Consider the following 56783-nt stretch of genomic DNA (forward strand, 5'->3'; position numbering starts at 1 on the left):
ACTACGCCAACTCCATCGCCGTGGCGGCTACGGATTCCAGCGATCAACGGGCGAGTTTCAGCAACTTTGGGACGTGGGTAGACGTTGCCGCGCCGGGCGCCAACATCCTTTGCACGGTGCTCGGCGGAACCTACGGGCTGAAGAGCGGAACCTCGATGGCGGCGCCGCACGTCGCTGGGCTGCTGGGCTTGCTTTGGGCGCACTATGGGACCACCTCGACGGCGGACTTCATCCGGGAAAGACTGGAATCCACCTGCGACGACGTGGGGACGTTTGTGGCGAAAGGAAGAATCAACGGGGAGCGAGCCCTCACCGATCCTCTTCAGAAACACTTCGCGCCGACGAGCCTCGTGTTGCAGGCGGGAACCGCTGCCGGAGACGTGTCCTTTCTCGCGCACAGCGACGACGTCAGGGTCGTCATGCGAACGGTGAGGTCGAACCGCACGAACTACCTGCGCTGGATTGCGGAATTCGATACCGGCGCTTCTGAGGCGCTGGCGGGCATGAAGGTCACCTATGAGGCGTTCGGCACATTTTCGCCGAGCCTCGCCGTGTACTCTTGGGATTATCAGGCGAGCGCGTGGGTGCTATTTGGGACCGTGAAGCTCTCAGGCGCGGACACAACGACCATCTGGAACTCCACCGGCTCTGGTGCGAGCTTTCAGGACGCAAACGGGAAGTTCAAACTGATGTTCAGCTACGCCAAACCGGCGCGCCAAAGCGTGCAGATCACTTCGGACTTCTTACGCCTCACCAAAGTCCTTGCCAACTGAACGGATCCACCCCCCCCGCTTCCTCCCTCCCATAATCTCTTCAGCCCATCATCTCCCCCTCACCGCCTCACGACCCTCAAGCGGTATCCTCTTGGGGTCCTATGAAGCTCCACGAATACCAGTCCAAAGACCTCCTGTCCAAGTTCGGCGTACCCGTGCCAAAAGGGGATGTCGCCAATAGCGGAACCCAAGTTGGAAAGCTCGCGGCAGACCTGGGAGGCAAGGTTGTGGTCAAAGCCCAGGTGCTGATGGGCGGGCGGGGCAAGGCCGGCGGCGTCAAGCTCTTCGAGGATGCAGCGGCCGCTGAGGCGTTTGCGGGCGAACTGATCGGCAAGAAGCTGGTGAGCATTCAGAACCCCGCCGGGATGATCGTGGAGAAGGTGCTCGTCGCCGAAATCGTGGACATCGCGAAGGAGTTCTATGTCGCCGTGCTCCTCGACCGCGAGGTTCAGAAGCACCTCATCATGGTCTCGGCCAAAGGGGGCATGGACATCGAAGAAGTGGCGCACACCGACCCTGGCGCCATCGCCAAGATGCACATCGATCCCGCCTATGGGCTGTGGGACTTCGAGCTTCGCAAGCTGGTGGCCGACGCGGGCATTCCTGCCGAGGCCCGAAACCAAATGGTGGGCCTGATCAAGAAGCTGGCAAAGGCGTATCTCGAATCGGACGCGGAGATGGTCGAAATCAACCCGTGTGCGCTCGATGCAGCCGGCAAGGTGATCGCTGCCGACGCCAAGGTGTCGATCGACGACAATGCACTGTTTCGCCACGCCGAATACAGAGCCACCGCGGACGATAGTGCCGAGGACCCTCTTGAGGCGGAAGCATCGCGCAGGGGCATCGCCTATGTGCGGCTTGGCGGCGACATCGGCATCATCGGCAACGGCGCGGGGCTGGTGATGTGCTCGATGGACGAGGTGAAAGCGGCCGGAGGCAACCCGGCGAACTTCCTCGACGTGGGCGGCGGCGCCCAGGCCGAGCGCGTGAAGTCCTGCGTCGAGTTGATCTTGATGGACACCAGTGTCAAGGGGCTGCTCATCAACATTTTTGGGGGCATCACCCGGTGCGACGAGGTGGCCAAGGGCATCCTGTCTGCCTTTGACGAGCTGAATGTGACGATCCCGGTGGTGGCGCGAATTGAGGGTACGGCGGCCGAAGAGGGAAGAAAGCTCCTTGAAGGCACCCGCATCCAGCCGGCGGCGACGATGCAAGACGCCGCAGCGAAGGTCGTCAGCCTCAGCTATGGCCGATAATCTGCCGTCGCCCAGTTCAGCCGAGGAAGCACAGGTGTCCCGCCTGTGTTGATAGGCACCTTGCGCTAATCCCTATCCAGTCCAAAACGACTCCCTGCTAAACTCCAACCGTGTTCCAGGTTTTCCTCAAGGGGCTCCAGGTCTACGGCCACCACGGCGTCACAGACGAAGAGCAGGCCATCGGCCATCGCCTGACCTTCGACGTCACCTTGGACGTCTTTGGCGCGGCGGACGAGACGGATCGCGTTGAAGACACGGTGGACTATGGCGATCTTGCCCGCCTGATCGCCTCACGCGCGGCCGGCGAACGCCACAGGACGCTCGAACGCCTAAGCGGAGACATTGCGGCCATGATCCTCATCGCCTATCCGGCGGTTCGACGCGTTGAGCTGTCCGTCGCCAAGCTCGCGCCGCCATTCCCCGAGGTCGCAGACTTCGCCGGCGTCAGGGTGGTCCTGGACCGGACAAAGCCATAGACACGGGAAATAAGAAATTCTGAAAAAATACGGCTACTTGTGAAACGAAACTGAAGCGATGGCGGTATTCTCATCAGAGATGTCAAACAACGGCGCATTTCCAATTCCCTCGCGGGATCCGGTCGGCGGTGGCTCGCTGGTCATCACTGAACTCACGGCCGAGGACTCAGGCGTGGTGATTCGCGGGAAGTTCGCGGTGCCCAGGTATTCGCGCCTCGACGAAGACCAGGCCAAGTTCCTGGAAACGTTTCTGCGCTGTCGCGGGATGCTCGCGAGCGTGGAGAAAGAGCTTGGCCTGAGCTACCCGACCGTGCGCAGCCGGCTGGACGCGCTCCTGGAGGCCTTGGAATTGACCCCCGTACGAGACGAGAACCGCAAGGAGAGAATCGGCGCGAACAAGAGGGCGATCCTGGATCAGCTCGAGCGCGGCGAAATCGGCCCTGAAGAGGCCAAAAGAAAGATCAAAGAAGGAGCGACCCGGTGAAAGAAGAGATTCGACGCATCATGAACCTTGTTAAGGAGGGCAAGCTAAGTCCGGAGGACGCAGCGGACCTCATAGACGCCTTTGCCTCGACGCCCGAAGAAGCGGCTGCCGAAGGAGAGCCGAGCGATGAGGCAACTGCAGATGGCCAGACGCCTCCCCCGCCTCCTTCAGGCGCCACTCCTCCTCCGCCACCGGGCGGGGCTGAGAAGGACCCGGTCAAGGGCTTTGTGGATTGGGTTGAAGGCGTGGCCCGAGATGTGACCAAGAACGTCAATTGGGAGGACGTCGCGCGGCAGGTTCGCGAAGGCGCCAAGAAGGGCGTCGTTGGGCTTCATGTGAACATCGAAAACCTGCGCAAAGGGCGCGTCAATTTCCCGTGGGGGTCCGCCTATGAGACCCGAAACATCAGCCTGCCGATCACGGTGCCCAAGGGGAAGACCCTTCGGGTCGAAAACCCCAACGGCGATGTACGCATCTGGGGCGGCCACAGCGAGGGCGTGATCAACGCCACGCTCAAGATGCGCGGGACCGACGAGCAGGAAGCGCGCGAAAACGCCGATGCGTTCACCTTGCTTGTGGATGAGAGTGAGCACGAGGTGGTTTTGCGCCAGCACGATACGCCAGGCATCACCTTGGACCTGGAGATTCATCTCAAAGGCCACGCAAACCTCGACGTCAAACAGATGAACGGCGATCTGGAGATCAGCAACACCGGCGGCAACTGCCGGGTGCACAGCATCTCGGGCGACGTGAGTCTTTCGGGCCTGGACGGGACTGTGGACGTTCAGAACGCGAACGGCGACGTCCGAATCTCAGATTCGAAAGTGGTGTCGCTAACGCTTGAAGGCAAGTCAGGCGACATCCTGCTTCAGAGGATCAAAGGCAACATCAACGCGAGAACGGCCCACGGGGACATCACGCTCCGGGAGTGCATGGGCAAGTCCATCTCCGTGGAATCGATTTCTGGCGACGTGCGGCTGGACCTCGTCGAGCCGATCCGGGGGTTGGTCAGCGTGCGCACGGTCAACGGCGACACAGCATTGGCGATCGCGGACGGCTCGGACTGCCGCGTGTCCTTGTCTACCCTCAGGGGCGACGTGGAGTGCGATGTGATGCTCAGTGAGGAAGCGAGGCAGGAGCAACACGTTACGGGCAGACTCGGGGATGGTACGGGCGCGCTCGACGTGAGCGCGGTGAATGGGGACATTCGAATGCAGCTCCGAGAGCACATGGCCGCGGCAGCTGATTAGCCCATGCGGACTTGACAGGGACGTGGCACCGATGCCCGCGTTCGGCTTGTCGCAGGGCTTTAGGTCTCGGCTCTGCGCTCTCTGCGTTTTCTTGGCGTCCTCTGCGTGAGAGTTCCGGACTGGCGCGGGCTGAAGCCCGCTCAACCCTGAAAAGGCGAGGTGAACCCCGCCCTCCCTTAGGCTGACCCACGCGCCCACCTATCCGCCGCCGAAGCCGATCCTCACGTCTTTGGCTTGGACCGAGTCGACCGTGAAGGGCACGACCAAGAGCATCATTTCGTCCGTCGTCTCCTCGCCCCAACGGATGTCCTTCGGTGGCTTGTGTGGCTGGAACGGGTTCTGCGCCGAGTTGTCGAAGACCGCCTCAAGGTGGATCTTTGAGCCCATGGGCACCTTCATCGGGTTTTGGAACATGTAGGTCATCTGCCAATTGAAGTCCCAGTTTTTGATCCAGATCATGGGCTCGCGGCTGCCATCTGGCCTGACCAACTCAGCCTTCATCTGCTTGCCGAGAAGGTGCATGTGCGGCATGGCGCCATAGGCCGTCACGTCGGCGGGAATGGGAAAGTCAAACGTCGCTTTGAAGCTGCTCTCCCCCGCTGGAATCTTGAAGAACGGGTTCGCCAACCAGGCGATGTTCATGAGCCGCTCGGGCGGCTTCCTCGAGAAGTAGAGCCCGATTTTGGTTTGGTCGGACTCCACCTTGCCGCTCTTGTGGTAGTGGATCTGCAGCACGATCTTGGTGCCCGGTTTCAGCTCAAAGGCGGTCCCATCCGGAGTGAATCCCGGCCTTGAGCCTGGCGCCCAGCCGCCAAGAGACCCGTCCGGGTTGAAACCAAGGCCGCCCCCGGAGGTCGCGTAGCCTTCCTTGCCGTCTTTGTTCGCCAGGGCCATCCGGTCGCCGCGACCCTTGGCGTCGAGGAAGGCGATCACGTGGTGCACCACGCGTGTGTTGCCGGGCTTGACCTGGTATCCCTGGACGTAAACCGTCTCTTTGAACCCAGGATCGATTACGAAATGACGGTATTCGTCTTCGCCGGAGGCTTCCACCCGGTAAGGGGCTTTGGGGCCGATCACCAGATCAGGCTTGCCCAGGCTCCAGTCACCTTTTGGAAACGTGGGTGTCGCGGGCTCTTCCTTCTGATTTCCCCGCTTGGCGCCGGAGTTAGCCCAGCGCTTCAAGAGTTCGATTTCGCGCTCGGAGAGCGCGTTGTCGTCTTTGAATTCGCCAAATCCGGGAACGGCCTTCCAAGGCGGCATCGTGCGATTGCCGGTGTAAAACGCGATGTTGGGCGCCCACTTGCGCGCGTTCTCATAGCCCACGAAGGAGATGGGAGCGACCTCGCCGGGTCGGTGGCACGCCACGCATCGCTTATTCAGAATCGGTGCGATATGCTTGGCGTACGTGACATCGTCGCTCTGAGGCAAGGGTTTGCCGGGCATCAGAATGCAGCCGAAGGTCGGAGTCTTCGCAAAGGCCAACGGCTTACCCCGGTACAGGTTCCCGAGAACGTTTGCGACGTAGTTCTTGCCGGCGCGGCTTGGGTCCCGGTTATCGAGAATCGAGCCCTGATAGATCTTCTTGCCTTTGGCGTCTTTGACGACGGCTGTGGGCACATGGGTGACCCCCTCCTTCCGCGCGAGTTCTCCGCCCACGTCGATGCAGTACTCCAGCCTCAGCCCGTAATCCGCGAGGTACTGATCGACCAGAGCCTTGGTCTCCATCTCATTAGAGAAGCAGGCGCTGAAGGTGAATCCCTTGGGCTGGAACTCGTCCATCAGCTTTTTGATGTCCGGGGCGCTCTTCATGCCGACCGGGCAATCGGTGCTCAGAAACAGGATCACCTTTCCCTTGGCCGCCGGGGCGGGTCTGGCGAAGGCGAAGATCGCCGCCAACGTGGCGACAACGACGAACAGGACCAGCGCGCGATTCCAGTACATAGGACTCCCTCTTCGAATCTATACGAAAATGTTACTTCGAATACCCATGCAAACTGAACCTGAAAAGGGAGAAAGGCCCAAACATCGCAGAATCGTTGTTAAACGCAGGAGTGACGTTGGGCAGTAGAATCAGCGTCTGGAGAAGCAAGCGGGGACATGCCGGACGAAAAGATCATCACGCGAGAAATTCTGCTTGCTTTCTGGAAGATCCACATCCTGCATCATGCCGCTGAAGACGGCATCTATGGCCAGTGGATGTTGGAGGAGCTTCGGCACCATGGCTATAAAGTGAGCCCTGGCACGCTATACCCAATCCTAAACCGAATGGAGAGGTTCGGCTGGCTTTGCTCAGATAGTCCCGCCAGCGGATCCAAAGCGCGACGCGTGTTTAGGATCACCGAGAAAGGACGGGCTGTGCTTCGGACCGTGCAGGATCATCTTTTGGAGCTTGGTGGAGAAGTTGCAGATAATTGCGTCAGCAGCTAGCCAGTAGGCCCTAACAACACCCAAAATCTCTAAACAAAAATAAGGACTAGTTCAAACAATACTTTGCAAAAAAGTATGGTAGAGCTGAATCCTGGAATGTGCTATTACGAATATCGTAGAATCGGGCTGTCGGCTGGGAATTGAAGCTAAGGCGACAATTCAGGGCCGGCACTAGAAACCGAGGTCAGGGGTGGGTGCCGGGAAACCGATTCTCGCAATAACGCAGTCTTCCTCCGTAAGGGACATTGAGCGTCTTGCGCGTTGGGCCGCATCTGCTTCTATCGGTGCGCGGCCAGCGTCAAATCCCCTGAACCTCGGAACATCAAGGAGGATCCAAAATGAAAACCTATAAACTCGGGCTTCTCATTGTGGCGATGGTGGCAGCTCCGGCCGCTATGATCGTCATGACTCCGAAGCCTGCAGAAGCGGTTCCGGCCTACACGCGCAAGTACGGCATGGACTGCACGGTCTGTCACTTCTCGGGAACAAACCGCCTGACCAAGATCGGCAAGGAGTTCCTGTGGAGGGGACAACGCTTCAAAGATGCCGGCGGCATCGGCGACGATAAGGTCAACCTTGGCGACTACATGTCGTTTGCCTCGAAGTTCCGCTTCGAGTACGACAAAGACGCCAAGCCGAAGAGCAAGTTCGACGTTGAAGCGCTCTCGATCTATTCGGGTGGGCCGTTGTACGATAACTTCAGCTACTTCTTTGAGATCTACTTGCACGAACGCGGCAAGGAGGCCAAGAGCGACGGTTCGGGAACAACGGACACGGCCGTGCGCGAGAAGCTAGCGGAAGCTTATCTGTTCTACAACACCAACCCGGGCGAGGATGCCTATTCGTTCTTGCGCGCAGGGCAGTTCACGCCTCGCAGCATCCACCAGGCCAGCACAGGTGGCCGCGTGTCGATCAGCCGACCGCTCATCTTGAATGACGTGGATGGCTCTGGCAACCTGTTCACCCCGCGTGATCGCTTCTATGGGATTACCGGCGGTTCTGTGTCTAAGGATGGCCTTCGGTTCGAGGTCGGTGTGACAAACGGCGGTGGCGGCAACAAGATGCCCAACCAGCCTGAGAACAACGACATGAAGGACTGGTTCGGCTCGATCGAAAAGGACCTGGACGATCAGGGAAGCTATCTCGGCTTCTTCGGCTACTCCGGCGCTTACCCGGTGAGCACCACCTTCGAGGACAAGTTCCAGCGATATGGCTTCATGGGCGCCTATGAGCGCGAGAGCTTTGAAGTCAGCGGTGGGTACTTCATGGGAAGGAATAAGGTCAGTACCGGCGGCAACCGCAACCCCAAGGGCTACTTCCTTGAGGCAGCGACCAAGGCTGGCCAGGCAGGCACCTTCTACGGGCGTGTCGATCGAACGGACTTCGACCTCGGTACGATCAAGGACGGCTTCGCGATTGGGTATTCCCAGCGCTTGAGCAAGGTCGGCCGAGCGGCCCTTGAGTTCACCCGAACCAAGGCCACCGGAAAGTCGGCCGTCCAAGGGTTCATGTTCGAACTGAACTGGCTCTTCTAGTTTCCCGTTACCTGCTCCTGTTCAACAAGAGGGCCCTGCGGTTGCAGGGCCTCTTTCCTTTTTGGACTTGGGACCGGCAGGATAAACTGGCTCAATGGCTGAGAAACGGCGTGTTCTTGTGACGGGTTCTTCACGCGGGATTGGCAAGGCGATTGCGGTTCGGCTTGGCGAGCAGGGCTGGTCCGTGGCGCTGCACTTTGGAGGCACTTCCAGCCAGGCGGATGATGCCAGGGATGCTCTAGGTGCGGCTTGTGTTGGGGTGTATCGTTGCGATCTTTCAGACCCAGAGCAAGCGTCGGGATTGGTTGACGAAGTGCTTGCCGACGGTCCACTCGACGCTTTAGTCAACAATGCCGGCGTCTACATCCCTCAGGATTTCATAGGCGCCAGCGAGGAGTCGTTCTCAGAAGCATTTCAGAAGACCTTCTCAATTAACTTTGAATCGCCCTTGTTGCTGACCCGGGCGGCGTGCCGCCACTTCGCCCAGCAGGGCCACGGAAAGGTGCTGAATGTGGCAAGCCGGGTGGGTTTCAAGGGGGAGTCCGGGGCTGCCCTTTATGCGGCTTCCAAGGCGGCGCTCATCAACCTGACACGCAGCCTTGCCGGTGAACTGGCGCCCAAGAACATCCAGCTCTTTGGAATCGCGCCCGGCTGGACCAAGACCGCCATGGCGCGCGAGGGAATGGACACCCGTCTTGCGGAGATCCTCTCTGGGATACCGTTGGGCAGGATGGCATCGCCGGAAGATTGCGCGGCGGCTTCGGCGTTCCTGCTCTCCGATGACGCTTCCTATCTCAGCGGCATCGTCATCGATATCAACGGCGCGAGCTACTTCCACTAGGGAAAGAGATGATGGAATGAAGAGTTGAGGGGATGATGGGTTGAGGGCATCTCACGGCCCCACAAGGAACCCGTAGGGCAGACTCTCAGTCTGCCTTCGATTCAACAAACCAAAACCAACGCAGTGGAGAAACCGAAAGGTGAAGGAGCTCCTTGCTCCACCTGAGGGAGAGGGTCCGTGAACGAAGCAATCGGGGACGAGGCGGAAGGCCCCTACGCGGGATGACTGGCCGTCCGGCGATGCGCTTAGAGCTCTCCGCCCGATGCGTCTGCAGGGTTCCTGGCGACGATCCTCACGCCACCCACATAGCGGCTCCGGCTCAATATCTCGCGCGTCACCTCGACCCCGTTTCTTGAAACGATCCGCCAAGTGGTTACGCTATGCCCGCTGGACCCCTTTTCAATAACTTTCTGCTTTCCTGCGGGCAAAGACGGATCGTCCACATACTGCACGCCTCGGCTCCAGCTCTTCAGGTCCGTCGTCGTGACTTTGACCTCAAGCCCGGGGTCCTTCACCCCGAGCACGCGAAAAGTGAGCTTTCCAGGTTGAAACGTGGAGCTGATCGCAATGGGGAACTTGTAAGGATTCTTGAACCTGAGATCGAGCGTCCCATAGTCCACGGTGGCATCGCGGCCGACGGGCAAGTAGGGTACGGGCATCGAGTGGTTGGAGCGCTGCACGATCGGCAGGTTGGCGAGCAGGGCTGAGTTGTAGAGCGTGCCGCTCACCTGGCAGATGCCGCCACCCAGGCCGAGGTCGTGCTTACCGTTCTTGTAGACGCCGGCCAGCTTGTAGCCGTCCTCGATGGTGCGCTTGCCGACGACGCCATTGACGCTGAACGTCTCACCGGGCATGAGGACGGTGCCGTCAATCTTCGACGAAGCGATCCGCAGGTTCGCGTTGCGACTGGTCTGACGCGAAGGGAACTTGGTCGAGTATTCGGCGATGACATCGACGATCTTGTCGAGTTCCTCGTCGGGAACGCTCTTGGCCGATTCGCGCAAGGGCAGATACACGAGCCCAGAGCTCTCGATGGCCTCCGCGATCCCTTTGACAAGACCCTCGGTGTCCAATTCGTACTCGGCGACCTCAGGTTCACGAACAATCTGGCCCTCGCGGTAAGTCACGCGTGCCGGTTTGCGTCCACCCAGGCTCTCGCGGACATAGGCTGTCAGCGCCGGGTTGACCTGTCCTGTGGCTCGCAACACGATCGGAAAGCTGCTGCCGGTCTCGGAGCCCTGCCCAAAAAGCCTCCTTGTGGCGCCCCAGAAGTCCTCAACGGGAAGCGGGCTGGTGCTGGCCACGTCGTCCAGCGCGCACCCTGCCTTGGAAGGGGTGATTTCGAGAGGCTTGCCCCTGCCTTCGGCCAAGGCTGCCTCGATGGGTTTCACCTTTTGGTACTCCCACCAGGTCCTAAGCTTCTTGCGCGCTTCGGCGAGGGTGAGGCCGCCAACCGGGACGGAACCGATGCGTACCGTCGGCGCGACGCGCGGCTCATATCGGTAAGCCGTGATCGTAAGGCAACCCGTCGCGCCTCCAACGCTAAGCGCGGCAATGATCAGAAGACGTTTCATCCTTGCTCTGAGGCTCTGGCCCCAACCTGTTTGCAGTCTTGTGCCCAGCAATGCGCCATCCTAACTCATCGCCGGAGCTTTCTATTATGACGAACGAAGAGACTTGATCGAATCAAGTAGTTTCACTAGGGATTAGGGAGCGCCTCCGGCCCCAAACATCGAAGGCATTTCATGGTGGCTGGCGATGCCAAACCACTTGCGAACGTCGTACTTGGCGCAGATCTGGCCAAGAAGCTTGTCCGACTCGTCGAGCGGGCTGTCCACAGTCCCTTCGGAAGCCCCTTTCCACTTGCGGACGGTCACAAGAGCCGCAGAGAGGTCGCCTCCAAGAATGTTCTCAATATCCCCGATTTGGCTTTTGATTTGGGTTAGGGCTTCATCGTAGCGGAGAAAGAGGTTTTGACACTCTCTGGGCGGGGTCCTTGCGGCAAACTCCTTTTCAAGGGCGTCCCACCCCTTGGCCAGGTCCGTTGCCGAGGCTTGCAGGTCAACTGCGGGGTTCTTCTCTGGGGACCCGCTAATCTCCCCGTCCATATCCAACATGCCCGCACCGGCGGAGGCCTTCGTCACCTCGACAAAAAGCTGGACGAGCATGTCCATCTGCCGGCTGTTCAGGCGCTCCTTTTTTCGCTCGATCTGCTCCAGGAACAGCAGCCAATCGTAAACGTCCTGCGGCATCCTTGCCCGTTCTGCCTGGCTAGGCAGCATTGCGCCGGAATCTGAGGTTCCTTGGGCCTCCAGCATCGAGCCGCTGCCACCCGCACCAGGCGCCATCAGGCTGTTGCCGCCCTGCCCCTCGCCGGATTGCCGGAGCGCGTCACCCTGCGAGCCGCTACCGCCCAATCGGAGCACTCCCGCCGAATTGAGCCCCCAGGCCACAGCCGCCAGCACGAGCACCGTAAGCGCGGCGCCCGCGAGCATGGTCCGCACCCGCGAGGGCTGGCCGGGGACAGCCGCCGCCGGAATGACGGGTGTCATGGGGGCTTGTCCCTGGGGTACAGGAGCGGCCGCCAACATCTGCCCGCAGTGCATGCAGAATGTGGCGCTCGCGCCAAGCGGCTTGCCGCATCGAGGGCATTTCATATCCATTCAGACGTCACTTCTCGCGGCGAGGTTGTCTTAAAGCCATTGGTGAGGCACACGGACTTTGCGGAACAACCATATCAGGGACGTTTGGCCCGGGCGAGGATTCGCTGGCGGCGTCGAATCGGTCCAACGTAAGAAAGGGGTTTGATGATGGAAAGGCAGTCAGAGCTTCCAGCGAACGATCCGCTCCTGCTGTTTTTCAGGGAGTCCATCCACGACGTGCTGCGCTATAGGCTGGGCGTTCCGGATTGCGAGGATGTCGAGGCCCACCTTTCCTGGATACTGGCGAAGTACGGAAGGAAGGAAGCGATGGCGCCGCTGCACGATGGCCAGGGCCGGCCGATCGAGGGGCTTGTTGAGATGCTTGGGCAGGCGGACGTGCGCCTGAGCGCCGACTCTTTTGAGCGCGAGCGGGACGTCCATCAGCACATTGGGGATTCCTTGCTGTTTTGGAGCGGCCTGTATCCTGAGAGGCTCAGGCAGATCGGCGGCGACGGCTATCTGAAGCAGGCGGCACGCCAGGGCCAGGCCAGCTACCACATCGTTTCGAGCTTCGATCATGAGCCGTATCGCGTCCAAGCGCCGGTCTTCCAAAAGCTGGGTGACGGTTTCGAGGTCTGGCGCGAGGGACTGAGCGTTCTGCGGCTGGAGCTCAAAGGCTTTCCGCGCCCGGAAGGGAGTTCCTGAGATCCCTGTGGCCCAGTCGTCTCGCACGGGTAACACGCGTTGAGCGAATGCGTTCAAGGTAGTTTCAGCATTGCGTTTCCGTCAGCCCCTTATGGCGTTGGAAGCGCTAACCACGGCCAGGTGGCCGAAAGGTAATCTGGGCCGTTCCTGGAGGCCCCGATGAACCTGTCTGCCGACACCCTTTCGCTTCTTCCGACGCGCTTCGCCGGCTATCTGGAGGGCCAAGCGGTCGATGACCTCTTCGAGACATTCGACATCAAGTTCTCGGCCGGGCACTGGGCAGCCGGGGAGTTCTTCGACCGGTTCTGCCCGGTCGGCTACAACAGCGACCGTGAGTTCGACAATTCAACCGTGGCGCAGATCGGGCGCGTCGCGCAAGCCGGCATCAAGGGGGTCGAGTTTCACGAGGTGGTGTTCCTGAACCCGGATGGGTCGGTGAACCAGGCGGAATACGAGGCGATCAGGGCGGCGCTCGACACGCATGGCATCGTGCCCACGAACATGAACTTCAACCTGTGGACTCATCCGAAGTTCAAGTACGGCGCCCTGACCCACCCCGATGCCGGAATCCGAAAGGTCGCTCTCGAGCAGGTGCATCAGGGCGTCGATCTCGCCAAGGCGATCGGGTGTGTCAGTTGTGGGCTCTGGCCAGGCTCGGACGGGTGGGACTACCACTTCGAGGTGGACTATGGGCAAAGGCTGAGGTGGTACATCGATGGTTGCACCGAGGTTGCAGAGCATTGCGACCGCCTTGGCCTCAAGTTTGGCCATGAGCCCAAGCAAAAAGAGCCGCGCGAGGGCAACATGATTATCAACACGGTCGCCAAGGCCGCCCTCGTGGCGCTCGAGGTGAACAAGAGCCTCGGCAAGACGGTCATGGGCGTCGCCATCGACTACGGCCACGAGCAGATGGTGGGGAACACTCCGGCGGACTCGCTGTATGTGCTCAAGACCTTTGGGCTGCCGATCGCAAACTTCCATATCAATGGCGCCAAGTACAACTCGAACGACGAAGACCGGATCGCTGGCACCGACGACATCTGGAGGCTGGTCGAATTCTGCTACGCGGCGATCGACACCGGCTATGACGGCTGGTTCGGGGAGGACCAGTTCACGTACCGGACCGACCAGGTCGAGTCGATGGCGCTCTCACGGGAGTTCTTCGCCAACTGCATGAAGCGGGCACTCATGATCTATGCGGATCGAGGGCGGCTGCAGACGGCCCAAGCCACCGGCGACGCCGGCAGGGTGATTCAGGTGGTGAAGAGGGCGATCTACGGTGGGTGAACCAGACGGCGGGTGCACGTCTCTGCTCGTGACTGGCAACGGGTCCAGGCATGGAATATCTATATCTGAGACGATCGTAGTTTGCAAACCAATCCCATGCCCCATCTTCACCTGACCACCAGTGCCGACCTCGTGGAGAACGTGGACGTCCCAGACATCCTGGAAGCCCTCGTCAAGGAGTTCTCCGGGATCGAATCGATAAAGCCCGAAGCGGTCAAGGCGTACCACACGCTTCAAAACACCTGGGTGATGGGCAAGGGAGCGCCTCCAGGCTTTGCGCACCTTGAGGTCAAGCTGCTCTCCGGAAGAAGTCCCGCACTCCTGCAGGAACTGTCGGATCGGCTCTATGCCGAGCTTCGAAAAGGGTTTGCCGGCTCCCTGGAAAGCGGGGAAGTCTCCTTGACGCTTGAGGTGACGGAGATGAGCGCCGCCACCTATCGAAAGTAAGCCAGGGCCGGTTTGGGCCAAAATCAGGCCTATGCGCTTTGCGACCAAGGCCATTCGCGTCGGACAGGACCCGGCAGGTCCCCACCTTCCAGTGATTCCGCCCATCTATCAGTCGGCGACTTTTGCCTGGAACTCCCTTGAAGACGCCCCTGCGTTCGACTATTCCCGCGTGAACAACCCCACGCGAGCGATGCTCGAAGAGATTCTCGCCGCGCTCGAAGGTGGTTTTGGATGCGTCTGCACCGGCAGCGGGATGGCGGCAATCGCAGCGGCGTTCTCCCTGCTCAAGAACGGCGACCACCTTCTCATGGCTTCGGACATCTACGGTGGCACCCACCGGATCGTGCACACCATCCTCCCAAACCAGGGGATCACCTTCACCGAGTTCGATGCGCGGGAGCCAGGCACCATCGACACCGCGATCCAGCCCAACACGAAGATGCTGATCTTCGAGACCCCCACAAACCCTAACCTTCGGATTGTGGATGTCGAGGCGATCGCGTCAGCCTGCAAGCGGCACGGAATCGTCTGCGTCATCGACAATACGTTCGCCTCACCCTACCTTCAGAACCCGATCGCCTTGGGCTGCGACATCGTCGTGCACTCGACGACCAAATACGTGGGCGGGCACAGCGACATCATCGGCGGGGCGGCCATTGCGGGCACCCAAGAGGTGTATAACAAGCTCTTTGCCTGGGCCAAGTCCATCGGCACGGCGCCAGGGGCGTTCGACTGTTGGCTGGCGGTGCGTGGCGTCAAGACGCTCGAGGTGCGTATGGAACGGCACTGCGCGAATGCGATGGCGGTTGCTGAGGCGCTTGAGCGGCATCCGGCGGTGCATCGCGTCCACTATCCGGGGCTCAAGTCGCACCCGGACCACGCGATCGCCGCCAAGCAGATGCGGGCGTTCGGCGGAATGGTGTCCTTTGAGGTCAAGGGTACGGCGGCGGACGCCAAACGTGTGGCGGAGTCCACCAAGGTGTTCATGCTCGCTGAAAGCCTAGGCGGGGTCGAATCGCTGATCGGCTATCCCCCGATGATGTCGCACGCGGCGATGACCGAAGAGCAGCGCATGGAGGCAGGCATCCCGCCGACTCTGCTGCGGCTATCTGTGGGCATCGAGGACGCTCAGGACCTGATCGAAGACCTGCAGCAAGCGTTGGCAAAGGTCTCGGCGCTGGCGCGATAGACTATAGTCGCAGTTAGTCACCAGGCTTTGCAGAGGCCTCGTCAAGGTCGATCAGGACGAACTGCGTTCCCCCTTCAAGCACGCGCCCGCGGCTGCGGAAGTCCTCGAACTCCTGCCCATACCGCTGCAGCATGTCGGGAAACGCCTCGGGCACGGGTGCGATCAAATAGCGGGCGCCAGACTCCCCTAGGATCGCCTGCCGCTCAGCCTCAGGGGTCGACTTCAGAAAGAACTTCGAGGCCTTGTTGCGGCGGTCCGCGTAGTTGGGCGTCTCGCTCCAGTGCCCGGCGAAGCTGTATGCACCGCCGAATCCGCTCGCCATCGCGTTGAGATCGCTCACATAGGGCGGGTTGTAGGCGTCGATCCCGCGGCCGGATTCGTCTGCATGCTGTTCGTTGATCCCCGGCATCGCCAGCACCACTTTCCGCCCGGGCAGGCTGCGCAGCTTGTTCATGATGTTGCGGACTTCGGGCGGATAAACGACGGCGTTGAAGGTCGTCCGGGCCACGTTCGAGGTGATGTATTCGCGCTCGCGCTGAATCCAGAAGATTGAGGTGAAGCACATCGCGAACAGCGCCACCGCCCCACCCGCGATGCGCGTCTGCTTCTCCTTGGGCTTGAGCACCTGGTAGATGCCCCAGGCGGCGAGCACGGACCAGGGCAGAGCCATCCCCATGGCGAGCTTTCGCTGGAAGAGCGCAGGGAAGTAAATGGCGACGACCCCGACCAGCGCCCAGGTTTGCATCAGATTGATGGCCTGAGACTCCGTCGCCAGAAGAACGGACGCCACGACCGACAGAACGAAGGCGAGTGCCCAAACCGGGATGCCAAGCCAGAATTGATTGCCCCCGACGTCCCCGACCAGGAACATCGCAAGGAGGCCGACGCCTGCGATCAGTGCGCCTATCCGTGCGCGATGGGTAGCGGCGGCATCCGATCGGGGCACCAGAAACGACGCGAACGCGCCGATCATCAACGGCAGCAAGCCGACGATCACCTGTCGCGGGCTCGCCGCATAGGTCGGAGTGGCGGCCCGCGCCTGAAAAACGGCGTCGTTCTGTAGCACATAGGCAAACCAGAGGGCAGACGGAACCGCGCCCAGCGCGATGATCAGTGCCCGGAACAGCCAGACTCCGCTTACAGCCTTCTGCGCCACCTGTACGGCCAAAAACCCGAGGCCGACCAGCCCGACCAGCAGCATGTCGTAGCTGTGGATGTTCATGAGAACCAGGCTGCAACCCACCCCAACCGGGACCGTCTTCCAACTTGTTCGCGCATCCCAGATCGCCGTCAACAGGGCCAAAATCAGGCACAAAGCGGCCATGAAAAGCCCGTTTGTGAGCATCGATGGGAACACGAATGCCTCGGATTGCCAGACGTCTATCGGCAGCCGGCCCCCCATCAGCGAGCTGAGCAGGGCGTTATCGCCGGGTATGAAAGCGTCGCCAAACCGGTGCCACACCAGGAACCCAAACCCACTCCCGAAGACACCTACGCAGAGCCCGAGCTTCTGAAAATAGGTGTCTGGGGAGATGCGGCAGAGGAAACGGTAAAGCAGAAGCACGAAAAGCGCGGCGAACCCCGCGCGGGCCAGGCTAAGCGTCAGGGGAATGCCGAAAAGCTTGGAGATTAGCCCCAAAACGAAGAAGTAAACGTTGATCGTGAGGCCCGGTTGTGGGTCCACCGCGAAGCGGTTGTCCATCAGGAAATGGCCGTCCTGAGCCTGCGTCATCCAGGCAGCGTAGACCATCTGGTCGTCGAACGAATGCTTGAACCCGGCGTACCAGTCCCCCGTCCGGTAAGCGATTAGTGCGCCCATGAATAGGGGCAAGAGCGCCGCAGCCATAGCTGCGGCGATCACCCATACCAGCGTGCGCTTCATCGCGTTGCCGGAATCTTCTTGCTGCATGGCAAAAACCAGAAACTACTTTGGTACGGCTTTGCCCATGCTCTGATAGATGCTCTCGATCATGCCGATCCACTCTTTCGCTTCCTTGTTCGCCGGATCGACCTTCAGCACATCGCGATAGATTCTAAGCGCGGCCGGGTACTTCTCGGTGGACTCCAACGCGGCACTCTTCATGGTCTTGTCCGCCAGGTCGAGCGATGCTGTGACGTAGGCTTTCTTGAGCGTCGCGTCTCCGGGTTTCTTCTTGAGGGCGGCCACCGCGCTCTCCTGTTTGGTCTGGAGCTTCTTGAGGTCCTCCGCCGTTATCGCGGTGTCGCCCGGGTCGGTTCCTTGGGGCGCTGGGGCGGAGGGGGGCTTAAGGTCGGTCTGCTTTGGAGGCTCAGTGGCCTTGGTGTCGGCCTTCGGCTCGTCTCCAGAACAGCCGATCATCGCACACAAGCAGGAAACGGCGAACAACACGCTCAACTTTCTCATTTGGTCCATCGTTTGACAACTCCGCAATCAGCGAGACTCCGTCTCGCCGTTCGATGCAGAGGCTACCACAGCTCTACCGAAAATCCGAGCCTGTCCCAAGAAACGAACGAACCTCAGCCTCTAATCGCCGCATCGCCGCAAGGGCCGCACCGCGAGGACCGCGCTCTTTGGACAGTACTTCTGCCTCATGGATGGCAGCCTTCAGAGCGTCCGGCAGCAACTCGTCTCGGCGCTGCCTCGGGCTGTCCACCGGGAGTTTGAGCTTCCACCGCAGTTCTCGGTCCATCCGCTTCAGCAGCACCTCGACTGCAAGCGGGGAGGCCTTGCCCCGTCGCATGACCGAGGAGAGCGCGTCCGCGAGGTCCTTTGAGCCCATTTCCACGCCGCGCGGCTGAGAGGGAAGCCCAAACCGCTTGCCCAAAGTCAGGAAGAGCACCAGCACCATAATCCCGGTCTGCCACCAGGCCGCCTGGGCCCATTCGCCGATCGCGAGGATCAAACTTGGCTCTTCCACCGTCCCGTGGGCCGCTTCGAGAAATACAACTTCAGAGCCGGGGGGAGCCAGCGTTCGCACGTTTTGCACCCAGAACGTGGCGTTGTCGGCCCTGGAAAGGAACCGGTTGGTGGCCCCGATGCCGCTGGAGACGAAACCCATCCGCCCTTTCTCCGCCAAGACCAGTTCCAGCCCAAGGTTGCCGTCCTCGTCCGAGCGCACCCAGAACCCCCCATTGTTGAGCCAGGGCAGCTCTCGGTACCAGTTCGAGATACCTGTGGTCTTGCCACCGGAAATGGCCAAGGGTTTGGGTTCCTTTCCACTCTCCTCGGCTTCGATCCAATCGGTGATGGCGCTCTGTCCGGATTCCCCGAGCCGCGTGGCTTCTACAAAGCTGAAGGGGAGCGAGGTCACGAGGGCCGTGCCGCCGGACTGAAAGTGCCGCCGCAGGACCGCCACGGCGGGCGATTCCGGCTGCAATTTTGGCGCTTCGGTGTCGAGCTCCTCAAACGCGCTCCTGGGCTGCTCGACGATGCAGGCCACAACCAGCGCCTTGGCGTCGATCTTGCCGTTCAGGCCCCGCTCCGAGCGAACGCGGTATCCCTCCTGGCGAAGCACTTCGGCGAACGCTGATAGTCCACTCGGGCCGAAGGACACGGAGTCGGGATTCGATTCGTTATCGGTGCGGCCAAGGGTCAGCAGCGCCCCGCTGATCGCCAGAAGGCCTGCGAGGGTCCAGGCCCAAAACCAGAACCCGCGAAAGCGCCTCAAGGCTTGCCTCCGAAGTGGCCCATCAGGCTCACGTAGAACTCACGGAAGCGGTCCACGTCGCCTTGCCCTCGGACGTCTGCACCGTACCAAATCCGATCGAACGCCCGGGTCGGCTCGCGAAATTCAAGCCCAGAGGGAAGCGTGGGGCTGGCTTGGATGCGCGCGAAGTGCTCCCAGTTGGTCTGGCTCCGGTCAAACCGCGCCACGCCGTTTTCATCAAGTCTCAGGAGACAAGCGAGATACAGGCACCTGACGGCCCCACGGTGGTCCCCCTGCGCGGCCAATTGGTCCGCTTGGATAAGCCATTCATCCGCCGAACGCACCGGCTCATCGTCCTCCAGCAGCGCCATTGCTTTCCGTTTGAGTGTCTTGCGCCAAGAGAATTGACGGAACGCGAGATAGAGGAGGGCCGCCACTCCAAGCGCCAAGGCAATCCAGACGAGCGCGACCAGTACGTCGACAGCATACGAGACCGACCGGGTGTCGGTCCTCCGCTCGGATGAGGTGGATTCCCGAGGCCGAAACCGCAGACGATCGAGGGCGCGTTCGATCCAGTTGCTGGCTTTCTTCTGCCCGGTGTCGCGGTATAGCGGAGAGGAGGTGATGTTCGCCGCCGCCTTGCGAACGTCGGTGGTTGGTGTCGAATGGCCTTGAACTGCCGCACGCAGGGCGACCATCCGCTCGGCCGTTTCGATGGTCTCGGCGTCTGATGTGTCAGCGGCCGTGGCAGCTTGGATGAACTCAAGGATGGGTGAGCCATCCGGGAGCTGAGCTCGAAGCTCCTTGAGGATGGCGACCTTCGCGGCGTCTGATTTTGCCTCGGAGAGCTTGCGAGCAAAGGCACCGTAGTCCGTCGCTAAGGCGAAGGCCGAGAGCATGAGCCCCGATAGTACGATCGCGGCGCACCTAGAGCTCAAACTTGCTCCTACGGTCGGCCTGCCGGACGTCGGCGGCAAGGGCCTCGATGTCAAAGCCCTCTAGGCGGACCCTGCGCTCGTAATAGAGGATCGTCACCCCTGCGCACCATACCGGCACGAGCGTCCAGATTGCGAGGTAACTGGGAACCTGCTCGATGGCGCGCGCGAGAAGCATGTCGAGCAGCGGAATGGATGGAACCAGATGAAGGTCGGAGCTGATGCCAATTGCACCCAGGCCCGCTGATAGGCCCGGAAGCAGAAGCAGGATGAGCAGCAAAACGCACACCGTAATCAGCCACGCGGCAGGATAGCCAGAAGGCTGCCAAGGAGTGGCCTTCATGAGAGCCACGCTCCTCTTTGCGGTGGCCCGGGAACCGAGCGATTCAAGCACGCAGACCGCAGGCGCAAGCGCATGTCGCACCAACACCGCGGGCAGAACGATGAATCCGATGAGGTAAGCGAAGAGGGCGGTGCCTGTGGCAGCAGCGGCCCACGCGTCACCGGTGGCATCGGCGGGCATGAGCGCGCTAACCATTAGCAAGCCCGTGGCCGCAAGCACTCCGGACCAGCCAACCATCACCTCGTAGAGCATCAGCAGAAACAGCCGCCGAAGGACGCGCAGCCCCGATGCGGCTGCAGAGGCGGCATTCGGGGTCCGGCCGAGCATGTGGTCGGACACCAACGTCACCACGACGCCGCTGGAATAGGCAAGTCCCAGAAGGAAAAGCGGCCCCCCCACGCCAATGCCAACCCCGATGGTTGCGGCCGCCTCGCCTACCTGCGCCTTGACGTCCGAGGGATGGTTCGTGAGTCCGAACGAGGGCAGAACGTACTCCCAGACGAACGCCACAGAAGCCAGGCAGAACACGGTTGGGAGCGCCGTGAGCTTCAGGATGGTCCAGCCGAGCGCCTGATAGACCGAGAGGGCCATGTCAAGCACCTCGCTCGAAGTCATGGGCCGCAGCCTCTCTCTTCGGGAGGTGCGGGAGGTGCGGTTGACCAGATAGCGGCTCAGCGGATCGGAGGTCAAGTTGAGAGCATTGTATCCGAGGCAAGCCCCGAATCCGTCACCGTCTGAACCCCCAAAACGGAGCATCTGGACAGGAGCCCAAGCCGTTTGGAACCGCCAAAGCAGAGTGCGGCGTAGAATGGGCGAAGCCAGCCCCTCGCCGCCGACGTCTGAACCCGCGGAGATACAATACTGCCCATGACCTCATTGCTTGCCGCCACTGCGCTCCTCTGCACGGCGATCGCCGATCCGGACCCCGACGACATCGTTCAAAAGAACCTCAAGGACGTCTCCTTCACCTTAGTCATCGAGAAGGCAGATCAGAAGGAGCTTGGGAAGATCAACAAGGACTTCGGCACAAGCTATCGGGCCGACAGCGGGAAGGCCTATTTCAAGGACCCGTTCAAGTTCCGGATCGAGTCGAAGTACGGCGAAACGAACGTGTATTACGTCCTGAACGGCGGCACCGCCTACTACCGTCTTGGGCGAGCGGGCATTGGCCAGAAGATGGACGTGAGCGGCTCGCCTGGGCGCATCCAGACACTCCTCGACTTTGGGGTGCTCGTACCCTCGCTGCTCACCTTTTTCGAGGCGAAGTACGTTCGCACCGACAGGGCTACAGGCGCGTACGTCTTCGACCTCCTCTTCAAAAAGCGGAAGCCCGACGACAACACGCGGCATCGCATCTGGGTCGAACCGAAGCTGAAGTACGTGATGAAGCGCGAGTGGTTCAACCGAGATGGCGACCAACTGGCGACGTTCACCTATTCAGAGCCGCACACCGCCAACGGCTGCACGTTCCCTGGACGGGCAGAGGTCCGAAACACCGAGAATCGGCTGGGCGGGATCATGCTCTACAAGTCCGTGCAGTTCAACACCGGGCTGAGTGAGTCGCTGTTCAGCATCAAGTAATCTCCGGGCGCTATGCCCGACAGCTTGCTGAATCGCCGCGAACTCGTGGTGGCTCGATTTGACCCATCTATCGAAGCCTTGGTGGCAGCCATCGAGCTTGGGGCGGAGCTTCGTCAGGATTGGCTTGAGCAGGAGCGTCCCGGGCTGCAGCCCTCGTTCGCGGGCCTCAGATGGACCGAAAGCTCCCTGATCGTCCAGGCCCTTCTCGTGGATTCCGAGGTGGTCACGGCTGCGACGGCTGATGGACAGCGCCTCTGGGAACTCGGAGACACCTTCGAGATATTCCTGGGCGATCCGAATTCGAAGGCGTATTCCGAGTTCCACGTCAGCCCCAATGGCCTCAAGCTGGCGCTGCAGTTCTCCGGGCCGGATGACGTATCCAAGGCCAGGAAAACAGGAGACCTCAGCCCTTTTGCTGTGCCTCTTGAGATCTTTCATGCCCAAGCTGGATCGGCCGACTCGTTTCCCGGTTGGAAGGTCGATTGTGAAGTGGGAGGCTGGTACGCCTTTGCCTCGATCCCGGCGCAAGCCGTAACCGGCCGCGAAAGGATCCAGTCGGGAGAGGTGTGGGACGGGCATTTCGCCCGCTATGACTATTCGTCGTCCGGTGCAGAGCCAATCCTCTCCTCATCGGCGCCGCTGAGGGCTCTGGATTTCCACCGAAGGCACGAATGGAACCGGTTGATCTTTCAGAAGTGAGGCCGTGCGTTCAGTTTTCTCGGGTGTTCAGGTTTTGAGGTGCTCAGTTTTTCAGGTCTCAGGTGTTTTGGCTACGAGGTGGTAGCCCCTCCCTTGGTTTTGCGCAGCGAAACTGAGGGAGGGGTTGGGGAGGGAGACTCCGGAGAGCGTTACAGCTCCCCCTAACTCGGGGAGGGGTGTTTGCTTGCTCCCTCTCTACCCCGGCATCAATTCCATCCAATGGAACGCACCGTCGCCCTGAGAGCACTGGAAGTAGTTGAGCTGTCCGTCATGATAAAACATGTGTTGGACCATCACGATGGCGAGGTCGAGGACGGTGATGGGGGCGCCCCAGGGCGCCATAACGGTCTTGTCCAAGTTCTCTGCGGGGCAGGACTTGATGCCCGAGATCATTTGATCCACGCTCTTGTTGAACGCTGGCCTCAGCTTCTCCAGAGTGTCGAATGAAGCCTGGAAGGCAGCGATCTCCGCTTCCGTTTTTTGCTGCGGCTCCTCACCACGGAAGACGGCGGCGGCAAAGAAGTTGACGCCTGTAACTTCCTGAGTGAACGCAAGAGGCGACCGCGAGCAGCCACCAACGGTCTGTGTCGCTTGTTCTTCGGTCAAGTGCTTAAGGTCCACATTGTAGAAGGCGCGGGCTCTATCCATTTGGGTCGCGACGAGTTCTCGAACGTCAATTGCAGTTGCGGGCATCATTCTCCTCCAGTGCGGTTGGTAAGGTCTTCAGGGCACGACATCTTGGTACATGCCGATATGCCTCCCAACCTAACAGGCAGACATTCTATCACATGTTTGGTGATCGATTGATTCTATGGCTTCGCCAGGTGGAACTTGGTGGCTTTCTGGAACGCCTTCGCAACCTCAAAGCAGACATCCTCCCGAAACGCAGGTGCGATGATCTGCGCTCCGACGGGCGCTGGCTTGAACCCCAGGGCTCTTGAGGCAGCGCCGTGAACCCCAGGGTCTATCTTGGACTGAGCCGGAGCGCTGCCGCCTGGCGGGGGCGCTACGCCGCTTTCAGCCTTAGGAGGCGGGACCACCCAATCGTCCATGCCGATCGGGAAGGCGATCGCGGGCCAGCCGAGAAGGTTGGCGGGTCCCTCATCGCCACCCATGCACTTCCACGTGTCGCCGAATTTGCCCTCGATCGGTGGCGCGGCATGATAGAAGGTCGGCGTAAAAATACAGTCGCACTTCTTCCAGACCTCGTTCGCCTTCAGCGCCTCTTCCCGAAACCGTAGCGCCCAAAGATAGTCGGCGGCCCGCACCTCGAGCGTGGCGAGGAACCCAGCGACCTGATCCTTGTCCGGGAGCATGTGAATCCGTGCGCTTCGAAGAAAATTCTCATGCGCGCTGGCGCCCTCCGCGTTGATGATGATCTCCATCGCCGTGCCGTAGGGTAGGGCGGGATAGGCGACCGAAACGATCTCGTAGCCCAGGTGCATGAACGTGCTGAGCGCCTTCTTGTAGGCGTCGGCGCAATTCGGGGCGAAGTTGCCGTCGAAGTCCTCTTTGAGAATCCCAATGCGAAGTTTGCGGCCCTTCGTGCGCTTCCGACCCGAGGATCCGGAGACGGGGACATTGGCCGAGGCAGGATCGCTCGGATCGTAGCCCGCGATGGCCCGGTACACGAGTTCCGCGTCCTGCGCGCTGCGGCAAATGGGCCCGATCTTGTCGTGGCTCCACGCGAGCGCCATCGCGCCGTGACGGCTGACCCGGCCGTATGTCGGGCGCAGGCCGGTCGCTCCGTTGAAAGCCGACGGGTACGTAATGGACCCCCAGGTCTCGCTGCCGATCGAAAAGCCGACGCACCCCAAAGCCGTACACGCGCCAGGACCGCTGCTGCTGCCGCCCGCCCACCGCTTGGTGTCGTGCGCCGAGCTGCATGGGCCGGTCGCCGAAGCGCCTGCCATGTTGTAGTTCCCGCCACCGGCCAGCTCAATCATCGCGAGCTTGCCGATCAGGATCGCGCCGGCCGCGCGAAGCCGCTTGAGAACGGTGGCGTCGAAATCGAACACCTGGTCCTGGTGCGCCGGAGAGCCCCAAGTCGTGGGAAGTCCCTTGGTCGCGAACATGTCCTTGAGACCGAAGGGAATGCCCTCGAGCGGCCCGCGGCTCTTGCCGGCGGCACGACGCGCGTCCGAAGCCTTGGCGTCTCGCATGGCTTGGTCCCGAAGCACCCGAACCACGGCCTTGTGCCGTACGCCAAGAGTCTCCAGCCGCTCCAGATAGATCGAAGTCAGGCTCTGGCTGAAGCCCGTGCTTGTGGTTTCGACGAGCTTGGGAAGCTCGACGATGCTTCGGAAAGGAACGTCCGGATTCATCGCTTCACCCCTTGGGCGCGATAGATCGAGGTGGGCTCACTGCCGTCTTTCAGCTTGTGCTTCCATCGGGTCTGAAAGAGGTCATCGTTGTGCTTGAGGCCGGTGGCAACGGTCTTTTGCAGGTCTTCAGGGACCGTCATTGCCAACTGGGAGTTCAGATGGGGAAGGTCCGAGTGGGGTGCCATCGGCTTGTCTGTCCCAGCGCCTTGAACGCTTGCCAGACTGAGTTTGGCCCCCACACCTGTCGCAAGAACCCCTGCCGCAAATGAACGACGCGTGACGTGATCCGCCATGATAGGGGTATTCAACGTTCAGCGCAGAATTCCTTTGGCGGACACGCGAGTGGCAAACGTGGCAATGGAGATAGTGGATGCCGGGAAGTAGTCGTTGCGAGGGCGGGCCAAGCCCAAGCCTAAGAGAGCCCATGCTGATGCTGCGTCGGTTCGAGCTGGAACGCAGGAAACAAGAACGTTCCGGAAAGGGAATCGAGCGGTTGCCCCACCTTACTCGCCGAACTTCGCTCGACCGTTCGTGGCGGTGCGTTGAGTGGACCGCGCTGCCAGACGATCGGGCCGACGAACTCATCGAAACCGAGATCCGAGAGTCCGAAAGCCTTGAGGAAGGGTGGGAGTGGAAGGTCTACAGCACCGATTCCCCAAGAGACCTGCGGGAACGGCTCCGCAAGCATGGCTTCCAGATTGGGACTCAAGAAACCGCGATGGGTTTTGACCTTGGGAGGGTCGAGTCCTTGCCCTCTGGCGCACCCGGCATCGAAATCCGCGCCATCATCACGGAGGACGATTTGGCAGCGTTCCGCAACATTGCCGAGACGCTTTTCAAGAAGGATTTCGCCTATTCCACCGGACACCTGCGACAAGGAATCGGCAAGAAGTCGGCGATACATCGCGGTCTCCTGGCCCTCGTCGAGGGCGTACCTGCGGCTATTGGGTGCCTGTATTTGAGCAAGGGGAGCCATTTTGGCTACCTTTACTGCGGAGGCACATTGCCGGAGTTCCGGGGGAAAGGAGCTTATCGGGCGATGGTCGCTGCCCGCGCGCTCTTGGCGAGGGGGTTGGGAATGCGCTATCTCCTGATCGACGCCCAGCCCACAAGCGAGCCGATCCTTCGGCGGCTCGGGTTCATTGAGATCGCCAAAACCTGGCCCTGCACTTGGCCCGGCCACCGCAAACAAGGCCTCTGAGCCGAAACCTCCAAAGGACAAAGCCCCCCGCGCACTGCCTTGGCAGCACGTGAGGGGCTGAAAACGACGAGTTGCGCCCTATTCCTGCTTGTCGGCAGAAGCTTCGCCGGCAGCGGCGTCTTTCTTGGCGGCGGCGTCATCGGTCCCACCGCTGCTCGAGCAGCCACCAACAACGACAAGCGCGATCAACAGAATTCCAATCCACTTTCGCATGCAGTAGAGACGGAAGGGGACGCTATTTGGATTCAGGTTCAGCGCCATGTGCGGATCTCGGCGAAAGGGAGCGCAACAGACGCCAGGTAGCCGCCGTTTTGTCTGGCGGTTCCATTCGGCCCAAAGCACTCCCAGGGAGCATCGAGGCCCTGTTTGCCTAGCCTGAGGTCGTTGGCCTTCAAGTGGCTCACGAAGTCGGCCAAAACCTGCCTGGACAGCTTGGGATCCAGTCGATGGAGAACGTGGAGCAGCCACCCGGCCGGCGTGTGCCAATAGGCCCCGTTTTGATAAGAGCCCTTTGCCGGATAGGCCCTCTCCCAGGCTGACGAGGCCGAGAAGTCGCGGTCTATGGGCACGTGCCGCACCGCGCCCTCCAGGAGGATCGTGCCTGCCTTGACGGCCTTCCGGACCTCTTGCTCGGCTCTTGACCGAACGCCTCCTGCCAGCGGGAGCTCGGCAAGGGCGCGAAGAGTGCCCCAGACGTCGGGCTGGCCGCTCGTACCGGTCGAAGCCAGGAGCCACCCGGAAGTCGGATCATTGAACGTCCTGGGGACGTTCAACTCGATGCGTCTCTGGGTTTCCCGGTACCTGGCCCTTCCGGTTAGCTCCTCCAGCTCGCTTGCAGCGCGGTGCCTGAGGAGTGAAGCCATCAGGAGCTTGCCGTCGTGAACGATGGCATCGCAGAACCCAAAACCCACGGCGCGGCGGGCAAGGGTGGTGGCCGCAAGTTCTGTGGCGGGATCGAACCCCGGCGATAGGAACGCCCGATCCAGGCGCTCCAGCAAAGGGACGCCTTCGACCATCTCACCTAGGAAGCCCTTACTTCGGGTCTGCTTGAAGAGGAGATAGGCAAGGTGGATGAACTCAAAGTGGTCGTCGATCGGCGGCAGAAATCCAAAGGCGCCGTCGCCCTGGTCTTCTCCAGAGGCATAGGTTCCGGGATAGAACACGGGTTTGCCGTCGAAATTGATGTGGTCCGCAATGGACCAGGGCGGCAGTTCGAGCCCGTTCTTGAGCTTGCGAGTTTCGGGTCCGTTCTGGGTCTTGGCGATGAGGAAGAGGTGGTTGCGAATCTCTTCGGAAGGAACAAGCCCCGAGTCGGCGGCCATGGAAAAGTCGCGAACCCAGAATGCCGGATAGCCGCCCTTCCCTGGGGTGACCAAGGGAAAGCCGCCGGTGTTCGTGATGCCCCACCCCGGTGGCCCGTTGGTCCCGGGTTTCACGCGCGACGCCTCGAGGACGTCGAGCACGAGTTGCTTGAGGTAGGCGGTGTCGTCCTGCTCTCCGAGGGACGCTATCTTGAACGCCAGGGCCGAACTTCCCAGCAAGACGTCTCGCCGAGTCATCATTGCGAAGACGATTCGCCAGGGGTGAAGCCTAATTCCTCTTTGGGTTCTTCGGCACTTCCAGACCAGTCCCTAACGTTTTCGACCGCACCTGCCGCCGCGGGTCGATCAGCGTTTCTCTGTCCTCGTAGACCCACGGGGTGTTCCAGAGCAGCCTGAGCGCCGTTGTGATGGGCATCGAATGGTAGCGGTCCGGAAAGAGCTCGGAGGCCTTGTTTTCGATCTGCCGCGCGTATTTCGACGAAGCCTGCGGGAAGAGGTGATGCGCCACGTGCGCTCCGAAACGAGAGTGCCAGACGTCCAGCCACTCCAAGCCGCGTGGCAAGGTCACTGTGAGCGACGTGGCCAGCACGTCGCGCTCGTCGGCGAGCGGGTTCAAAAAGTGGTTGGTGGCGATGTAGCTGATGACAATGGCATTCAGGATCAGTAGCGGAACAAAGTAACCCCACCAGAAAACCTGGGTCCCCAGCGCCAAGGTTCCGCCAATCCACAGTACGTAGCAAGCCGCCCATTGAACGAGCATGGTGACTTTTGCGCCAGCCGTGGACTTCGGGCTCCTCAAGTACGTCACCAGCATGCCGGTCGAATGCTGCGTCATGCGGTAGGAGAAGCTCGAAAAGATCACGATGTTTCTCAGCAGCGGCGAAAGGCGATAGAGAAACTTCAGGACCGGGTTGTGCTTGTAGTCCTCGATCGTGAACAAATGGTCAGGGTCAATTCCTTCGACGTTCGTGTTGTTGTGGTGGTCGGAATTGTGCCAACGCTTCCAAAGGTGAGGGCCGATCGCCAAGGGCGAAAAAGCGACCCAAGCGAGCGCGTCCCGCCAGAACGGGCTCTGGATGCTGCTTCCGTGCGCCAGCTCATGAGCGACGAATCCGAGACAGCTCATGGAATGCCCAATGACGAGCGACAAAATCGGCGCTAGCCACCAGGAAAAGTTGTTCGTGAGCAAATAGAGCGACACGCCGATGAAGGCGAAATGAACAGGGAACCACCAGAGGTTTGCGGCGTGCGGCTTGGTGTAGCCCTCCGGGAGCGCCTTGCGGATCTGTTGACGATAGTTGGGAATTGAGCGGGTGGGCTCATCGAGGACGACGGACATGGTGGTGGGTCAACTCTCCTTGTTAAGGCGAAACGCAGGCATCCTAGCCTGCCATGAGTTCGTACTACGTCAGCGCTAGCGAAATGATTGCTAACGATAGGGACGTCTGAAACGAGTCATCTATCGCACCTTCCCGCGCTTTTTGGACACAGAGGCTCACCATTAACTGGTGTTCTCCCTCAGTAAGGAGGAGGCAGCCGCTTTTCGCAGGAGGGAAGCCGTTTCGATCATTGCCCTGGTCTCATGGTAGGCAGCCTTCCAGGCGTGTCCCTTGCCCCTGTTGCCAATGACCTCGCCAGCCTGGCTGAGCTTCGCGTAAACCCCTCCATGAACCGGGTCGAACTGACGTTTCGCGATAAAGTCCCAGAGCTGCGCAATCGCCCTCCTTGACCTGAAACGATCTTCGACGAAAGGTAGAGTGGCCGCCAGCCCCAGAAGGCACTCGAATTGGTTCCACCAGCCCTTGCCTCGATCCCATATGGGCCCGGTGGCATCGGCAGCCTCAAAGAACCCTCCGTATTCCCAGTCGTAGCCCCGATCAAGCGAGTGCCGGATGATCTTGGCCACCTTCTCCCGAAGGTCCGGCGCCTCGATCAGGGTCTCAGCGTCGAGAAGCAAATGGCAGGCCTCGACGTCGTGGGCGATCGACCATGCCGCAGGCACGGGACGCCAATCTGGATGGAACACGCCGTGAAAGCACCCGGGCTCGACGTACATGTGGTCGAGCATGATGCGAACGGCCTCGCTGAGGCGCGTCCTCACAAGCGGGTCTGGAGCCGCTCGCTGAAGCTCGGCAAGCGCTTCGAGCACGTGCAAATGGGTGTTCTGAAGCTTCAGACCATAGCGCCCCAATGGGCCGAAATCCCCCACATCGGCCTCTGCATCACCCGTGGCTATAGGGCTGCCGTCAGCCTGAAGAATCTCCTTCCATCCCCCGTTCACGCTGTCATGAGCATGCTCTTCAACCCAGCGAAAGGCCCTCATCGCCGAGCCAGCGACTTCAGCGTCATCGAGAGCGATGGCCGCCTGGGCAAGCGCGAAGATGCCGAACGCCTGGCCATAGGTTCGTTTGAACGCGCCTGAGCCATCTCCTGATGACCCTTCGGGTGTGGTCGACCAGAAGAATCCGCCATGCCTGGAGTCCCAGAGCTTGTCAACCAGGAACCCAACACCGTGTCGGGCCCAATCTTTGAATTCGGTCCGATCGGGCCTATGCCTATAGGCCCGGGCGGCGGTCCAGGTCATCCTCGCCTGAAAGACCACTCCTCGCTCATCGCCTGGGAGCCGGGACCAGTCCTCAGCGAGGTTCTGGTGAAAGCCTCCCTCTTCGGAGACGCAGGCGGGAAACCAGCGATCAAGGAAGTGGGTGAAAAGGTGGCGCTCGATGTCCTGGGCGAGCAAGGTTGGGTCCAAGCCGGGCGAAGCAGTTGTGGCCATTGGTCAGGTTCATTGTGAACCAGAACCAGCAGGCCTGGCGGGCCAAATGGGGCTCATAACAACCAAAAGAAGTATACGATGGCGGTCAAGAGGAACCCGAGGCTCGAAAACAGGAAGATCCTCTGCCTTCCATAGACCCCTCCGACGACGCAAATGAGGGCACCCATGACCACCTCGGGCCAGTCCACTCCCGCGCGGGAATGCGCGGACCCGGAGATCGGCAAGACGAAGCAGATGAGGCCCAGCACCAGGAGGAAGCCGAGCAGCCTGCGTGTCCCCGGCTCCTCGCTTTCATGCGAGCGCCAAAGTCCAACAGCCAGCCCAGCCAGGATGATCCATTCCATGCAGAACCGAACGTCGACCTCGTGTCCTGGCGGCCATTTGGATTGCATGGTGACGGGAGAGAGCAAGAACGAAGCGAGGGCAATGCAGAACAGGAACACGATCGCGAGCAGGTCAAGCCACGGAAGGGGTTTGTGCGTCCCAGATGTTGTGATCGTCACCAATCTTGAGTGTAACACCAGACTTTTCCTGAGCCAAAACAGGTACGGGGTCTGGGCGCCAGCCGTGGTACAATGCCTCATCCAAACGCGTGCTTCAAAGGCGCAGCGCCGGTTGGTAGCTTTGATCCCGCACCGGCCCGAAAACTGACTCTGACCCCAACGCAATGCCTTGTAGCCGCAGGCTTCAGCCTGCGCACCATAGAGGTTTGCGTACGGTGCCGGAGCAGCGCAGGCTAAAGCCTGCGGCTACAAGAGGAGCCGGTCGGCCGAAAAGGGGAAGAAGTGGCCCAACAAGCTGAGTTTAACCTGATGCACGCGCCCGCGGACTTGGAACATCTGTATCGCCAGATGCTCTACATCCGCCATTTCGAAGAGAAGACCCTCGTGGCCTTTCGGCAAGGCAAGGCCGGCGGGTACCTCCACGTTTACAGCGGGATGGAAGCCCTTTGTTGCGGCTGGCTGAACGTGATCCGCCAAGGCTACGACTACGTGATCACCGCCTATCGCGACCATGGCCATGCCATCGTGCTGGGCACCGATCCGGTCGCCGTGATGGCCGAAATCATGGGCCGAAAAGGTGGCACGAGCGCCGGCAAGGGCGGGTCGATGCACCTCTACGATATCAAACGCGGCTTCTTCGGCGGCTGGGGCATCGTCGGTGGGCACAACGCATTGGGAGCGGGTCTTGCCCTGGCAGCCAAGTATCGCGGAGAGGACCGGGTGACGCTTTGCTATCTGGGAGATGGCGCATCCAACGCGGGTGTGTTCTTCGAGACCCTGAACATGGCGGCGCTTTGGCAGCTGCCCATCGTGTTCATCATCGAGAACAACTTTTACGCCATGGGCACGGCGCTGGAGCGCCACGCCGCCGATCCCGATCTCTCCAAGCGCGGCATCCCATTCGGTATTCCTCATGAGAGGCTGGACAGCCAAGACCTCCTACAGGTGATGAAGGACGCCGAGAGGATCGTCGAGCACGTTCGCACAAAGGGCGGCCCCTACCTGGTGGAGGCGCTCTGCTACCGGTTCGAGGGCCACGGCGCTGCGGACCACGACCGCGGGCTCTACCGCTCGAAAGAGGAAGAGCAGGAGTGGCTGAAACGCGACCCCATCAAGCTCCTCGAGAAGCATTTCGAAGAGAACAACCTGATGACCCGAGAGAAAATGGAGGCCATCGACGAGGAGATGCGCGACGCCGCCGAGCGCGTGTACGCAGAAGCTGACGCGATGCCGCATCCGGACCCAGCAGAGGTCTACGACAACGTGTATTCGGATATGGGGCCAGAGGTGGGGCACTAATGTCAACTGCCACACTAACCTACCGGGACGCCGTGCGCCAAGCCCTGATCGAAGAGATGGACCGCGATCCGAGCGTCTTCGTCATGGGCGAGGATATCGGCAAGTACAAGGGCACGTTCCGCGTGACCGACGGCCTCTATGAGAAGTACTGCCAGACGCCAAAGGACTGGCTTCGCGAGCCATTTCACCCCGAGCTGAACGACGGCATCGGCAGGCGAATCATCGACACGCCGATCGTAGAGCCCGGCATCGTTGGCCTGGCCAACGGAGCGGCGATGGCGGGCCTTCGACCCGTGGTCGAGATGATGACCATGTCGTTCTCAATCCTCGCGCTCGATCAGATCATCAACCACGCAGCGAAGATCCATTACATGACCAACGGTGAGATCTCGTGCCCGATCGTGGTGCGCGGTCCCGGCGGCGCGGCAAACCAGCTCAGCGCGCAGCACAGCCACTCGATCGAAGGGTGGTACGCCCACGTCCCCGGCCTAAAGGTCGTCGCGCCCGCCTTTCCTGCCGACGCCAAGGGCATGCTGAAGGCGGCGATCCGCGACGATAACCCGGTCATCTTCACCGAAAACCCCGGCCTCTACGGCATCAAGGGCGAGGTGAGCGACGATCCGAACACCCTCCTCGAGTTCGGCAAGGCGAACGTGGTGAGAGTGGGAAAAGACATCACGCTGGTGGCCTACAGCCGAATGGTTCACACGTGCCTCAAGGCTGCCGAAACTCTGGCCTCCGACGGCATCGACGCCGAGGTGGTGGATGTGCGCTCGCTGCTCCCGCTGGACACCGAGAGGATCTTTGCCTCCGTGCGCAAGACCCACCGTGCGGTGGTGGTCTATGAGGACTGGAAGAGCGGCGGCTTTGGCGCCGAGATCGCGGCCAGGATCGGCGAGCACTGCTTCGACGATTTGGATGCTCCAGTCTCGCGCGTGGGTGGTTTGAACGTCCCCATGCCCTATTCCAGAGTTCTGGAGCTCGAGTGCATCCCCAACGAGGGGAATGTGGTCGAGGCCGTCCGGAAGCTGGGGTAGCGGACAGCGGTCCGATGCTCACGATTTGGTGGTTGAGGTAGATCGCTGGGAAACGGGGCGGTTCCCCGTTCGCGTATCAAGGAACATGGCTGCTGTCCCTTCACGACGCTCTGTCCTTGTCACCGCATCTCTCGCGGCACTGTCTCCGAAGCTCTTGGGCCAGCAGTCAGGGGCCAAACAAGCTTCACCCGTTGAAGCCGCCTTTGTACGCGACTACCCCGAGCCTGGGTTCAAACCCTCTTGGAAGACTCCTCAGCTCAACCGGTCCTTGTTGCAGGACTTCGTGATCTATGCTCACTCCGATCTGGACATGACGCGAAAACTTCTGGATCGTGAGCCCGCATTGCTCAACGGCATGATGGATTGGGGGAGCGGCGACTGGGAGTCGGCCCTCGGCGGGGCATCTCACATGGGCAGGCACGACATCGTCGATTTCCTGCTTGAGCGCGGTGCTCGCATGGACATCTTCTGCGCCACCATGAAGGGCCAGCTCGAAGCGGTAAAAGCTTTCCTGACCCTTCAGCCGAAGCTTATCGACGCGCGCGGCCCCCATGGCTTCAACCTGCATTTCCACGCTCAGCTTGCCGGCAAAAGGGCCGACGAAATGGTCGCCTATCTGCAGTCGGTGAAGAAGATCGACCTCAAACCGAATCCGTTTCTGAAGGGTGGCGGGTAGCTCAGCCAAGGAGACCATCTCACACCGGTAGGATTCAAATCGGCAGCTTGCGTAGGCGCATTCTCTGGCTGCTCAGAGCGACGACAGCCCCTTCGTCGAGTTCTTTTTCAATGAGGGCCACCTGGTTTGCCAACAGAATGGCCAGGGGCTCGGGCTGCGTCGGGTAGTCACCAGTCAGATAGAGTACCGACGGTCCCGTCGCGCCACTCAAGGCGAGCATCTCGGGAAAGTCGCTATCGGCGGTGACGAGAACAGATCCACTTTCGAGCGCCGCCTGAACCACCTCACTGTCTGCCGACGCCTGTAGGCCCAGCGCTCGGACATGGGAAGCCTCGATGCCAAGTTCTTTGAGGCATGGCGCCAATCTCGCAGACAGGTTGTTGTCGATTAGGAACCGCACCGCTAGTTGACTTTGTAGCTTCGAGTTCGCGTTGCTTCCGACGCGAAACGAAGGGCTTCGGTGATGTCTTCGGCTTCAAGGTCTGGCCAATCCATAAGGATCTGCTCTCGGGTCCACCCGTCGGCAACCAGACGGACCAGTGTGGCAACCGGCATGCGGAGGTTACGGATGCAAGGCTCGCCCCCCATCTGCTCAGGATTCACTGTGATTCGTGCAAAGCCCACAGAAGGAGTATACAACGAACCCGACCATGGCCCATTTCGGATTCTCTGGACGCCGACCTCCGGCCCCTACGCCGTCTGCGCGACAGCCAGGTTCAGTTCCTCGATCATCGCCTTTCGCATGAGATACTTCTGCACCTTGCCGGTGACCGTCGTCGGGTAGGAATCCATGAACCGGATGTACCGTGGGATCTTGTAGTGGGCGATCTGCCCCTTACAGAAAGCTTGAATCTCCTCGGCAGTGGCTTCCTCACTGTGGTGCAGGATGATCCAAGCGCAGATCTCTTCGCCATACTTCTCATCCGGCACACCAAACACCTGGACGTCCTGGACTTTCGGGTGCCGATAGAGATACTCCTCGATCTCTCTGGGGTAGATGTTCTCGCCGCCGCGGATGACCATGTCCTTGATCCGGCCGACTATGTTGCCGTAGCCGTCTTCATCCAGCGTCGCCAGATCGCCGGTGTGCATCCAGTGGGCCCGGTCGATGACCTCGCGGGTCCGGTCCGGGTCGCCCCAATAGCCGAGCATCACGCTGTAGCCACGGGTCACGAGCTCGCCCGGTACGCCGGGCGGGACGATACGTCCCTCGTGGTCCACGATTTTCACCTCGATATGCGGATGCACGCGCCCGACCGTGGACACGCGCTTTTCGATGGAATCGTCCACCGCGCTCTGGAAGCTGGCAGGACTGGTCTCGGTCATGCCGTAGGCGATGGTGACCTGGCGCATGTTCATGCGGTCCACGACTTGCTTCATGACTTCGATGGGGCAAGGCGCGCCGGCCATGATGCCGGTCCTGAGGGAGGAGAGATCGAACTCGCTGAAGCGTGGTTGTTCGAGCTCGGCGATGAACATGGTCGGAACGCCGTGTAGCGCCGTGCAGCGCTCCTCCTGAACGGTTTCCAGCACGGCCAGCGGATCAAACGCCTCCGAGGGGTAGACCATCGTCGAACCGTGGGTGACGCAAGCCAGGTTCCCGAGCACCATCCCAAAGCAGTGGTAGAGCGGCACGGGGATGCAGATCTTGTCTTGTTCCGATAGCCGCATCGCCTCACCAACAAAGAAGCCGTTGTTCAGGATGTTGTGGTGGGTGAGGGTCGCTCCCTTGGGGGTGCCGGTGGTACCGCTGGTGAATTGGATGTTGATGGGGTCATCGAATTGAAGCTGGGTTTGAAGGCTTGCGAGCGCTTGACAATGGACGTCGGTGGCCAGCGGCGCTACATCTTGGAATCGCAGGACACCTGCTTCCGGGTCATCGCCGATGCAGATGACGACTTGCAGATTGGGGAGTTTCTCGCATCGGAGTTCTCCCGGAGCGCTGGTTTCAAGCTCTGGGGCAAGGGTGCGGACCATCCCCAGATAGTCGCTTGTCTTAAACCTGCGTGCGGTCACCAGGGCCTTGCACTCGACCGTGTTCAGGACGAACTCGAGCTCCGAGAGCCTATAGGCGGGATTGATGTTGACCAGGATGATCCCGGCCTTTGCTGTGGCGAACTGGGTCACCACCCATTCGGCGCAGTTGAGCGACCAGATGCCGAGGCGGTCGCCGGGCCTGAGCCCTAGGGCGAGCAAGCCTGCCGCGAAGGCGTCGACCTGCTTTTGTAGTTCAACGTAGGTCCATCGGATGCCTTGGTGGCGTATGACAAGCGCTTCGCGGTCCGGCCAGCGGGCGGCCGCTTGGTCGAAATGGATGCCGATGGTGTCGCCGATGAGGGGCACGGTTGAAGCTCCGTGCACGTAGCTTTGGGTCAATTTCTGCATTGCCGTCCCAGACAGCAGGGACCTATTTGCGGCCCCAGGGGGGTGAAGCACCCGGTTTCAAGGTACCTGGACTCCGAGGGAAGTGGGGGGGCTAGGGATGAATCGGTGAGTGGGGGTAAGGGAGAATTGGTTGGAGCGCGAGCGGGCGAATCGGGGAAAGGGTGGATGGGTGGATTGGAGAATGGGTGAAAGGCGGTGAGGGGGGCATCCATTGGGATGCGGCGGCCTGGCGCCGCTCAATCGCGGCCCGCTACTCCTTACCCTTCACCTCGATCTTGCTTTCGAACTTCGAGCTGTCCCCGGTCACCCCGTAGGCGACGCCTTCGGCTTTCATCTTGTCGAGCAAGGTGGGAACCGTGCCGCTCAAGAAGACCTTGCCCTCCCGAACATCGACGGCAACACCGCTGGCATTAAGCCCCGCAACCAATTTGAACCCGGCGGCCATTTTGGCCTTAAGGGCGGCGTCGCTCAGCGTGCCACCGGCCTCTTCCATGGCCTGGCGGCCCTTGGCGGCGGCTTCGTCGTAGGCGCGCTTTCCCATTTCGCTCATCGCTGCTGCGCCCTCTTTGGCCTTCTCGCCGACGATCGTCGCACCTACTTTCAGCTTGTCGCCGGCCTGCTCGGCGGCGCGTTTGGCGGCGACGGCGGCATCGCCGGTCTTTTGGCGGACCTCGTCATCGCTCATCGAGCAGCCAAGCGGGAGCAGGACGATCAACAAGAGAGCAGCCGAGCGGATCATATTCCTGGATACGGTTGAAGTCGCCCATCAGATGCGCCGCGGGTAGGGTCCGTTTCGAAGAGCGCAGCCCCTCCTTGTCGTAGGCTGACAACACTTCCGGCTCTTCTCTACACTTTTGTCGAGTATTGCTCTGAACCTGCGTGGGAAATTGAGTGGGCTCGAAGCGGCTCTGCGCGCTACTCCCTGTTTCGTGGGTGAGTAGTATCAAGTAAGGAGTTCCCCCGATGCTGGCGGCACGTCAGCGCAGACTGCACCCAACCAGCGAGCCGCATATCCGTGGGCGTGCAACGGCCCAGGGGTGGCTTCGTCCACTACTCGATGCCCGTCGGGGTGAAGTCCGCTCCTTGGAGACGCTTATCCATGTCCGTCATCGCCGAAGATAGACCCAAACACGCCAAACGAGCCACGCATTCGATCGCCATGATCGATGGCAATGAAGCCTGTGCGTATGTGGCGTATCGCCTGAACGAAGTCTGCTCAATCTTTCCCATCACGCCCGCTACCCCCATGGCCGAGCTGGCGGACCAGTGGTCCAGCGAGGGCCAGAAGAACCTATGGGGTTCTGTGGTGGACGTCATCGAGATGCAGAGCGAACTTGGCGCCGCAGGAACGCTGCACGGCGCTCTGCAATCCGGTGCATTGGGCACCAGCTTCACCTCCTCGCAGGGGCTGATGCTGATGATCCCGAACATGTTCAAAATCGCCGGCGAGCTCACACCGTGCGTGATCCACGTGGCGGCCAGGGCGATGGCGGCCAATGGCATCTCCATCTTCTGCGACCATCAGGACGTGATGGCGGTTCGGCAAACCGGCTTTGCCCAGCTTGCCTCCAGTTCGGTACAGGAGGCGCACGACTTCGCCTTGATCGCCCAGGCCGCAAGCCTTAAGGCGCGGATCCCGTTTCTCCACTTTCAAGATGGGTTCCGCACCTCGCACGAGGTGAACAAGATTGAGCTTCTTTCGGAGGACCAGATGCGCGCCTTGATCGACGAAGAGGCGATCCTCGCTCACCGGTTGAGGGCGATGAACCCCGACAATCCGGATATCCGAGGCACGGTGCAAAACAACGACATCTATTTCCAGGCGCGCGAGACCATCAATCCGTTCTATGCGAAGTGCCCGGAGATCGTGCAGGGCGTGATGGATCAGCTCGCCGCATTGACCGGGCGGGCCTACAGGCTGTTCGAGTACGCGGGCCACCCTGAGGCCGAGCGCGTGATCATATCGATGGGCTCGGGCGCAGAAACCGTACGCGAGACGGTCGAATACCTGGCAAAACAGGGCGAAAAGGTCGGAGCAATTCAGGTGCACCTCTTCCGGCCGTTCTCGGTCTCTCATTTCATTCAGGCTCTTCCCAAGACCGTCAGGGCCATCGCCGTGCTGGATCGCACCAAAGAGCCCGGTGCCTCCGGAGAGCCGCTGTATCAAGACGTCCTCACGGCGATTTTCGAAGACCTCGGACCTCGGACCTCGGACCTCAGACCTCGTATCATCGGCGGCCGCTACGGACTTGCCGGCAAGGAGTTTCACCCCGGAATGGTCAAGGCGGTTCTGGACGAACTGCTAAAGGACAAGCCCAAAAACCACTTCACCCTGGGCATCGAAGATGACGTGGCCCACACCAGCCTCAGTTACGACGATGGGTTCTCCGTGGAGTCTCCCAAGGTTCATCGGGCATTGTTCTACGGTCTTGGAGCGGATGGCACCGTGGGCGCCAACAAGAACACGATCAAGATCATCGGCGAAGACCCAGAGCGCTTTGCCCAGGCATACTTCGTTTACGACTCCAAGAAGTCGGGCTCGCAGACCGTGTCTCACCTGCGCTTCGGCCCGGAGCCGATCCATGCGACCTACCTCATCCGTGCGGCGCAATTCGTCGGCTGCCATTCGTTCGGCTTCATTCACCGCATGGACATCTTGGAGCGTGCGGCTCATGGCGCGACCCTTCTCCTGAACAGCCCCTACGGCCCAGATGAGGTCTGGGACTATCTGCCAAGACCGCTGCAACAGGGGATCCTCGACAAAGGGATCCAGCTCTATGTCATCGACGCCACAGCGGTTGCCCGCGAGACCGGCCTAGGCTCGCGCACCAACACGGTCCTACAGACCTGCTTCTTTGCCATCTCAGGGGTTCTCCCACGTGAGAAGGCCATCGCCAAGATCAAAAAGTCGATCAAGGACACGTACGGCAAGAAGGGCGGGGAAGTGGTGGAGATGAACTTCAAGGCCGTCGACACCACGCTCGAACGGCTTCACAAGGTCTCGATTCCCACCCAGGTCACCAGCAAGCGCGAACTCCTTGAGCCGGTTTCAGGCGATGCGCCCGAATTTGTGAGGTCGGTGACGGCCGCGATGGTGGCGGGGAAGGGGGATCTGCTTCCCGTCAGCAAACTCCCGATCGACGGGGCATATCCCAGCGGAACGACGAAATACGAGAAGCGCAATGTTGCCGATTTCGTGCCGATCTGGGATTCAGGGCTGTGCATTCAATGTGGCAACTGCAGTGTGGTGTGCCCGCACACCTGTATCCGTAGCAGGCTCTTTCACGAAAGCCGACTGGCCGAGGCGCCAAAGGGGTTCCAAAGCTCGACGATCGATGCCAAGGGCTTTCCGGAGACGCGCTACACGCTCCAGATTTATATGGAGGACTGCACGGGTTGCGGACTCTGCGTTGAGGCATGCCCGGCCGTGAACCTCTCGGACACCAGCAAGAAGGCGATCAACCTGGTGAAGAAAGAGGGCCAGGAGGTCGATAACCGCAAAGTCCTCGAGTTCTTCGAGACGCTTCCCGCCAACGACCGCGCGCGCGTGGATTTCTCGACGATCCGGGGTGCGCAATTCCTGGAGCCCTTGTTCGAGTTCTCGGGCGCCTGCGCAGGATGTGGCGAGACCCCCTATGTCCGGCTGCTCTCTCAGTTGTTCGGCGATCGCATGATGGTGGCCAATGCCAGCGGATGCTCTTCGGTGTTTGGCGGTTGCCTTCCGACCACCCCCTGGACCCGCAATCACGAAGGAAGGGGTCCGGCCTGGGCGAACTCACTCTTCGAAGATAACGCCGAATTTGGGCTCGGCATGCGCGTCGCCGCCGACCGGCACCTGGAGCAAGCGCACAGGCTGCTGCACGAGTTCGAGCGTGAGATTGGCGAAGTCTTGGTGGACGATCTGATCCACGGTCCCCAACGTATGGAGTCGGAGATCCGGCTTCAAAGAGCGCGTGTTGCCGAGCTAAAGGAGAAGTTGAATGAACTTCTTGATCCGACCCTCGCCCATCGCTCTTCGCCCTTCGCTGCGCCTGAGTCGGCTTCAAGACTGCGAACTCTGCTCGCCCTCGCCGACCACCTGGTTCGCCGTTCGGTCTGGATCGTTGGCGGCGACGGCTGGGCCTATGACATCGGCAGCGCAGGCGTGGATCACGTGCTCGCGGGGGGTCGGGATGTGAACCTCTTGATCCTCGATAACGAGGTGTACGCCAACACCGGAGGCCAGCAGAGCAAGGCGACCCCGATGGCCGCGGTGGCGAAGTTCGCCAATGCCGGCAAGCGCGCGCCGAAAAAGGACCTCGCGCTTCAGGCGATCGCCTATGGAAACGTGTACGTGGCCCGAATCGCGCTCGGGGCGAACCCGCAGCAGGCACTAACGGCGTTCCGTGAGGCGGAAGCCTATCCGGGGCCGTCGCTGATCATTGCCTATGCCCACTGTATCGCGCACGGCATCCCCATGCAGCAGGGCTTACAGCAGCAGAGCCGGGCGGTGCACTGCGGCTATTGGCCGCTGATCCGCTACAACCCGGAGGTCCGGGCATCGGGCGAGAACCCGTTCTTGCTGGACTCCGCGAGGCCGACGAAAAACCTGGAGGATTACACGGAGAACGAGCTTCGCTACAGGATGCTGAGGTACACGAACCCGGAGCACGCGGACAGCATCTTCGAAGCCGCCCGCGACCAAATCCAACGCCACTGGAAGCTCTACGAGCAAATGGCAGAAATGGGCTAGTTCCCGTTATTGCTACCCACTCCTGCCGCGGAGATCATGGCCCATGCGGCCTGATGGAGCTCCTGATAGGTGTCAGCGTCGTAGGCCACCGTGTAGCCGTTCACCCGTCGCACGCCGATCAGCCGCGCCGCTTGGTCGGCTTCTTCGGATCTATTGCATTCGAGTTCGACGGTCCCGGGCAGCTTGGGGAGCCAAGTTTTGAGCGACTTGGCTCGCAGGCAACCGTCCTTCGCAGCGGCCTCGATCAGGGGTAGGGACTCGCAGGGCTCCAGACACAAGCCGCTGTAACGGCCGATGCCATGCTTCACCACTGCCGTGGCTACGCCAGGAAGCAGAGCAGCGGCCTCGTCGCAGCCGGCTTGATCGCTGCTCACGCAGACGATCGGTACACCGTAAGTCGCCGCGACCCCTGCGCTCAGACCGATCTCTCCCACGTCTTCGCCGTTGATCTTCAGGCGGTGGACCACCTTGCCCGAGATCGTGTGCTCCATGATGCCGCCCGCCGTGCCGGCTTTGGCGTGATAGCCGATCAGCATCGCCGCGTCGAAGCTTGAGCCCACGCCGATCATCATGCCGTCGGTGCCCGCGCCGTGGCCCGAAACCATGCGTGCGCCGGGCTCAAGCCTATCGACGAGGATGTTCTTGCTGTTGCCGTGAGAATCGCGCAGCACGATCTCCTTCGCGCCGGCATCTTTCGCGCCGCGGATGGCGGCATTCACGTCGTCGGTCATGCGCTCCCGGGCGAACTGGAAATCGTAGGTGGAAGGGTTCGGCCCTCCGCACTGCGACCAACTGACGAGCCCAGTAATGCCCTCGATGTCGACGGAAATGAAGACCTTCATGGGTAGGGAGGTTACCGGAATGCTCCGCTAATCCCCCAACACCGCCCTAGCAATCACCACCCGCTGGATCTCTGAGGTTCCCTCGTAGATTTCCGTGATGCGCTGGTCGCGGTAGAGGCGCTCTACCTTGAACTCCTTCATGAACCCGTAGCCGCCGTGGATCTGCAGCGCCTTGTGGCAAACCCGATGCGCCATCTCGCTGCAAAAGAGCTTGGTGATCGCCGATTCCTTCGTGTGCCGGAGGTGCTGGTCCTTCATCCACGCGGTGCGGTAGAGCATGGTCTTGGCCACTTCGACCTCGGTTGCCATGTCCGCGATCATGAACTGCAGCGCCTGAAAGTCCGCCAGCCTTTGCCCGAACTGCTTGCGGTCTTTGGCGTACTTCACCGCCTCCTCAAGCGCACCCTCGGCGATGCCGACCGCTTGCGCCGCGATGCCGATACGGCCGCCGTCGAGAGTGGTCAGGGCGACGTTGAGGCCCTTGTTCTCAACCCCCAGCAGGCAGGAAGCGGGAACACGGCAGTTGTCGAAGACCATCTCAGTCGTACTGCTCGTTCGGATGCCTAGCTTGTTCTCATGCTTGCCGACCTTGAAGCCAGGTGAAGAGCTGGGGAGGAGGAAAGCGGAAACTCCCTTGGCGCCCTTGTCCGGATCGGTCTGAAAGAACGCGATGATGGCATCAGCGATCCCGCCGTTCGTCGTGAAGTTCTTGGTGCCGTTCAAGATGAAGTCGTCGCCATCGCGGACCGCTGAAGCGTGAAGCGAACCGGGGTCGCTGCCCGCGCCGCCTTCCGTGAGCGAGAAGCAACCGAACCACTCGCCGGTGGCCAGCTTGGGAAGGTAAGTCTGCTTCTGCTCCTCGGTGCCCCATTTGACGATGGTGTCGTTGACCAGGGAGTTCTGCACGGAGACGCCCACCGAGGTCCCCGCGTCTACCTTGCTGAGCTCGATCATTACGCCCACGTAGGCGATCGCGCCCAGGTTTGTCCCGCCGTACTGTTCCGGCACCGTCATGCCTAGGAAACCTAGGGCACCAAGCTCCCGCAGGGCCTCAAGGTTGACCTCCTGCTTTTCGTCCAGTTCCTGGACCGCAGGCTCAAGCCGCTTTTCGGCGAACTTGCGGGCCTCGTCCCAGATCAATTGATGTTCTTCGCTAATCGAAAAGTCCATGTGCGCCTCACAACGAGTGAGTAGTATTGGAGCCTATTTGGGAGTGCGCGGGCTTGCCCGCGCCTTAACCCGACTTCACCAAGATTCTGTCAGGTCCGGCTCTCCGAAAGCGCGGGCAAGCCCGCGCACTCCCATACCTATACTTCCTGTGCCCGATGATCCTGGACCCAATCCTGAATATAGGTAATGATCGCGCTCGGGTCATCTCCGGGGCCGAAGAGCTTTCCAACGCCTAGATCGGCTAGCGTTTCCTGGTCCTTGGTCGGGATGATGCCCCCGCCCGTGAGCAGCCGGTCACCGATCCCCTCCTGCAGCATGAGCTCTCGGACCCTCCTGAAGTGCGTCATGTGGGCCCCGGACAGAACCGATAGCCCGATCACGTCGGCGTCTTCTTCGAGGGCCGCCGCCACGATCGCCTCAGGCGTTTGCCGAAGGCCCAGATAGACGACCTCCATGCCCGCTTCGACGAGCGACCGCGCCACGACCTTGGCGCCACGATCGTGCCCGTCCAGCCCAGGCTTGGCGACGACGACTTTGATCCTCTGCTTCGTTGCTGTCATTCCAGTTTCCAATCTCGTCCAAGGCTCCCACAATCAGGGGCCCGTAGCCGCAGGCTTCAGCCTGCGCACACGTCATTCCATTCCCTCAATAGAAAGCCGTCTCCCGATACTCGCCGAACACGCGGATGAGCGTTGCCGAGATTTCGCCAAGGGTGACGTAGTGCCGCGAACAATCGAGCAGATGCGGGATCAGGTTCTCCTTGGTCCTCGCGGCCCTCTCGAGCTTGTCGAGGCGGTCCTTTACGGCCACGTTGTCGCGGCTTTCGCGCAGCGCCTTCAAGTTGGCGATCTGCTCGCGTTCGACCGTCTCGTCGATCTCAAGCAGCGGAATCTCCAGCTTCTCATCCTCATGGACGTACTCGTTCACGCCCACATGGATCTTGCGCTTGGCCGAAAGAGCCTTCTGATACTCGTAAGCCGACCTTGTGATCTCACGTTGTGGGAAGCCGTTCTCGATGGCCTTGACCATCCCGCCAAGTTGCTCGATCTCGGCGAAGTACTTCTCGGCCTCATCCTCCAGGTCCCGCGTCAAGCGCTCAACGTAATAGGAGCCGCCAAGCGGATCGGCGACGTTGGCCACGCCGCTTTCAAAGGCGATCACCTGCTGAGTGCGAAGTGCAATCTCCACGGCCTTGTCTGAAGGAAGCGCGAGTGCCTCGTCCATCGAGTTCGTGTGAAGACTCTGGCAGCCACCGAGCACACCGGCGAGCGCTTCGAGCGCGGTGCGCACGATGTTGATCTCTGGCTGCTGGGCCGTGAGGCTGCAACCCGCCGTCTGAACGTGGAACCGACAGAGCCAGGATCGGGGGCTGGTCGAACCGTACTTCTCCTTGAGGTGCCTGGCCCAAATCCTGCGCGCGGCCCTCAGCTTGGCGATCTCTTCGAAGAAGTCGAGGTGGGAGTTGAAGAAGAAGGAAAGGCGTGGGGCGAAATCGTCGACCTTCATCCCGGCTTCGAGGGCGTGTTCGACGTAGCAGAAGCCGTCCGCGAGGGTGAATGCAAGCTCCTGCGCCGCGGTGGCTCCCGCCTCCCGGATGTGGTAGCCGCTGACCGAGATCGTGTTCCACTGGGGCACGTGCTCCGCGCAAAAGGCGAACATGTCGGTAATGAGCCGCATGTGAGGCTCCGGCGGGAAGATCCACTCCTTCTGTGCGATGTACTCCTTCAGGATGTCGTTCTGGATGGTTCCTCGAAGCTTGGCGAACGGGATTCCGCGCTTCTCGGCGTTCGCCAGAAACATCGCGAATACCCACGCGGCAGGCGCATTGATCGTCATCGAGGTCGAGACCTTGTCCAGCGGGATGCCGCCGAACAAAACCTCCATGTCCGCCAACGTATCGACCGCAACGCCTGTCTTGCCGACCTCGCCCTCGGACAGCGGATGGTCGGAGTCCCAACCGTAGAGCGTTGGGTTGTCGAAGGCCGTCGAAAGGCCGGTCTGTCCTTTTTCCAGCAGGAATCGGAAGCGCTCGTTGGTCTGGTGGGCGCTGCCGAAGCCGGCAAACTGGCGCATCGTCCAGAGCTTTCCGCGATACATCGTGGGGTGGACGCCCCGGGTGTAGGGGTATTCGCCCGGCAGCGGAAGGTTCTCTCCCAGGTCCTCGTCAGACACGTCGGACCGATCGTAGACCGGCAGAAGCTCTCGCCCCGAAAGGCTCGTGAAATCGGCATCTCGCGTGGGAGCGGCCTTTCCGACCTCGTCGTCGATCTTCATTTGCGCCATGGTGAAACTCTACGTTACTTTACGGGCTCGATACGCACCTTCGCACACGCTTTTCTCACAAACTCGTATGGGGAGCCGCCCGTTTTCGCCAGCTTTGCGGCTTCTTTGGCAATGGCGGCGTCCGCGCCGATGGTACTGTCGAAGGCCGTCCAAAGCTCCTTTTGGATGGACTGCCTTATCTCTTCGACCAACCGTCTGGCTCTCATCGCCTCGTGTCGGCCGGAGCTGATCAGCTCGCCGGCTTGCTTTTCTATCTCGGCTATGACCTTTTCGATGCCGGAAGATTGCTGAGCGCTCGTCGCGAGCACCGGCGGAGCAGGCTTATCGGGTCTAGGGCCGCTCAAGCTGAAGAGGAACCGGAGGGACTGAAGCGCAGAATCTATTCCGGGAAGGTCTGCTTTGTTGACGACGATCAGGTCGGCCGCTTCGATAATCCCAGCCTTGAGAGTCTGAATCGTGTCTCCCGTGCTGGGCTGGAGGACCAGCACCACGATATCCGCGCATCGCAGCACGTCGAGTTCCGCCTGGCCAACCCCAACGGTCTCGATGAGGATGCGGTCCATGCCATAGCCTTCGATGACTTCGGCGACGTATGGGGTCGAAGGCGATAGGCCTCCGTGGCCCTCGCGCGATGCGAGCGACCGGACGTAAATGTCGGGGTTCCCGACCAGGGCGTCCATTCGCACGCGGTCACCCATAAAGGCGCCACCGGTGAACGGGCTGGAGGGATCGACGGCGATAACGCCCACCTTGTGGCCCTTACCTGCCAGACCTAGAGCGATTGCAGAAGTCAGGGTGCTTTTGCCGACGCCAGGGGGCCCCGTGATGCCGATTCGAACTCCTTTCCCAAGCCTGCCGTCCAGGGCCTTGCGAAGGGCAGGGAAGAGGCTGGGGTCATTCTCCACACGGGTAATCACCCGCGCCAATGCCAGCCGGCTCCCGGAGAGATAGGCGTCGACGAGCTCGTTTGAGAGGCTCTGCGGGTGGATGGGGGTGGGCTTGGAGCTTTTCACGTAGGCCAGGGTTCTGCGTCGCCGCAGCCTCATTGACTATGCCTTTGGGAGCAAGGGCAAGTCAAGCGTGGGTTGGCTGACGCCGCCAACCTTCGGCTTTCACGAAAAAGTCAAAATGACCCGTAACCTTGTGACGACACTTGTCGTCAAACTCAAATGACGACAACTGTCGTCAACGCGCCGCCCGGGTTCAGCCGGCAAGAGCCCGCGGCGGTCGGAGGAAAAATGCTTCGACTCAAACTGACACTACGCGCACTTGGCGCCATCGGCATACTCGGCACCGTGGCCTTGGTCATGGCCCAACAGATCGCCTCGAAAGAGACCGGCGGCAACGGACCTCAGAAGGCCACGGGCTCCCGCTCCAGAGCCGGGGGAGGAGCGGCGATCGTCAACGGCAGGACTTACAAACGGATGGAGTCCGCTCACCCGGGACCCTGGAAGTTTGAAGCGCCCACTGCTGCACAGCACGTTCTCAAATCCTGGATCATAAGTGAAACCAATCGCCTGATCGACCTTGCAAAGGCCCAGAGCCAGCCTGAGCGCGTTCAAGGGATTATCGAGGCTCAGTGCTACTACATCTTGACGACGATGCGACCCGACGAGCAGAAGCACGAGATGTACGACGTCTGGAACGTCGATGTCTGGCAGGCGGGGGGCAAGTGGGACCACGTCACAAGTGCCCCATCCTTGGTCAACGCCCTCGCCAAGATCGAAGCCAAGCAGAACGCGACGATCAGCGCCATCTGGGACAAGGCTCGCGAAGACCACATGCGGCCCTACATGGAGCTCAGCCGACGAATCACAAAGGAAGTCGGAAACGATCAGGTGCGCCATCACCAACGGTATACCGAGGAGCTTCGCAAGCTGCAAGGCGAGAAGTCGAAGTCGGACGTTGCGACGGATCGCATGACCCGATTGAGACCAGCCCTCAACGCCGTCTATGGGCAGCTCAACGCTGCCCAAAAGCGAGAGTGGGACCGGATCCTCGTCAACTTCAACCAGGACGTGCTGTCGGCATATCGCGGCGAGGCCGTCAAGCTTGGCGTGGCAACCAAGTAGTTCGCTTTCACTCTGACCCATCACCTAGACCAGCAAGAAAGGCCCGGCGGTAGCCGGGCCGAAGACCTCAAAGAAGATGAACAAGAACGAACGCTTGAGCCTCGGCGCCTCGGAAGCCGAAGTGCTGACCTATATCGCGAGCCATCCTGGCGTCACCGTCGGCCAGGTGGCTCAGTACTTTGCTTCAGCCAAAGGTTGGGTGCGAACCACCTTGCAGACGACGATGGATCGCCTCCTGGCAAAGGGCCTTCTTCGGCGACAATCCGGGGAAGGCATCGCCCGGTATGAGAGCACCATGAGTTCTGAGAACATCCGAGAGGGGTTGGTGAGCACCTTTGTCGAGGGCACGTTGGGCGGCTCGCTTTCGCCTTTCGTTGCCTATCTGAGCGGCGGAGCGAACATAACGGAGCAAGACCACGCGGAATTGAAGCGGTTGGTCGAGGAGTTGGACAGGAGGAGAGGGAAGTGATCGAAACCTCGGCTGTAGCTCTACTTGGAGCAGCGCTCTCAGCTTCTCCGTTGGTCCTCTTTGCGCTCGCGTCGGGGCGATGCCCGAAGCTGTCGCCTCGGTTCAGGCTTTGGTCCGGACGCATTGCGTTTCTCAAGCTCCTGCTCGGGCTGCTTCCGCTCGGAATCTGGATTCAGACCCGAGTTCCCGTTGGGTCCGGAACGGGCAGCGACACGCAGACCCCAATGCTATGGGCTTTCCTTCTTTCAGTCTGGCTCTTGGGCGTTTTGGCCGTCCTGGGGGACATGGCCTCCTCTGCGATGAGAACGAGAGCGGTGGTCCGTTTGGCCAAGCCTCTCGCGGTTCAGCCCGAACATGGCGTCCAGTTCTTGGAGGTTCAGGGGGCGGCTTGCCCCATGGCCACCGGGTGGCTCCATCCAAAGCTACTGTTGCCCCCCAACTTCGATCAGCAGGCACAGCAGTCCGCCGTTCAGCATGAACTTGCTCACGTTCGCCATGCCGACTTGGTCTGGAGCGTCTTCTACCGGATCGTCTGCGCGGTGTTCTGGTTTCACCCGCTGGCCTTCGTCTTAGAAAGGGAAGTACACCTTTGGCAGGAGGTCGTTGCAGACCAGTCGGCATGTATGGCAGCGGCAACATCCCCTGCCGAACACGCCGTTCTGATTCTTGCCGCCACCCGGAATGAGCCAACCGCGCTCATCGCAACGGCCCTTTCCGGCGATGGGCGGCTCGTCAAGAGGCGCATGGAGGCGATCTTTCAGCAGGGAAGCGGCTCAAAAGCGCTTCTTCTGGCAGGCATCCTGATCGGCTTTGCCTGTCTGGCTCCAGCTTGGGTGCCCTATTCCAGGGAAGTCCGGAGCATTCCAGCCCGTTCGAGGGCTCTGGCGGAACCCATCAACGCCCCTTCCGTCGAGATGGCCACACGAGCTCAATAAGGCTACTGGGGCGAGACGTCAGCCTCGTGCTCTTTGAAGCTGATTCGGCCCAATTCAGGGGTGACCGCCACGGACGGAGTCGCCTTGGCAGCAACCTCACCGCGCTCGGCCATCTCGCGCACCCTAAGCACCCGTGCCCGCTCTTCGGCACCGGCGGTGACGGGCCACAGCGTCCGCTCAGCCCAGTGGCTCGAAAGGAACTCGTCCCAAACTCGCTTGTAGACGCTCGCAGTGGCTTGGGCAAGCTGCGCCCAGTCGAAGTCGGTCTTGAGCCGAACCCGTGCGTTGGCGTTCAGTCGGCCGGCTCGATCCGGATCCCCCAGCACCCTCAAAATCCCCCAGGCCAGAGACTCTGGGTTGTTGGCAAAGCTGAGGGTTCCAGTGACGTCGTGGAGCACGACCTCCTTCAGACCGCCTGCGTCGCTGGCGACAACCGGAATGCCCGCCGCCATGCCCTCGAGCGCGACGATTCCGAACGGCTCATAGAGAGAAGGGAAGACCGCCACGTCGGCGACCCGGTAAAGCTGGTGCAAGCTCCTGTTGGCCATAAACCCAGTGAAACAGACCTTCTCCGAGAGGCCGTACCACCGCACAAAGTCCTCGAAACGGTCTCGCTTGCCGCCGCCGACAATGACGAACTTCGCTTTGGGTTCCTTTGCAAGGATCACGCTGGCGGCGTCGAGAAGCACGTGAATGCCCTTTTCCCGCACAAACCGGCCCACATAGATGATGATCTTTTCGTCGGGCATCGCATAGCGAGAGCGATACTCGGCGAACTCGGATTGGGGCCAGTCAAACTCGAACTTGGAGGCGTCTATCCCGTTGTAGATGACGTCGATCTTGTCGGCGGGCACATCGAAGCTCTCCTGAACTTCCCCTTTCATGTACTCAGAGCACACGATAACCCGCCAAGCCTCATAGGTGAGCCAATACTCCTGTTCGTGGATGTACTTCTGAAGGTCGTTCCAAATGCCCCCGTTGCGGCCCTCCTCGGTGGCGTGGATCGTCGCGACGATCGGAAGTTGGTATTCGTACTTCAACTCCCGCGCGGCGTCGAGCGAGAGCCAGTCGTGGGCGTGAAAGACCGTCGGGCGTCCGCCAGGGCGCCAGTCCTCCAAGAGCTGTCGGACGCGGCGCTCAGTAGCGTCGTTGAGGAGCTGGATTTCATGAATGAAGTTGTCGGGCTCGCGCTCCAAGTGAACTCGGTGGACGTGGACGCCGCTGGTTTCGACCTCTTCATCGGGCGCCTGAGGCGTCGCCTTGGTGACCACATGAACCTCGACACCCGCTTTGACCAATTCACGGGAAAGCTCAAAAACGTGAGGGCTGATGCCGCCGACGATCCTGGGAGGATATTCCCAGGAGAGCATCATCACGCGAATCGAGTTGTCGGCCATGGCAGGTCACGCTTTGAGCCGCAAAGAGAGAGATTCAGGGCGCAAACCGTGGCTCAGAGGGTACCAGAGAGCAGGGAATGGGAGCCTAACCAGAAAAGGCCATAATAATGATTATCAGAAAGAACAAGGGAGCCCGTCTTGCTCCAATTGGCGTAAAAGGCGTATACGACCCATACGTCCTATCGGGCCTACCTATCTTGTGGATGGCCGCGCTGGATCTATCCCGCAAAGCCGTCAGCTTGATACGCGCGCATGCGGTCCTGGAGTTGGTGGGCCGCGCGGTCGCACTGGCTGATTGCGTCATCGAGCGAAAACTCACCCGTTCGGCCCGCCTGGAGCTTCTTGGCCAAGATCACGGCGCCTGCCGCCACGCCGATCACGGCGAGGACGGGAATCCAGGGAAAGGTGCCCTGTCGATCGCAGGTGCACGAGGTGTCCGAATGCATGTGGCCGTTCGATGCAGACATTTGTCTCTACTCCAGTTTATGACGCTATTCCCATTGTCGGTGTTTCTTTGCGTCACTTGAGGGGGTCTTTTGCCTGGAAACTTTCATCTTTTGCGGTGTTTGGCGCGCACCTCGTCGCGACGTCAAGAGCCTCGCTAGGTCTCCGGAAGACCCTGATTTCTGGAGCCATGTCGCTGCGAACGGTACAATCCCCGCGCATGCTTGACACCCTGACCAAGCGCATCACAGGGATTTTCTCGGGCCTTCGACGCAAAGGAAGGCTCACCGAATCGGACGTGCAGGACATGCTCCGGGAGATTCGCGTGGCGCTCCTTGAGGCCGATGTCAACTTCCAAGTCGCCAAAGACTTCATTGCCAAGGTCAAAGAAAAGGCGGTCGGCGAGGAGCTCTTTAGCAGCCTGAGCGCCGACCAGACCCTGATCCGGATCGTCCGCGACGAGCTTGTCGAACTCCTCGGCGGAAAGGACGCCGACACACGCTTCAATTGGGCTTCCGAGCCTCCGACGGTGGTGCTTCTATGCGGCCTCCAGGGCTCCGGCAAGACCACCACAGCCGCAAAGCTCGCGCTCAAGCTCCAGCAGGAGGGCAAAAAGGTCATGATGGCGGCCTGCGACATCCAGAGGCCCGCCGCAGTGAAACAGCTTCAAGTCCTGGGCGAGCAGGTCGGGTCCGAGGTCTATGCCAAGCTGGACGGAACCAAGCCGGTTCAGATCGCCCAGGAGGCCTTGGCCCGTGCGCGGCACATGATGGCCGACGTCTTGATCGTGGACACGGCAGGCCGCCTCCAGGTCGACGAAGACCTGATGCGCGAGCTTGGCGAGGTTCATCGCAGCGTCAAGCCCAGCGAGACCCTCTTGGTGGTGGATTCCACAACGGGCCAAGAAGCCGTTAACGTCGCGAACGCTTTCCATGAGCGGGTTCCGCTCACGGGTGCGATCTTCACGAAGCTGGACGGCGACACTCGCGGCGGCGCGGTGCTCAGCGTTCGAGCCGCAACGGGTGTTCCCTTGCGCTACATCGGCCTTGGCGAGAGCACCGATGCTCTCGACGCTTTCCATCCCGATCGGATGGCTCAACGCATCATCGGCATGGGCGACGTCCTCGGCATCATCGAGAAGGCCGAGATGGCGATCGACAAAGACGATGCCAAGCAGCTTGAAAAGAAGCTCCTCGGCGGAGACGGCCTCGACTTCCACGACATGCTGCAGCAGTTTAAGACCATGCGCAAGATGGGGCCGCTCAAAAACGTGCTAAAAATGGTTCCCGGCCTCGGCGCGCAGATTTCGGATGAGCAGCTGGCGAGTCTGGATGAGCGCCGAGTGGACCGTATAGAAGCGATTATCCTCAGCATGACGTACCAAGAGCGCTCTCAACCGGATATAATCAATGGCTCGCGGCGAAGACGCATTGCGCAAGGCTCGGGAACGAGCGTCGAAGACGTTAACCAATTGCTTCGACAGCTCTATGAGGCTCGCAAGCAGATGAAGCAGTTCGCCAAGATGCAGGCGCGGTTCAAGAAGTTCGGAAAACGCCGAAAATGACGGCCGCGTGAGATATCGGGAGAAGACACACGAGTGGTAAAGATCAGATTGAGGCGCATTGGCGCAAAGGGCCGCCCGTTCTATCGGGTCGTGGTGGCCAAATCGACCGCGGGACGCAATGGCGCCTTCATCGAGACGTTGGGGACCTATAACCCCATCGTCAAACCCACGCACGTGGAAATCGACGGAGAACGAGCGATGCACTGGCTGATGCAAGGCGCGCAGCCCACCGAAACGGCGGCTCGTCTGCTGAACAAGACCGGCGTCCTGGAACAGTATTTCGCCCAGCGGCCCGGAGCAAAGAAGGACTACGCGTTCTTGGACAAGCGCACGGCAGCCACGTCGGTACGATCGGTGATGGACAAACAGTCTGAACCCAAGGCCGAAGCCGCTCCGGTGGCCGCGGCACCGGTCGCAGCAGCCCCAGAACCTGCGCCGGCCCCCGAGCCCGAAGCGGCGCCTGAACCCGCGGCCGAAGAGCCCGTCGTCGAAGTGGAAGCGGCCGCCGAAACCGTTGCTGACGCCGAGCCTGTGGCCGAAGCAGAGCCTGAGGCTCCCGCCAAAGAGGCCTAACCATGAAGTACGGCAACTTAGTTGAAGCTTTGGTCAAGGGCATCGTCGAACAGCCAGACGAAGTGCATATCGACGAGGAACTCACCGGCCACACCCGGACCTTCGTGGTCCACGTGGCTCCCGAAGACGTCGGCAAGATCATTGGCAAAAGCGGGCGCGTGGTCTCGGCGATCCGCTGCGTGGTCAGCGCCGTTGCGGCCAAGGCCCATGAGCGCGCGTTCGTCAAGATCCCCACGGAGTAGCCTCTGGGAACGATCAGGATCGGCCGAATCGTAGGCGCCCAAGGTCTGAAGGGCGAAGTCAAGGTGGAACCCTTGACCGACTTCTTCGAGCGGTTCGATCCGGGAAAAGTCCTTACCATTCAAGGCGCCGAGCATGAAATCCTGGGCGCCAGGCTCCAAGGTGAGCGCCTGGTGCTCCAGATCGAGGGGGTTTCGGACCGAACGGCCGCGGAGAAGCTGCAGTGGGAGTACCTTGAGGCCGACGAGGACCTGGATGTCGAACTGGACGAAGACGAGTACTTCACCGCCGACCTCATCGGTATGCGCGTGGTGACCGAGGCAGGCGAGGTGCTGGGCGAAGTGGAGAAGGTCCTTCCCTACCCCGCTCATGACCTGCTGGTTGTGGACGGCATCATGATTCCCGCCGTGAAAGAGTTTGTGAAGCAAGTGGATTTGAAGGGCCGCCGAATGGTGGTTCACCTGATCGAAGGCATGCGCTAAGGGCATACTGATTGCGGATTCTGGATCGCCGATTGGGAAATCCGGATTGGGGATTGCAGACCTCAGACTCCGGGTCTGAGATCTGCAATCTGAGATCTGGGATTTTAGGCTCGAACTGATAGGATTCACCATGTTTCTCGACCAAGCCACCGTCGAACTCACTTCCGGCAAGGGGGGCGATGGCGCGGTGACGTTTCACCGCGAGAAGCACGTCCCACGCGGCGGGCCCAACGGCGCGGATGGCGGCAAAGGCGGCGACGTCTGGCTGATCGCGGACCGCAACAAGCGCACCCTCTACGACTTTCGCCTCCACGCACGGATCAAAGCCGAATCGGGAGGCAACGCCCACGGCAACAAGAAGGGCAAGGACGCGGTAGACATCGAGATCCACGTGCCTGTTGGAACGATGATCTTCGATTTCAATTTGGGGTCCGAACTCGCCGACTTGAGCTTCGATGGCGCCCGCTACAGAGTATGTAAAGGCGGGCGGGGCGGCCATGGCAACATGCACTACGTGAGCAGCGTACGCCAGGCCCCGAAGATCGCCGAAAAGGGCGAGCCCGCCGAGGAGCGCACGGTCAGACTCGAGCTCAAACTTCTGGCGGACATCGGCCTCGTGGGGCTCCCAAACGCCGGCAAGAGCACCCTCATCAGCCAGATCAGCGCAGCCAAGCCCAAGATCGCCGACTACCCGTTCACGACCCTTGAACCCAATCTTGGGGTCGTGAGCCTTGGGGAGGAAACGTTCACCGTGGCCGACCTGCCAGGGCTCATCGAAGGCGCCCACGAAGGCCATGGTCTGGGCGACCGCTTCCTCAAACATGCCGAGCGCTGCGCGGCATTGGTGCACGTGGTCGACATCCTGCCGATCGACGGCTCAGACCCCCTGAACAACTACGAGCTAATCGAATCTGAACTCAAATCCTATGCCGAGGAGCTTTGGCGCAAGCCCCGTATCGTCGCGTTGAACAAGACGGACCTCATGCTGGAAGGCGCCGCTGAAGACGTGGCAAAGCGGTTTGAAAGTGTCGGCCATCCGCTCTTTCGCGTCTCTGCGGCTTCCGGTTCAGGCATCCAGCCCCTTCTCTACGCGATGCTGGAGACCCTAAAATCTCGGCCCGCCTCCGAGCCCGTTCGGATAGCCATTCCCACGCCGGCAGCGCAGGACGATGATGCCTGGGAAATCGTCGAGCAGGATGGCATCAAACAGGTGCTTGGCAAGAAGGTCGAGCGTTGGGTGGCTATGACCGACATGGAAAGCGATGACTCGGTGCGGTACCTTCACAAGCGCCTGGAGCGCTTGGGAGTTATCGAACGGCTCCGCGAACTTGGCGCAGAGGAAGGGGAAACAATCTTGATTGGGGATTGGGTGTTCGATTTTTCGGACGAAGCTTGAGCATGAGAATCGGAATTTTAGGCGGCACTTTCGATCCTCCGCACAGTGGGCATTTGGCCCTTGCGGAGGCTGCACTGTCACAGCTCCGACTCGAAGAAGTGCTGTTTGTGCCGGCCCACAAGAACCCCGCCAAGTTGGATCAGGCCGTCACACCCGCCAAGATGAGGCTTGAAATGGTCCGGCTCGCGATCCTCGGTAGGCAAGAGTTCAGCGTTTCGGATATCGAAGTGGTGCGGCGAGGTCCCAGCTACGCCGTCGACACCATGCTTCAACTGGCGCAGGCGAGCCCCTCCGACTACTGGTTCCTGATGGGAGCGGACGCTCTTAAGGGCCTCCCAAACTGGAAGCAACCTGAGAAACTTATCCGTCTTTGTCGTTTGGGGGTGGCTGTTCGCGCTCCTGACCAGCCGGATGAAGTGATTTCCAGACTGCCTGAGGCGTTCCGCTCAAAGGTGGACATCATCAAGCTGAAGCCACAGGACGTGTCATCATCGGAGATTCGCGAGTACGTTTCGCGGGGCCTCGGCGTTGGGCAATGGCTGCCGGAGGCGGTGCAGAGTTATGTGCTGGAGCACAAGCTCTATCGGAGTTGAATGACCTCAAGAGAGAAAACAGACAAGATCGTAGAGTTCGCCGACGACATGAAGGCCGAGCAAATCGAGGTTCTCGACGTTCACACGAAAACCTCAGTCGCCGATTTCTTCGTCATATGTGGTGGGACAAGCGATCGGCATGTTGAGTCCATCGCCGACCGTGTGGCCGAGAAGCTGAGGGACCTGAAGGTGCGGCCCCTTCGTGTGGAGGGCGCCCGCAGCGGGTGGGTCTTGCAGGACTACGGCGACGTCTTGTTCCACGTCATGCGCGAAGAGCAACGGCAGTTCTATGATCTGGAGACGCTTTGGACGAACATGAAGCCCGACCCGAGCCTGGCGGAATAGGCCCCTCCGCTCCCAACTCGCCCCTCGAGGGAAAGGTCGGTGAGCGCAGTGAACCGGGTGAGGGAGAGCGTTACAAGGACCAGTGGAACCAAGTCCTCAAGCTCGCTCAATCCTTGGAATCTGCCCACGACGGCGTTGTGCGGCAGGCTCTTGAAGAAGCGCTCGATGCCAAACTCAAAGCGCTCAGAGCCCAAACGAACCTCGCCGACCCCAAGGCGGCCAAGCATCCACGTCTCGCGCGGGCCCTGACAGCCCTCGATTTCGCGGTTCCAGAGCCAGAGCCGGAACCTGAGCTTCCCGAGATTCCCCTAGCAGCCGAGCCCGCAGACCCCGAACAAGTGGCTCAGGCGGAAGCTCTCCTAAGGCAAGCGCGCGTTCATTCCATGCGCGGCGACCACAATGGAGCACGTTCGCTTCTCGAGCAAGCTGCAAAGGTTGCCCCGCAGTCGGGTGCGGTTCTGGAAGCCCTTGGAGACGAGCTTCAGGCCCAGGGCAAAAAGCGCCCCGCCATCGAGATGTACAAGCGTGCCATCGCACTCTCTCCTGGCAACGTCGGACTCGAAAAGAAGCATGCCGACCTGGTCTTCAGCGCCTTTGCAGCTTCTCAGGTTTACGTGAGTTCAGCGAGCCAGGCCGAAATGGCGGCCAGCGCCAAAGCAGCCGTCGTGATGTCGATCATCCTGCCGGGCCTTGGGCAGGTCGTTACCGGACGGTTTGTTGCAGGGGCACTCTGCTTGATTCTGTGGCTGGGGGCGTGGGTCGTTGCCGGAGTGATGGGCTTCGGAAATCTCGGCGCGGCGATGACCGGGAAGCCCTTCAACGGCCAGCCGCCCAACTACATGATCTTCTTGCCGGTGGGTTTGGCGCTTCTATTCCACCTGTATGCGATCGTGGACGCCAATGCGGCATCGAAACAACAGGCCCGCAAGAAAGTGGACCACCCCAAACCGCCAACCAACCTTCCGTTCGAGTGACCTGGCAAGTTTGCCAGTCCTTTTTTGGACGGGGGGACTTATTGGCTGATCCTGTCACAAATGGCAGGGCTGGGACAAATACTTATACGAGGGCAGTCGCTCTCAGGCCCTGTTGTTGGGCGAAAGGAGCAAAATGAAACGAATACTGATACTCGCAGCCGCATTTGCGGCGGGGCAGGCGGGCGCAGCTGTGCTGGTTGCGGCCGAATCGTCGTACCAGTACATCGACGCGACGGCTGCGACGATGTATGGC

The 56783-nt window shown here is 60.8% G+C and carries 57 protein-coding genes (1 of these 57 cut by a window edge); 31 read left to right on the forward strand and 26 right to left on the reverse strand.

Annotated features, from left to right (window positions below; genetic code table 11):
* From HZC36_02515 to HZC36_02535, 5 genes are all read left to right on the forward strand, one after another.
* A partial coding sequence (locus HZC36_02515; protein MBI5705843.1) for a S8 family serine peptidase occupies positions 1-773 on the forward strand: 773 nt, incomplete at its 5' end.
* A gap of 101 nt (positions 774-874) precedes the next feature.
* The gene (gene sucC / locus HZC36_02520) at positions 875-2029 is read left to right on the forward strand and encodes an ADP-forming succinate--CoA ligase subunit beta (GenBank protein MBI5705844.1); all 1155 of its coding nucleotides are present in this window, start codon (positions 875-877) and stop codon (positions 2027-2029) included.
* A 110-nt stretch (positions 2030-2139) separates the two neighbouring features.
* On the forward strand, positions 2140-2505 hold the full coding sequence (folB, locus tag HZC36_02525) for a dihydroneopterin aldolase (protein ID MBI5705845.1): 366 nt from the start codon (positions 2140-2142) through the stop codon (positions 2503-2505).
* A 58-nt stretch (positions 2506-2563) separates the two neighbouring features.
* Positions 2564-2989 (forward strand): DUF2089 domain-containing protein, encoded by a 426-nt coding sequence (locus tag HZC36_02530; protein ID MBI5705846.1) that lies wholly within the window; start codon positions 2564-2566, stop codon positions 2987-2989.
* Positions 2986-4239 (forward strand): DUF4097 family beta strand repeat protein, encoded by a 1254-nt coding sequence (locus tag HZC36_02535; GenBank protein MBI5705847.1) that lies wholly within the window; start codon positions 2986-2988, stop codon positions 4237-4239. The genes HZC36_02530 and HZC36_02535 overlap by 4 nt, the downstream gene beginning before the upstream one ends.
* 198 nt (positions 4240-4437) lie before the next feature.
* Here the strand turns inward: HZC36_02535 and HZC36_02540 are convergent, their stop codons facing one another.
* Entirely contained in the window at positions 4438-6180 is a 1743-nt protein-coding gene (locus HZC36_02540; protein ID MBI5705848.1) for a redoxin domain-containing protein, read from the reverse strand.
* Positions 6181-6336: 156 nt separating this feature from the next.
* Here HZC36_02540 and HZC36_02545 point away from each other — a divergent pair, with 156 nt between their 5' ends.
* The 3 genes from HZC36_02545 to HZC36_02555 all read left to right on the forward strand — a co-directional run bounded on the left by HZC36_02545 (position 6337) and on the right by HZC36_02555 (position 9042).
* Positions 6337-6666 carry a helix-turn-helix transcriptional regulator gene (locus tag HZC36_02545; GenBank protein ID MBI5705849.1) on the forward strand — a complete coding sequence of 110 codons (330 nt, stop codon included), beginning with the start codon at positions 6337-6339 and terminating at the stop codon, positions 6664-6666.
* A gap of 338 nt (positions 6667-7004) precedes the next feature.
* Positions 7005-8201, forward strand: a complete 1197-nt coding sequence (locus HZC36_02550; protein ID MBI5705850.1) for a hypothetical protein — start codon at positions 7005-7007, stop codon at positions 8199-8201.
* A gap of 94 nt (positions 8202-8295) precedes the next feature.
* On the forward strand, positions 8296-9042 hold the full coding sequence (locus tag HZC36_02555) for an SDR family oxidoreductase (GenBank protein MBI5705851.1): 747 nt from the start codon (positions 8296-8298) through the stop codon (positions 9040-9042).
* 245 nt (positions 9043-9287) lie between these two features.
* Here HZC36_02555 and HZC36_02560 read toward each other — a convergent pair whose 3' ends face one another.
* Together HZC36_02560 and HZC36_02565 are read right to left on the reverse strand one after the other, a co-directional pair.
* Positions 9288-10616, reverse strand: coding sequence for a VanW family protein (locus HZC36_02560; GenBank protein ID MBI5705852.1), 1329 nt, complete (start codon positions 10614-10616; stop codon positions 9288-9290).
* A 132-nt stretch (positions 10617-10748) separates the two neighbouring features.
* Positions 10749-11699 (reverse strand): zinc ribbon domain-containing protein, encoded by a 951-nt coding sequence (locus HZC36_02565; protein MBI5705853.1) that lies wholly within the window; start codon positions 11697-11699, stop codon positions 10749-10751.
* A gap of 150 nt (positions 11700-11849) precedes the next feature.
* Here HZC36_02565 and HZC36_02570 point away from each other — a divergent pair, with 150 nt between their 5' ends.
* The 4 genes from HZC36_02570 to HZC36_02585 all read left to right on the forward strand — a co-directional run bounded on the left by HZC36_02570 (position 11850) and on the right by HZC36_02585 (position 15312).
* Complete coding sequence (locus HZC36_02570) at positions 11850-12389, forward strand: hypothetical protein (protein MBI5705854.1); 540 nt, start codon at positions 11850-11852, stop codon at positions 12387-12389.
* 159 nt (positions 12390-12548) lie between these two features.
* A complete protein-coding gene (locus HZC36_02575; GenBank protein ID MBI5705855.1) occupies positions 12549-13676 on the forward strand; it encodes a TIM barrel protein in 1128 nt (375 codons plus the stop codon).
* 96 nt (positions 13677-13772) lie between these two features.
* Positions 13773-14123, forward strand: coding sequence for a hypothetical protein (locus HZC36_02580; GenBank protein ID MBI5705856.1), 351 nt, complete (start codon positions 13773-13775; stop codon positions 14121-14123).
* A 31-nt stretch (positions 14124-14154) separates the two neighbouring features.
* Positions 14155-15312 carry a PLP-dependent transferase gene (locus HZC36_02585; GenBank protein ID MBI5705857.1) on the forward strand — a complete coding sequence of 386 codons (1158 nt, stop codon included), beginning with the start codon at positions 14155-14157 and terminating at the stop codon, positions 15310-15312.
* Positions 15313-15325: 13 nt separating this feature from the next.
* On the opposite strand, the gene HZC36_02590 is transcribed toward HZC36_02585, so the two are convergent.
* From HZC36_02590 to HZC36_02610, 5 genes are all read right to left on the reverse strand, one after another.
* Positions 15326-17221 carry a hypothetical protein gene (locus HZC36_02590; GenBank protein MBI5705858.1) on the reverse strand — a complete coding sequence of 632 codons (1896 nt, stop codon included), beginning with the start codon at positions 17219-17221 and terminating at the stop codon, positions 15326-15328.
* 15 nt (positions 17222-17236) lie between these two features.
* The gene (locus HZC36_02595) at positions 17237-17695 is read right to left on the reverse strand and encodes a hypothetical protein (GenBank protein ID MBI5705859.1); all 459 of its coding nucleotides are present in this window, start codon (positions 17693-17695) and stop codon (positions 17237-17239) included.
* A gap of 73 nt (positions 17696-17768) precedes the next feature.
* Positions 17769-18959, reverse strand: coding sequence for a hypothetical protein (locus tag HZC36_02600; GenBank protein MBI5705860.1), 1191 nt, complete (start codon positions 18957-18959; stop codon positions 17769-17771).
* Positions 18956-19876, reverse strand: a complete 921-nt coding sequence (locus tag HZC36_02605) for a DUF4129 domain-containing protein (protein ID MBI5705861.1) — start codon at positions 19874-19876, stop codon at positions 18956-18958. Before HZC36_02605 ends, HZC36_02600 begins: the two co-directional genes overlap by 4 nt.
* Entirely contained in the window at positions 19866-20906 is a 1041-nt protein-coding gene (locus tag HZC36_02610; GenBank protein ID MBI5705862.1) for a hypothetical protein, read from the reverse strand. Before HZC36_02610 ends, HZC36_02605 begins: the two co-directional genes overlap by 11 nt.
* 177 nt (positions 20907-21083) lie before the next feature.
* Between HZC36_02610 and HZC36_02615 the strand changes: the two genes are divergently transcribed.
* Both HZC36_02615 and HZC36_02620 read left to right on the forward strand, forming a co-directional pair.
* Entirely contained in the window at positions 21084-21797 is a 714-nt protein-coding gene (locus HZC36_02615) for an outer membrane lipoprotein-sorting protein (GenBank protein MBI5705863.1), read from the forward strand.
* Between the two features lie 12 nt (positions 21798-21809).
* The gene (locus tag HZC36_02620; protein ID MBI5705864.1) at positions 21810-22496 is read left to right on the forward strand and encodes a hypothetical protein; all 687 of its coding nucleotides are present in this window, start codon (positions 21810-21812) and stop codon (positions 22494-22496) included.
* 195 nt (positions 22497-22691) lie between these two features.
* Here HZC36_02620 and HZC36_02625 read toward each other — a convergent pair whose 3' ends face one another.
* The 3 genes from HZC36_02625 to HZC36_02635 form a co-directional block, all read right to left on the reverse strand.
* A complete protein-coding gene (locus HZC36_02625) occupies positions 22692-23192 on the reverse strand; it encodes a DinB family protein (GenBank protein MBI5705865.1) in 501 nt (166 codons plus the stop codon).
* Between the two features lie 113 nt (positions 23193-23305).
* Positions 23306-24820: an amidase gene (locus HZC36_02630; protein ID MBI5705866.1), complete on the reverse strand. Its 1515-nt coding sequence runs from the start codon at positions 24818-24820 to the stop codon at positions 23306-23308.
* On the reverse strand, positions 24817-25113 hold the full coding sequence (locus HZC36_02635) for a hypothetical protein (GenBank protein MBI5705867.1): 297 nt from the start codon (positions 25111-25113) through the stop codon (positions 24817-24819). Before HZC36_02635 ends, HZC36_02630 begins: the two co-directional genes overlap by 4 nt.
* 131 nt (positions 25114-25244) lie before the next feature.
* On the opposite strand from HZC36_02635, the gene HZC36_02640 reads away from it, so the two are divergent.
* Positions 25245-26021: a hypothetical protein gene (locus HZC36_02640; protein ID MBI5705868.1), complete on the forward strand. Its 777-nt coding sequence runs from the start codon at positions 25245-25247 to the stop codon at positions 26019-26021.
* Between the two features lie 251 nt (positions 26022-26272).
* Here HZC36_02640 and HZC36_02645 read toward each other — a convergent pair whose 3' ends face one another.
* The 4 genes from HZC36_02645 to HZC36_02660 form a co-directional block, all read right to left on the reverse strand.
* Positions 26273-27583, reverse strand: a complete 1311-nt coding sequence (locus tag HZC36_02645; protein MBI5705869.1) for a hypothetical protein — start codon at positions 27581-27583, stop codon at positions 26273-26275.
* 28 nt (positions 27584-27611) lie between these two features.
* A complete protein-coding gene (locus HZC36_02650) occupies positions 27612-28682 on the reverse strand; it encodes a fatty acid desaturase (GenBank protein ID MBI5705870.1) in 1071 nt (356 codons plus the stop codon).
* 162 nt (positions 28683-28844) lie between these two features.
* A complete protein-coding gene (locus HZC36_02655) occupies positions 28845-30119 on the reverse strand; it encodes an AGE family epimerase/isomerase (protein ID MBI5705871.1) in 1275 nt (424 codons plus the stop codon).
* Positions 30120-30172: 53 nt separating this feature from the next.
* Positions 30173-30622 (reverse strand): hypothetical protein, encoded by a 450-nt coding sequence (locus tag HZC36_02660; GenBank protein MBI5705872.1) that lies wholly within the window; start codon positions 30620-30622, stop codon positions 30173-30175.
* Between the two features lie 282 nt (positions 30623-30904).
* On the opposite strand from HZC36_02660, the gene HZC36_02665 reads away from it, so the two are divergent.
* The 3 genes from HZC36_02665 (at position 30905) to HZC36_02675 (ending at position 33634) form a co-directional block, all read left to right on the forward strand.
* Positions 30905-31921 carry a pyruvate dehydrogenase (acetyl-transferring) E1 component subunit alpha gene (locus tag HZC36_02665; GenBank protein ID MBI5705873.1) on the forward strand — a complete coding sequence of 339 codons (1017 nt, stop codon included), beginning with the start codon at positions 30905-30907 and terminating at the stop codon, positions 31919-31921.
* Entirely contained in the window at positions 31921-32958 is a 1038-nt protein-coding gene (locus HZC36_02670) for an alpha-ketoacid dehydrogenase subunit beta (protein MBI5705874.1), read from the forward strand. Before HZC36_02665 ends, HZC36_02670 begins: the two co-directional genes overlap by 1 nt.
* A gap of 268 nt (positions 32959-33226) precedes the next feature.
* Positions 33227-33634: an ankyrin repeat domain-containing protein gene (locus HZC36_02675; protein MBI5705875.1), complete on the forward strand. Its 408-nt coding sequence runs from the start codon at positions 33227-33229 to the stop codon at positions 33632-33634.
* A 34-nt stretch (positions 33635-33668) separates the two neighbouring features.
* Here HZC36_02675 and HZC36_02680 read toward each other — a convergent pair whose 3' ends face one another.
* From HZC36_02680 to HZC36_02695, 4 genes are all read right to left on the reverse strand, one after another.
* On the reverse strand, positions 33669-34034 hold the full coding sequence (locus tag HZC36_02680; GenBank protein MBI5705876.1) for a DUF5615 family PIN-like protein: 366 nt from the start codon (positions 34032-34034) through the stop codon (positions 33669-33671).
* 2 nt (positions 34035-34036) lie between these two features.
* Positions 34037-34258, reverse strand: a complete 222-nt coding sequence (locus tag HZC36_02685) for a DUF433 domain-containing protein (protein ID MBI5705877.1) — start codon at positions 34256-34258, stop codon at positions 34037-34039.
* Between the two features lie 66 nt (positions 34259-34324).
* Positions 34325-36019 (reverse strand): AMP-binding protein, encoded by a 1695-nt coding sequence (locus tag HZC36_02690; protein MBI5705878.1) that lies wholly within the window; start codon positions 36017-36019, stop codon positions 34325-34327.
* Positions 36020-36269: 250 nt separating this feature from the next.
* Entirely contained in the window at positions 36270-36758 is a 489-nt protein-coding gene (locus tag HZC36_02695; GenBank protein MBI5705879.1) for a BON domain-containing protein, read from the reverse strand.
* A gap of 420 nt (positions 36759-37178) precedes the next feature.
* On the opposite strand from HZC36_02695, the gene nifJ reads away from it, so the two are divergent.
* On the forward strand, positions 37179-40751 hold the full coding sequence (gene nifJ, locus HZC36_02700) for a pyruvate:ferredoxin (flavodoxin) oxidoreductase (GenBank protein MBI5705880.1): 3573 nt from the start codon (positions 37179-37181) through the stop codon (positions 40749-40751).
* Here the strand turns inward: nifJ and HZC36_02705 are convergent.
* The 5 genes from HZC36_02705 to meaB all read right to left on the reverse strand — a co-directional run bounded on the left by HZC36_02705 (position 40748) and on the right by meaB (position 46092).
* Positions 40748-41593, reverse strand: a complete 846-nt coding sequence (locus tag HZC36_02705; GenBank protein MBI5705881.1) for a M55 family metallopeptidase — start codon at positions 41591-41593, stop codon at positions 40748-40750. The two genes, nifJ and HZC36_02705, sit on opposite strands and share 4 nt — an antisense overlap.
* A gap of 27 nt (positions 41594-41620) precedes the next feature.
* Positions 41621-42763: an acyl-CoA dehydrogenase family protein gene (locus tag HZC36_02710; protein MBI5705882.1), complete on the reverse strand. Its 1143-nt coding sequence runs from the start codon at positions 42761-42763 to the stop codon at positions 41621-41623.
* A gap of 137 nt (positions 42764-42900) precedes the next feature.
* Positions 42901-43323, reverse strand: a complete 423-nt coding sequence (locus HZC36_02715) for a cobalamin B12-binding domain-containing protein (GenBank protein MBI5705883.1) — start codon at positions 43321-43323, stop codon at positions 42901-42903.
* A gap of 85 nt (positions 43324-43408) precedes the next feature.
* Positions 43409-45046: a methylmalonyl-CoA mutase family protein gene (locus HZC36_02720; protein ID MBI5705884.1), complete on the reverse strand. Its 1638-nt coding sequence runs from the start codon at positions 45044-45046 to the stop codon at positions 43409-43411.
* A gap of 14 nt (positions 45047-45060) precedes the next feature.
* Positions 45061-46092, reverse strand: coding sequence for a methylmalonyl Co-A mutase-associated GTPase MeaB (gene meaB / locus HZC36_02725; protein MBI5705885.1), 1032 nt, complete (start codon positions 46090-46092; stop codon positions 45061-45063).
* Between the two features lie 123 nt (positions 46093-46215).
* Here meaB and HZC36_02730 point away from each other — a divergent pair, with 123 nt between their 5' ends.
* The 3 genes from HZC36_02730 (at position 46216) to HZC36_02740 (ending at position 48522) form a co-directional block, all read left to right on the forward strand.
* Positions 46216-47118: a hypothetical protein gene (locus tag HZC36_02730; GenBank protein MBI5705886.1), complete on the forward strand. Its 903-nt coding sequence runs from the start codon at positions 46216-46218 to the stop codon at positions 47116-47118.
* Positions 47119-47194: 76 nt separating this feature from the next.
* Positions 47195-47587 (forward strand): BlaI/MecI/CopY family transcriptional regulator, encoded by a 393-nt coding sequence (locus HZC36_02735; GenBank protein MBI5705887.1) that lies wholly within the window; start codon positions 47195-47197, stop codon positions 47585-47587.
* Positions 47584-48522 (forward strand): M56 family metallopeptidase, encoded by a 939-nt coding sequence (locus tag HZC36_02740; protein MBI5705888.1) that lies wholly within the window; start codon positions 47584-47586, stop codon positions 48520-48522. The genes HZC36_02735 and HZC36_02740 overlap by 4 nt, the downstream gene beginning before the upstream one ends.
* A 2-nt stretch (positions 48523-48524) precedes the next feature.
* Here HZC36_02740 and HZC36_02745 read toward each other — a convergent pair whose 3' ends face one another.
* Both HZC36_02745 and HZC36_02750 read right to left on the reverse strand, forming a co-directional pair.
* The gene (locus HZC36_02745) at positions 48525-49904 is read right to left on the reverse strand and encodes a glycosyltransferase family 4 protein (GenBank protein MBI5705889.1); all 1380 of its coding nucleotides are present in this window, start codon (positions 49902-49904) and stop codon (positions 48525-48527) included.
* A 233-nt stretch (positions 49905-50137) separates the two neighbouring features.
* A complete protein-coding gene (locus tag HZC36_02750; GenBank protein MBI5705890.1) occupies positions 50138-50386 on the reverse strand; it encodes a hypothetical protein in 249 nt (82 codons plus the stop codon).
* Positions 50387-50583: 197 nt separating this feature from the next.
* Here HZC36_02750 and ffh point away from each other — a divergent pair, with 197 nt between their 5' ends.
* From ffh to HZC36_02795, 9 genes are all read left to right on the forward strand, one after another.
* Positions 50584-51927, forward strand: a complete 1344-nt coding sequence (gene ffh / locus HZC36_02755; GenBank protein MBI5705891.1) for a signal recognition particle protein — start codon at positions 50584-50586, stop codon at positions 51925-51927.
* A gap of 33 nt (positions 51928-51960) precedes the next feature.
* A complete protein-coding gene (gene rpsP / locus HZC36_02760) occupies positions 51961-52500 on the forward strand; it encodes a 30S ribosomal protein S16 (GenBank protein ID MBI5705892.1) in 540 nt (179 codons plus the stop codon).
* A 2-nt stretch (positions 52501-52502) separates the two neighbouring features.
* Positions 52503-52742 (forward strand): KH domain-containing protein, encoded by a 240-nt coding sequence (locus HZC36_02765; GenBank protein MBI5705893.1) that lies wholly within the window; start codon positions 52503-52505, stop codon positions 52740-52742.
* Between the two features lie 3 nt (positions 52743-52745).
* A complete protein-coding gene (gene rimM / locus HZC36_02770; protein MBI5705894.1) occupies positions 52746-53222 on the forward strand; it encodes a 16S rRNA processing protein RimM in 477 nt (158 codons plus the stop codon).
* Positions 53223-53352: 130 nt separating this feature from the next.
* Entirely contained in the window at positions 53353-54618 is a 1266-nt protein-coding gene (gene obgE, locus HZC36_02775) for a GTPase ObgE (GenBank protein ID MBI5705895.1), read from the forward strand.
* A gap of 2 nt (positions 54619-54620) precedes the next feature.
* Complete coding sequence (nadD, locus tag HZC36_02780) at positions 54621-55211, forward strand: nicotinate (nicotinamide) nucleotide adenylyltransferase (GenBank protein MBI5705896.1); 591 nt, start codon at positions 54621-54623, stop codon at positions 55209-55211.
* Positions 55212-55556: a ribosome silencing factor gene (gene rsfS / locus HZC36_02785; GenBank protein MBI5705897.1), complete on the forward strand. Its 345-nt coding sequence runs from the start codon at positions 55212-55214 to the stop codon at positions 55554-55556. It begins immediately after the preceding gene.
* Positions 55517-56530 carry a tetratricopeptide repeat protein gene (locus HZC36_02790; protein ID MBI5705898.1) on the forward strand — a complete coding sequence of 338 codons (1014 nt, stop codon included), beginning with the start codon at positions 55517-55519 and terminating at the stop codon, positions 56528-56530. The genes rsfS and HZC36_02790 overlap by 40 nt, the downstream gene beginning before the upstream one ends.
* 133 nt (positions 56531-56663) lie before the next feature.
* Positions 56664-56783: the beginning of a PEP-CTERM sorting domain-containing protein gene (locus HZC36_02795; protein MBI5705899.1), read on the forward strand. It continues 444 nt past the right edge of the window; only the first 120 of its 564 coding nucleotides appear in the window; it begins with the start codon at positions 56664-56666; the stop codon falls past the right edge of the window.

The organism is Armatimonadota bacterium, from assembly GCA_016223145.1.
Taxonomy (GTDB): Bacteria; Armatimonadota; Fimbriimonadia; order Fimbriimonadales; family Fimbriimonadaceae; genus Nitrosymbiomonas.

Bases quoted from the DNA above. Each gene is read 5' to 3' on its own strand.
- HZC36_02580 (MBI5705856.1), top strand. From the start codon at position 13,773: ATGCCCCATCTTCACCTGACCACCAGTGCCGACCTCGTGGAGAACGTG.
- HZC36_02650 (MBI5705870.1), bottom strand. From the start codon at position 28,682: ATGTCCGTCGTCCTCGATGAGCCCACCCGCTCAATTCCCAACTATCGT.
- HZC36_02635 (MBI5705867.1), bottom strand. From the start codon at position 25,113: ATGGCGGATCACGTCACGCGTCGTTCATTTGCGGCAGGGGTTCTTGCG.
- obgE (MBI5705895.1), top strand. From the start codon at position 53,353: ATGTTTCTCGACCAAGCCACCGTCGAACTCACTTCCGGCAAGGGGGGC.
- HZC36_02735 (MBI5705887.1), top strand. From the start codon at position 47,195: ATGAACAAGAACGAACGCTTGAGCCTCGGCGCCTCGGAAGCCGAAGTG.
- HZC36_02645 (MBI5705869.1), bottom strand. From the start codon at position 27,583: ATGATGACTCGGCGAGACGTCTTGCTGGGAAGTTCGGCCCTGGCGTTC.
- HZC36_02765 (MBI5705893.1), top strand. From the start codon at position 52,503: ATGAAGTACGGCAACTTAGTTGAAGCTTTGGTCAAGGGCATCGTCGAA.
- HZC36_02540 (MBI5705848.1), bottom strand. From the start codon at position 6,180: ATGTACTGGAATCGCGCGCTGGTCCTGTTCGTCGTTGTCGCCACGTTG.
- HZC36_02545 (MBI5705849.1), top strand. From the start codon at position 6,337: ATGCCGGACGAAAAGATCATCACGCGAGAAATTCTGCTTGCTTTCTGG.
- HZC36_02590 (MBI5705858.1), bottom strand. From the start codon at position 17,221: ATGCAGCAAGAAGATTCCGGCAACGCGATGAAGCGCACGCTGGTATGG.
- ffh (MBI5705891.1), top strand. From the start codon at position 50,584: ATGCTTGACACCCTGACCAAGCGCATCACAGGGATTTTCTCGGGCCTT.
- HZC36_02625 (MBI5705865.1), bottom strand. From the start codon at position 23,192: ATGATGCCCGCAACTGCAATTGACGTTCGAGAACTCGTCGCGACCCAA.
- HZC36_02565 (MBI5705853.1), bottom strand. From the start codon at position 11,699: ATGAAATGCCCTCGATGCGGCAAGCCGCTTGGCGCGAGCGCCACATTC.
- HZC36_02620 (MBI5705864.1), top strand. From the start codon at position 21,810: ATGCCCGACAGCTTGCTGAATCGCCGCGAACTCGTGGTGGCTCGATTT.
- HZC36_02550 (MBI5705850.1), top strand. From the start codon at position 7,005: ATGAAAACCTATAAACTCGGGCTTCTCATTGTGGCGATGGTGGCAGCT.
- HZC36_02655 (MBI5705871.1), bottom strand. From the start codon at position 30,119: ATGGCCACAACTGCTTCGCCCGGCTTGGACCCAACCTTGCTCGCCCAG.
- HZC36_02530 (MBI5705846.1), top strand. From the start codon at position 2,564: ATGGCGGTATTCTCATCAGAGATGTCAAACAACGGCGCATTTCCAATT.
- HZC36_02750 (MBI5705890.1), bottom strand. From the start codon at position 50,386: ATGTCTGCATCGAACGGCCACATGCATTCGGACACCTCGTGCACCTGC.
- HZC36_02555 (MBI5705851.1), top strand. From the start codon at position 8,296: ATGGCTGAGAAACGGCGTGTTCTTGTGACGGGTTCTTCACGCGGGATT.
- HZC36_02560 (MBI5705852.1), bottom strand. From the start codon at position 10,616: ATGAAACGTCTTCTGATCATTGCCGCGCTTAGCGTTGGAGGCGCGACG.
- nadD (MBI5705896.1), top strand. From the start codon at position 54,621: ATGAGAATCGGAATTTTAGGCGGCACTTTCGATCCTCCGCACAGTGGG.
- nifJ (MBI5705880.1), top strand. From the start codon at position 37,179: ATGATCGATGGCAATGAAGCCTGTGCGTATGTGGCGTATCGCCTGAAC.
- HZC36_02705 (MBI5705881.1), bottom strand. From the start codon at position 41,593: ATGAAGGTCTTCATTTCCGTCGACATCGAGGGCATTACTGGGCTCGTC.
- HZC36_02640 (MBI5705868.1), top strand. From the start codon at position 25,245: ATGCTGATGCTGCGTCGGTTCGAGCTGGAACGCAGGAAACAAGAACGT.
- HZC36_02670 (MBI5705874.1), top strand. From the start codon at position 31,921: ATGTCAACTGCCACACTAACCTACCGGGACGCCGTGCGCCAAGCCCTG.
- HZC36_02715 (MBI5705883.1), bottom strand. From the start codon at position 43,323: ATGACAGCAACGAAGCAGAGGATCAAAGTCGTCGTCGCCAAGCCTGGG.
- HZC36_02615 (MBI5705863.1), top strand. From the start codon at position 21,084: ATGACCTCATTGCTTGCCGCCACTGCGCTCCTCTGCACGGCGATCGCC.
- HZC36_02710 (MBI5705882.1), bottom strand. From the start codon at position 42,763: ATGGACTTTTCGATTAGCGAAGAACATCAATTGATCTGGGACGAGGCC.
- HZC36_02595 (MBI5705859.1), bottom strand. From the start codon at position 17,695: ATGAGAAAGTTGAGCGTGTTGTTCGCCGTTTCCTGCTTGTGTGCGATG.
- HZC36_02730 (MBI5705886.1), top strand. From the start codon at position 46,216: ATGACGACAACTGTCGTCAACGCGCCGCCCGGGTTCAGCCGGCAAGAG.
- HZC36_02720 (MBI5705884.1), bottom strand. From the start codon at position 45,046: ATGGCGCAAATGAAGATCGACGACGAGGTCGGAAAGGCCGCTCCCACG.
- meaB (MBI5705885.1), bottom strand. From the start codon at position 46,092: ATGAGGCTGCGGCGACGCAGAACCCTGGCCTACGTGAAAAGCTCCAAG.
- HZC36_02630 (MBI5705866.1), bottom strand. From the start codon at position 24,820: ATGAATCCGGACGTTCCTTTCCGAAGCATCGTCGAGCTTCCCAAGCTC.
- HZC36_02690 (MBI5705878.1), bottom strand. From the start codon at position 36,019: ATGCAGAAATTGACCCAAAGCTACGTGCACGGAGCTTCAACCGTGCCC.
- HZC36_02575 (MBI5705855.1), top strand. From the start codon at position 12,549: ATGAACCTGTCTGCCGACACCCTTTCGCTTCTTCCGACGCGCTTCGCC.
- HZC36_02585 (MBI5705857.1), top strand. From the start codon at position 14,155: ATGCGCTTTGCGACCAAGGCCATTCGCGTCGGACAGGACCCGGCAGGT.
- rsfS (MBI5705897.1), top strand. From the start codon at position 55,212: ATGACCTCAAGAGAGAAAACAGACAAGATCGTAGAGTTCGCCGACGAC.
- sucC (MBI5705844.1), top strand. From the start codon at position 875: ATGAAGCTCCACGAATACCAGTCCAAAGACCTCCTGTCCAAGTTCGGC.
- HZC36_02695 (MBI5705879.1), bottom strand. From the start codon at position 36,758: ATGATCCGCTCGGCTGCTCTCTTGTTGATCGTCCTGCTCCCGCTTGGC.
- HZC36_02570 (MBI5705854.1), top strand. From the start codon at position 11,850: ATGATGGAAAGGCAGTCAGAGCTTCCAGCGAACGATCCGCTCCTGCTG.